The sequence below is a fragment of the Mangrovimonas sp. sgz306409 genome (assembly GCF_059735265.1).
Window position 1 is genome coordinate 1 of record NZ_JCAPEU010000008.1, and the last position, 57,671, is coordinate 57,671.

At 38.4% G+C, this 57,671-nt stretch carries 54 protein-coding genes (1 of these 54 running past the window's edge); 15 read left to right on the forward strand and 39 right to left on the reverse strand.

Annotated elements, in window-relative coordinates; all coding sequences use genetic code 11:
• Positions 1-625: 625 nt before the first annotated feature.
• The 5 genes from AC6I5C_RS13445 to AC6I5C_RS13465 form a co-directional block, all read right to left on the reverse strand.
• Positions 626-2,593, reverse strand: coding sequence for a putative porin (locus AC6I5C_RS13445; RefSeq protein WP_497905602.1), 1,968 nt, complete (start codon positions 2,591-2,593; stop codon positions 626-628).
• Positions 2,594-2,802: 209 nt separating this feature from the next.
• Positions 2,803-4,650: a S8 family serine peptidase gene (locus AC6I5C_RS13450; protein WP_497905603.1), complete on the reverse strand. Its 1,848-nt coding sequence runs from the start codon at positions 4,648-4,650 to the stop codon at positions 2,803-2,805.
• Positions 4,651-4,956: 306 nt separating this feature from the next.
• Entirely contained in the window at positions 4,957-5,715 is a 759-nt protein-coding gene (locus AC6I5C_RS13455; protein ID WP_497905604.1) for a DUF4843 domain-containing protein, read from the reverse strand.
• 59 nt (positions 5,716-5,774) lie between these two features.
• Positions 5,775-7,178, reverse strand: coding sequence for a RagB/SusD family nutrient uptake outer membrane protein (locus tag AC6I5C_RS13460; protein WP_497905605.1), 1,404 nt, complete (start codon positions 7,176-7,178; stop codon positions 5,775-5,777).
• 12 nt (positions 7,179-7,190) lie between these two features.
• Positions 7,191-10,145, reverse strand: coding sequence for a SusC/RagA family TonB-linked outer membrane protein (locus tag AC6I5C_RS13465; RefSeq protein ID WP_497905606.1), 2,955 nt, complete (start codon positions 10,143-10,145; stop codon positions 7,191-7,193).
• A gap of 202 nt (positions 10,146-10,347) precedes the next feature.
• Between AC6I5C_RS13465 and rnhB the strand changes: the two genes are divergently transcribed.
• The 4 genes from rnhB (at position 10,348) to AC6I5C_RS13485 (ending at position 15,208) form a co-directional block, all read left to right on the forward strand.
• Positions 10,348-10,950 (forward strand): ribonuclease HII, encoded by a 603-nt coding sequence (gene rnhB, locus AC6I5C_RS13470; RefSeq protein WP_497905607.1) that lies wholly within the window; start codon positions 10,348-10,350, stop codon positions 10,948-10,950.
• A 119-nt stretch (positions 10,951-11,069) separates the two neighbouring features.
• Positions 11,070-13,496, forward strand: a complete 2,427-nt coding sequence (locus AC6I5C_RS13475; RefSeq protein WP_497905608.1) for a DUF3352 domain-containing protein — start codon at positions 11,070-11,072, stop codon at positions 13,494-13,496.
• Between the two features lie 241 nt (positions 13,497-13,737).
• Positions 13,738-14,787, forward strand: coding sequence for a nucleoid-associated protein (locus AC6I5C_RS13480; protein WP_497905609.1), 1,050 nt, complete (start codon positions 13,738-13,740; stop codon positions 14,785-14,787).
• 52 nt (positions 14,788-14,839) lie between these two features.
• Entirely contained in the window at positions 14,840-15,208 is a 369-nt protein-coding gene (locus AC6I5C_RS13485) for a hypothetical protein (protein ID WP_497905610.1), read from the forward strand.
• Between the two features lie 90 nt (positions 15,209-15,298).
• Here AC6I5C_RS13485 and lipB read toward each other — a convergent pair whose 3' ends face one another.
• The 3 genes from lipB to AC6I5C_RS13500 form a co-directional block, all read right to left on the reverse strand.
• Positions 15,299-16,015, reverse strand: coding sequence for a lipoyl(octanoyl) transferase LipB (lipB, locus tag AC6I5C_RS13490; protein WP_497905794.1), 717 nt, complete (start codon positions 16,013-16,015; stop codon positions 15,299-15,301).
• A gap of 2 nt (positions 16,016-16,017) precedes the next feature.
• Positions 16,018-16,761: a hypothetical protein gene (locus tag AC6I5C_RS13495; protein WP_497905611.1), complete on the reverse strand. Its 744-nt coding sequence runs from the start codon at positions 16,759-16,761 to the stop codon at positions 16,018-16,020.
• A 78-nt stretch (positions 16,762-16,839) separates the two neighbouring features.
• Complete coding sequence (locus tag AC6I5C_RS13500) at positions 16,840-16,998, reverse strand: YqaE/Pmp3 family membrane protein (RefSeq protein WP_076663302.1); 159 nt, start codon at positions 16,996-16,998, stop codon at positions 16,840-16,842.
• A 176-nt stretch (positions 16,999-17,174) separates the two neighbouring features.
• Here AC6I5C_RS13500 and lysS point away from each other — a divergent pair, with 176 nt between their 5' ends.
• The 3 genes from lysS to AC6I5C_RS13515 all read left to right on the forward strand — a co-directional run bounded on the left by lysS (position 17,175) and on the right by AC6I5C_RS13515 (position 22,992).
• Positions 17,175-18,866: a lysine--tRNA ligase gene (gene lysS, locus AC6I5C_RS13505; RefSeq protein ID WP_497905612.1), complete on the forward strand. Its 1,692-nt coding sequence runs from the start codon at positions 17,175-17,177 to the stop codon at positions 18,864-18,866.
• Between the two features lie 228 nt (positions 18,867-19,094).
• Positions 19,095-20,357: a fibronectin type III domain-containing protein gene (locus tag AC6I5C_RS13510; protein WP_497905613.1), complete on the forward strand. Its 1,263-nt coding sequence runs from the start codon at positions 19,095-19,097 to the stop codon at positions 20,355-20,357.
• Positions 20,358-20,493: 136 nt separating this feature from the next.
• Positions 20,494-22,992, forward strand: coding sequence for a zinc-dependent metalloprotease (locus AC6I5C_RS13515; RefSeq protein ID WP_497905795.1), 2,499 nt, complete (start codon positions 20,494-20,496; stop codon positions 22,990-22,992).
• Between the two features lie 75 nt (positions 22,993-23,067).
• On the opposite strand, the gene AC6I5C_RS13520 is transcribed toward AC6I5C_RS13515, so the two are convergent.
• The 6 genes from AC6I5C_RS13520 to yiaA are packed head-to-tail and all read right to left on the reverse strand — an operon-like array spanning position 23,068 to position 27,751.
• Entirely contained in the window at positions 23,068-24,720 is a 1,653-nt protein-coding gene (locus AC6I5C_RS13520; protein WP_497905614.1) for a DUF8614 domain-containing protein, read from the reverse strand.
• Positions 24,721-24,765: 45 nt separating this feature from the next.
• Entirely contained in the window at positions 24,766-25,323 is a 558-nt protein-coding gene (locus tag AC6I5C_RS13525; protein WP_497905615.1) for a GDYXXLXY domain-containing protein, read from the reverse strand.
• Positions 25,324-25,330: 7 nt separating this feature from the next.
• Positions 25,331-25,777 carry a DUF2459 domain-containing protein gene (locus AC6I5C_RS13530; RefSeq protein ID WP_497905616.1) on the reverse strand — a complete coding sequence of 149 codons (447 nt, stop codon included), beginning with the start codon at positions 25,775-25,777 and terminating at the stop codon, positions 25,331-25,333.
• Positions 25,774-25,965, reverse strand: coding sequence for a hypothetical protein (locus AC6I5C_RS13535; protein ID WP_497905617.1), 192 nt, complete (start codon positions 25,963-25,965; stop codon positions 25,774-25,776). Before AC6I5C_RS13535 ends, AC6I5C_RS13530 begins: the two co-directional genes overlap by 4 nt.
• A complete protein-coding gene (locus AC6I5C_RS13540) occupies positions 25,962-27,242 on the reverse strand; it encodes a DUF2157 domain-containing protein (RefSeq protein WP_497905618.1) in 1,281 nt (426 codons plus the stop codon). The genes AC6I5C_RS13535 and AC6I5C_RS13540 overlap by 4 nt, the downstream gene beginning before the upstream one ends.
• 26 nt (positions 27,243-27,268) lie before the next feature.
• The gene (gene yiaA / locus AC6I5C_RS13545; protein WP_497905619.1) at positions 27,269-27,751 is read right to left on the reverse strand and encodes an inner membrane protein YiaA; all 483 of its coding nucleotides are present in this window, start codon (positions 27,749-27,751) and stop codon (positions 27,269-27,271) included.
• Between the two features lie 156 nt (positions 27,752-27,907).
• On the opposite strand from yiaA, the gene AC6I5C_RS13550 reads away from it, so the two are divergent.
• The 3 genes from AC6I5C_RS13550 (at position 27,908) to AC6I5C_RS13560 (ending at position 30,408) form a co-directional block, all read left to right on the forward strand.
• The gene (locus AC6I5C_RS13550; RefSeq protein ID WP_497905620.1) at positions 27,908-29,422 is read left to right on the forward strand and encodes a hypothetical protein; all 1,515 of its coding nucleotides are present in this window, start codon (positions 27,908-27,910) and stop codon (positions 29,420-29,422) included.
• A 76-nt stretch (positions 29,423-29,498) separates the two neighbouring features.
• Entirely contained in the window at positions 29,499-29,951 is a 453-nt protein-coding gene (locus AC6I5C_RS13555; protein ID WP_497905621.1) for a DUF4890 domain-containing protein, read from the forward strand.
• 130 nt (positions 29,952-30,081) lie between these two features.
• A complete protein-coding gene (locus AC6I5C_RS13560) occupies positions 30,082-30,408 on the forward strand; it encodes a hypothetical protein (protein WP_053978418.1) in 327 nt (108 codons plus the stop codon).
• A gap of 59 nt (positions 30,409-30,467) precedes the next feature.
• Here AC6I5C_RS13560 and hemL read toward each other — a convergent pair whose 3' ends face one another.
• The 4 genes from hemL to AC6I5C_RS13580 are packed head-to-tail and all read right to left on the reverse strand — an operon-like array spanning position 30,468 to position 33,840.
• Complete coding sequence (gene hemL / locus AC6I5C_RS13565) at positions 30,468-31,757, reverse strand: glutamate-1-semialdehyde 2,1-aminomutase (protein ID WP_497905622.1); 1,290 nt, start codon at positions 31,755-31,757, stop codon at positions 30,468-30,470.
• A gap of 2 nt (positions 31,758-31,759) precedes the next feature.
• On the reverse strand, positions 31,760-32,590 hold the full coding sequence (locus AC6I5C_RS13570) for a glucosaminidase domain-containing protein (RefSeq protein ID WP_497905623.1): 831 nt from the start codon (positions 32,588-32,590) through the stop codon (positions 31,760-31,762).
• 7 nt (positions 32,591-32,597) lie between these two features.
• Positions 32,598-33,512, reverse strand: coding sequence for a 1-aminocyclopropane-1-carboxylate deaminase/D-cysteine desulfhydrase (locus AC6I5C_RS13575; protein WP_497905624.1), 915 nt, complete (start codon positions 33,510-33,512; stop codon positions 32,598-32,600).
• Positions 33,502-33,840 carry a hypothetical protein gene (locus AC6I5C_RS13580; RefSeq protein ID WP_497905625.1) on the reverse strand — a complete coding sequence of 113 codons (339 nt, stop codon included), beginning with the start codon at positions 33,838-33,840 and terminating at the stop codon, positions 33,502-33,504. Before AC6I5C_RS13580 ends, AC6I5C_RS13575 begins: the two co-directional genes overlap by 11 nt.
• 48 nt (positions 33,841-33,888) lie before the next feature.
• Between AC6I5C_RS13580 and AC6I5C_RS13585 the strand changes: the two genes are divergently transcribed.
• The 3 genes from AC6I5C_RS13585 to AC6I5C_RS13595 all read left to right on the forward strand — a co-directional run bounded on the left by AC6I5C_RS13585 (position 33,889) and on the right by AC6I5C_RS13595 (position 36,569).
• On the forward strand, positions 33,889-34,053 hold the full coding sequence (locus AC6I5C_RS13585; RefSeq protein ID WP_197276095.1) for a C1orf53 family protein: 165 nt from the start codon (positions 33,889-33,891) through the stop codon (positions 34,051-34,053).
• 165 nt (positions 34,054-34,218) lie between these two features.
• A complete protein-coding gene (locus tag AC6I5C_RS13590; RefSeq protein ID WP_497905626.1) occupies positions 34,219-34,758 on the forward strand; it encodes a DUF4136 domain-containing protein in 540 nt (179 codons plus the stop codon).
• 158 nt (positions 34,759-34,916) lie between these two features.
• A complete protein-coding gene (locus tag AC6I5C_RS13595) occupies positions 34,917-36,569 on the forward strand; it encodes a SulP family inorganic anion transporter (RefSeq protein WP_497905627.1) in 1,653 nt (550 codons plus the stop codon).
• Between the two features lie 35 nt (positions 36,570-36,604).
• Here AC6I5C_RS13595 and AC6I5C_RS13600 read toward each other — a convergent pair whose 3' ends face one another.
• The 21 genes from AC6I5C_RS13600 to gldB form a co-directional block, all read right to left on the reverse strand.
• The gene (locus AC6I5C_RS13600; RefSeq protein WP_497905628.1) at positions 36,605-38,674 is read right to left on the reverse strand and encodes an alpha-ketoacid dehydrogenase subunit alpha/beta; all 2,070 of its coding nucleotides are present in this window, start codon (positions 38,672-38,674) and stop codon (positions 36,605-36,607) included.
• Positions 38,674-39,741 (reverse strand): branched-chain amino acid aminotransferase, encoded by a 1,068-nt coding sequence (locus AC6I5C_RS13605; protein WP_497905629.1) that lies wholly within the window; start codon positions 39,739-39,741, stop codon positions 38,674-38,676. The genes AC6I5C_RS13600 and AC6I5C_RS13605 overlap by 1 nt, the downstream gene beginning before the upstream one ends.
• A 3-nt stretch (positions 39,742-39,744) precedes the next feature.
• Positions 39,745-41,028 carry a dihydrolipoamide acetyltransferase family protein gene (locus AC6I5C_RS13610; RefSeq protein WP_497905630.1) on the reverse strand — a complete coding sequence of 428 codons (1,284 nt, stop codon included), beginning with the start codon at positions 41,026-41,028 and terminating at the stop codon, positions 39,745-39,747.
• 40 nt (positions 41,029-41,068) lie between these two features.
• Positions 41,069-41,392, reverse strand: a complete 324-nt coding sequence (locus tag AC6I5C_RS13615; RefSeq protein ID WP_497905631.1) for a GIY-YIG nuclease family protein — start codon at positions 41,390-41,392, stop codon at positions 41,069-41,071.
• On the reverse strand, positions 41,389-42,012 hold the full coding sequence (locus AC6I5C_RS13620) for an acyltransferase (RefSeq protein WP_497905632.1): 624 nt from the start codon (positions 42,010-42,012) through the stop codon (positions 41,389-41,391). Before AC6I5C_RS13620 ends, AC6I5C_RS13615 begins: the two co-directional genes overlap by 4 nt.
• 3 nt (positions 42,013-42,015) lie before the next feature.
• Complete coding sequence (locus AC6I5C_RS13625) at positions 42,016-42,771, reverse strand: enoyl-CoA hydratase/isomerase family protein (RefSeq protein WP_076663287.1); 756 nt, start codon at positions 42,769-42,771, stop codon at positions 42,016-42,018.
• Between the two features lie 19 nt (positions 42,772-42,790).
• Entirely contained in the window at positions 42,791-45,292 is a 2,502-nt protein-coding gene (paaZ, locus tag AC6I5C_RS13630) for a phenylacetic acid degradation bifunctional protein PaaZ (RefSeq protein WP_497905633.1), read from the reverse strand.
• Between the two features lies 1 nt (position 45,293).
• On the reverse strand, positions 45,294-46,499 hold the full coding sequence (pcaF, locus tag AC6I5C_RS13635) for a 3-oxoadipyl-CoA thiolase (protein WP_497905634.1): 1,206 nt from the start codon (positions 46,497-46,499) through the stop codon (positions 45,294-45,296).
• 155 nt (positions 46,500-46,654) lie between these two features.
• Positions 46,655-47,059 (reverse strand): PaaI family thioesterase, encoded by a 405-nt coding sequence (locus tag AC6I5C_RS13640; RefSeq protein ID WP_497905635.1) that lies wholly within the window; start codon positions 47,057-47,059, stop codon positions 46,655-46,657.
• Positions 47,059-48,213, reverse strand: a complete 1,155-nt coding sequence (locus AC6I5C_RS13645; RefSeq protein WP_497905636.1) for a 3-hydroxyacyl-CoA dehydrogenase NAD-binding domain-containing protein — start codon at positions 48,211-48,213, stop codon at positions 47,059-47,061. The genes AC6I5C_RS13640 and AC6I5C_RS13645 overlap by 1 nt, the downstream gene beginning before the upstream one ends.
• Positions 48,214-48,993 carry an enoyl-CoA hydratase-related protein gene (locus tag AC6I5C_RS13650; RefSeq protein WP_497905637.1) on the reverse strand — a complete coding sequence of 260 codons (780 nt, stop codon included), beginning with the start codon at positions 48,991-48,993 and terminating at the stop codon, positions 48,214-48,216.
• A 2-nt stretch (positions 48,994-48,995) separates the two neighbouring features.
• Positions 48,996-49,382 carry a VOC family protein gene (locus AC6I5C_RS13655; RefSeq protein ID WP_497905638.1) on the reverse strand — a complete coding sequence of 129 codons (387 nt, stop codon included), beginning with the start codon at positions 49,380-49,382 and terminating at the stop codon, positions 48,996-48,998.
• 9 nt (positions 49,383-49,391) lie between these two features.
• A complete protein-coding gene (gene paaD / locus AC6I5C_RS13660) occupies positions 49,392-49,892 on the reverse strand; it encodes a 1,2-phenylacetyl-CoA epoxidase subunit PaaD (RefSeq protein WP_497905639.1) in 501 nt (166 codons plus the stop codon).
• A gap of 64 nt (positions 49,893-49,956) precedes the next feature.
• Positions 49,957-50,709: a 1,2-phenylacetyl-CoA epoxidase subunit PaaC gene (paaC, locus tag AC6I5C_RS13665; protein WP_497905640.1), complete on the reverse strand. Its 753-nt coding sequence runs from the start codon at positions 50,707-50,709 to the stop codon at positions 49,957-49,959.
• Positions 50,710-50,830: 121 nt separating this feature from the next.
• Positions 50,831-51,118 (reverse strand): 1,2-phenylacetyl-CoA epoxidase subunit PaaB, encoded by a 288-nt coding sequence (gene paaB, locus AC6I5C_RS13670; protein WP_053978437.1) that lies wholly within the window; start codon positions 51,116-51,118, stop codon positions 50,831-50,833.
• Positions 51,119-51,128: 10 nt separating this feature from the next.
• On the reverse strand, positions 51,129-52,085 hold the full coding sequence (gene paaA, locus AC6I5C_RS13675; protein ID WP_053978438.1) for a 1,2-phenylacetyl-CoA epoxidase subunit PaaA: 957 nt from the start codon (positions 52,083-52,085) through the stop codon (positions 51,129-51,131).
• 75 nt (positions 52,086-52,160) lie between these two features.
• On the reverse strand, positions 52,161-53,234 hold the full coding sequence (paaE, locus tag AC6I5C_RS13680; RefSeq protein WP_497905641.1) for a 1,2-phenylacetyl-CoA epoxidase subunit PaaE: 1,074 nt from the start codon (positions 53,232-53,234) through the stop codon (positions 52,161-52,163).
• A 160-nt stretch (positions 53,235-53,394) separates the two neighbouring features.
• Positions 53,395-53,967: a TetR/AcrR family transcriptional regulator gene (locus AC6I5C_RS13685; protein ID WP_053978440.1), complete on the reverse strand. Its 573-nt coding sequence runs from the start codon at positions 53,965-53,967 to the stop codon at positions 53,395-53,397.
• A 34-nt stretch (positions 53,968-54,001) separates the two neighbouring features.
• Entirely contained in the window at positions 54,002-54,622 is a 621-nt protein-coding gene (locus AC6I5C_RS13690) for a DUF4230 domain-containing protein (RefSeq protein ID WP_497905642.1), read from the reverse strand.
• A 158-nt stretch (positions 54,623-54,780) separates the two neighbouring features.
• Positions 54,781-55,119: a gliding motility protein GldC gene (gldC, locus tag AC6I5C_RS13695; RefSeq protein WP_053978442.1), complete on the reverse strand. Its 339-nt coding sequence runs from the start codon at positions 55,117-55,119 to the stop codon at positions 54,781-54,783.
• Positions 55,119-56,078, reverse strand: a complete 960-nt coding sequence (gldB, locus tag AC6I5C_RS13700) for a gliding motility lipoprotein GldB (RefSeq protein ID WP_497905643.1) — start codon at positions 56,076-56,078, stop codon at positions 55,119-55,121. The genes gldC and gldB overlap by 1 nt, the downstream gene beginning before the upstream one ends.
• A 91-nt stretch (positions 56,079-56,169) precedes the next feature.
• On the opposite strand from gldB, the gene nadE reads away from it, so the two are divergent.
• Together nadE and AC6I5C_RS13710 are read left to right on the forward strand one after the other, a co-directional pair.
• Entirely contained in the window at positions 56,170-56,958 is a 789-nt protein-coding gene (gene nadE, locus AC6I5C_RS13705; protein WP_497905644.1) for an NAD(+) synthase, read from the forward strand.
• A gap of 149 nt (positions 56,959-57,107) precedes the next feature.
• Positions 57,108-57,671 carry the 5' portion of a response regulator gene (locus AC6I5C_RS13710; RefSeq protein WP_053978445.1) on the forward strand. The gene runs 72 nt beyond the window's last position, so 564 of the gene's 636 nt are visible here — the first part of the coding sequence; the start codon lies at positions 57,108-57,110; its stop codon lies beyond the right edge, outside the window.

A 57,671-nucleotide genomic window follows, 5' to 3' on the forward strand; every position in this document is an offset into this window, starting at 1 on the left:
CTTCATCGTTAAATCTTAAATATTATTCAGACTTTCGAAACGGAATTTTCTGGTTCTCAAAATGGCTTGTTCTTTGTTCGACCAGATCTTAAATTAAGATCGGTCTTACGCTGTCAATTCAATATGTTAATGAACTTGTCTTCTTTGTTCTTCCTAAGCTCAGCGCTTAAGCGGGTGCAAATATAGAACCCTTTTTTGAAGCTCGCAACAGTTTCGGTTATTTTTTTGAAAGTTTTTTTTCGTGGCGCGATCGCCTCTCAAAATACTTGTAACCGACTCTCTCAATGAACTCCTCTCGCCTTCGCAGCACTCGCTGTTTTTGCGGCTGCAAATATACCGCCTTTTTGGATATCTGCAAGCCTTTTTTTGGGTTTTTGGAAAATATTTTGAAACAAGGAATTTAGAACGTTGGAATTGAAGTGTTTGGGCCTGGAAATATTTTATGACTTATAGGAAGTGGAGTATTGAGCTTTCCTTAAAGCCTCTTTTGAATACATACTATATATGTTGTGTAAAGTCTACATGAATCCCGATTAATACTTTGTCATATATATAGAAAGGATGGGCTAAACAAAAAAGACATGCCATATGCATGTCTTTTAAATATTTAATAAATTGATTTTTCTTATAAAAAGAAGTTCCAGACCAGACCAAAGCGAACAATAAAATCACGATATGGATAATTGGGAGCGGAATAGAACTTATACCCAGTCCATGCTGAGTTGAAATGTTCTGCCTTCAAATATATCCTCATTGTTCTCACTTTTGCATTCACGAAAAAGTCAAGCATTGGAAAGTTTCCAATTTTAGTATCATTTTGAACATAGAATTCGGCAAGTAATGGATCGTAACCATTCATATTATATTCAGTAAAATACTTAAAGGTAATTCCGGTTTGTAAAAAGAGGGCTTTCTTTTTAAAGAAATGGTTGGAATAGTAAAAGGTATTTCTTGTGATAAATTGGGGTACGTTAAAAATATTATCACCATTCAATACATTTTGGTACATAAAGGTGTTGTCCAAGGCAAATTTTCCAAATCGAATTTCCCTATTCAGCTTCAATCTCAAATAATTTACCGTATTGTCAGTCTGAAATGGTTTAACGCCTTCAGTTACTTCATCCTTTGCGAAATAAGTGTAATTAGTAATATTTGAATAATCAAACGAAATATTAGCCAACTTTTGCCACTGTAATTCCAATGCTAATTGCTGTGTTTGCACATTGTCGAATGTACCTGAATTATCCCAATTGTAATTGAGGTAGTCACTGTGATATAGCACATAATTATAGTTAGGCGCCTTGGAACTAGAATTAAAAGTGGTACTAAATTTGATATCATCTGTAAAACTATAGTTTGCGGAACCCTTAAAGAAATTGCCATCTAAATCTCCTGAAACATTTATACCAAATTCCCCTAACACATTAAATTTACCAAAACTATTAGCGTAACTTCCTCCTGCCTCTAAAACATCTCCCTTTAAACGATTGGTAATTGTATTGCCTTCCAAAATTACTAAAGCATCATATCCGTAATTATAATTGTAATAATCTACATTTACCTTAATATTACCCAATGTTTTCTCTTTGAAATCAACATAAAACCGATTTCTAAAATCTTCCAAGGTCACTTTGTCATTTATTTTGCTAGTCAAAAATGCTTCGCCAAAAAAATCGTTTCTGGAGCTTTGCACAAATTGGTAATACTTATCCTCAAAGGAAATTACATGACCAACATTAAAGTTTGGCTTTTGAAGTGAATCATGGGCTTTCGTAACTCGATATTGGTGCTCTAGATGAAAACGCTTTCCTTCCAAAATATTTTCGGCATTTTCAAAAACGGGATCAAATACGGACCTGTCCTTAAATTCCTTATTCCCCGATTCAAAATTAACCAAATCTATATCCTTTAAACCACCGTTTTCCTCATTCATTAAATCCTGCATCACAATATGCCCTCTCATTTTATAACGATTATTCTTGGTGGAATAATTGGTGACAAACCTAAAATTTCCTGTACTGGTAAGTTGGTGCTGGTATTTCCCCAAAGAACGTAAACCTTTATAGGCTATTGTGAAGTTAAGCTGTTTAGAAGTGTTCACACTGAATAAGGCGTCCAACAAATGGCCTTGCTCAAAGACCGTTTTATAACATAACTCAGTAAATGGTGTGGCAACTTCGTAATAATAAATATCTTCAATTTCCATATAATTGAAATGTCTTGCCCTAGCTCCAAATACAGGCATCACATCTGTATTGGAAACATTAAAACTTAGAGAATTGAATGTTTGCCCCGTATTTAAAAAATTGATACGTTCAAAATTATCCTTTCTTAGGTAATTAAACTTGTAGTCTTTTTTAATGGTTAGTGAGGTATCTACAAAAGTGGTATCATTTTTATAGGACACCATTTTGTACATATTGATGGTTGCTGATTTTTCTTTTGCCTTACTTTTCCTGTCTTTGTTTACATTGGTATTTGTAGTATCCAAGGATGTGCTTACATCTCTGGATAATGGTTTCTCAAATTTCCTGACTTGAGCACTCATTAACGAAGTCACCAAAATAAAAACACTTAAAAGCAATTTCCTCATACCTGTAGTAAAATATGGAGCAAAAGTAAGTATTTAAAACGAAAATAAAGTTAGAATATTATGAGCAAAACCGAGTGAATGCTATACTATATAATACACTATAAGTTGGACGGAATAGACCAGTATAAAAAAAACCGCAATAAGGAATTCCCTATTGCGGTCATTTTAATTAATACTTAACCTAATATTAAGTTCAATTACAACTAAAATTATTCAATAACAATTTTCTTGTTAAAGGTTTGTGTTCCGTTTTCAACATTTAAGAAATATACTCCTGCTGAGAATTCCTTAACATTAATTGAATGTAACAAACTAGAAGATTTTAAAGCGCCTTGATAAACCAAACGTCCGTGAATATCATATAAACTAACTTTAGAATTGTTTTCCACGGAAGTTAGTTTCAAATTAATAACATCCTTTGCAGGGTTTGGCCAAACTGCAACATTTTGAATTTCGTTATCCTCAACACCAAGAGTTGCATTAATTCCGGTAATTACAATTGAAAAATCTTGAATATCGTTTTCCAATGTCCCTTTATGACTAACGGTTACAGTATATTCTCCAGAAGGATTTGCAATTTCAATTTTCTCAATGTTATCTACGGTATTGTCTGCCTTAGTTGCGCCACCACTAGGAAATGCCGGATCCAACTTCCAAGGATAATAAGTAGTAGAAGCATTGGTTACACGAACATCTAAATCATTAACTAGAATAGCTATAGGATTATCTAATAAATCTGTAGTTGAAGAAGAAACATATACTGTTCCTTCTGGATCTGTCCAACTTATGGTTACCACTAAAGGTTCATCTCCCAAAGCAGTAACTGTTGTAGAAAAAGTATCTCCGTTGGCAAGTGAAGTTTCATTGATAATAGATGAAACACCATTATTAGTAATACAATTAGCAGCATCCTTAGCGTTTAACAATCCCCAGCCATATCTGTAATCAGGTCCATCATTAAAACCAGCCTCCAAAGCCGTATGAGCCATTAAACCTTTTACAGTTGCCGCTTTCATATATATATCATTCACATTATTATAATGTTCTTGTAACAATGCTAACGTCCCAGTAACACTTGGTGTAGCCATCGATGTTCCTTGCATTGTTGCATAAGCAGTATTTGAAGTCGCTACGGACGATTTAACACTTACTCCTTTAGCAGAAATATCTGGCTTAATTCTTCCATCATCGGTTGGCCCATAATTACTAAAATTACTCATAGTCACACTGAATTCATTAGTATAATTGGAAACTTCATTCACTGCAGCAACAGTAATTGCATTCTTTGCATTAGAAAATCCTTGAAGCATATCATAACCATTCTTATTGGTTGCAAAGGCACTTTTCTGTCTATCATTTCCAGCCGCCAACACAGACACATAGTACGGAGCCTCGTACAATAATTCGTCTAAAGCTCTTGACTTATTATCATACTTTCCAAACCAATAAACAGGAATTAATAGCGTATTTCCATCGAAAACATCCAATCCATAAGAGTGATTGGATAACAACATTCCTGAAGCAGCTTCGATAGCCATTTCTTCCAAATCGCCATCCCAATCATAAGCCACAATTGACGCTTCGTAAGCCATCCCCTTGGCATCTGTATCAACCCCAGAAGCAATCATAGTACCTGCGACGTGAGTTGCATGGTTTGATTCATCATTTGCTCCAAAAAAAATCAAGAAATCCTGTTGATCTATTCTCCCTGTTAATTCCTGATGGGTATTTCTAACTGCATCACCTTCCCATAATCCCAATGTTAAACCAGCACCTGAAAGATCCAATCCAAGCTCACCTCCTTCGTATAACTCATCTGCTTGAACAGTTTCAGCACATCCGGCATTAAAACTTGTAATATAAATTGGAGATCCATCCATTCTCAATCCCTGAAGGTAACCTACTTTACCGTCATGTTCTATTATCCTAGGATATTTTTCCAATGCAGCTTTAAGGGATTCATCTGAATCTCTTTTAAATCGAGCTGACAAATCCAATAATTTAGATTTATCTTCGTTATTAATATACTTAGAAACTTGTTCTTCCGTCTGTCCCAAAGCATTAATACTCAGACATAGTAATACAAATGATATAATTTTTTTCATTCTAGCTAGGCTTTTTAATCGCGGCCAAATATAGCATTATAGATATTATAAAACAAAAAAGCAAAAGCATTTAACTCTTCCTTTTTTGTTTTATAATATCTATTTAATTTAAAATTATACAAAGTTCATACTATTTTCTGTAGAATAACTTGCTTAAACCTTAATTAAAAAATCCCTTCTCTTAGATTTTTGTAATGAAAAAAGGCCGGAAAATAAATAGATTTTCCGGCCTTTTTTATTATTAATTAAAATGTATAATTAAAATAGAGCTAACTCTACTTCTACATTAAATGGTTCTGTAAACAACCCTTGTGTTAAACTTAAACTGATGATACCAGAAGCTTCGTTATACGTTCCCGTTCCTCCTGCTCCAGGAATTCCATTTGTGTTTGAAGGAGTTACATCAACACTTCCATCACATCCTATTTGGATAATAACAGGGTAATAATATTGACCTAGATAGCCATCGTCACCAGTTGCAGCTGCAACAAACTCTCCCCAAGCATTATTAATAACATACTCGTTCAATTCTCCCGTTGCGTTTAATGAACCTTGAAAGGTATTTACTAACGAAGTACCGATATAGGCAGAACCATTATACGATGTACCAGGTAATTCGATTGGACAATATTGATTTAGTCCCAAAAGAAACGTAGTATCAAAGTTAGCAACCTCTGCATTTTGAATATCAACTAATTCGATAGCTAAAGTAGATCCAGCTGTAGATATTGCATCAAAATTTCCAAATACTTCAATATAACCAAGATATTCGTTAGCAGGAATTGTAAACGTATATGTCATAAACTCATACTGATCTGGTGTCGCAGTGGTCAACTCTTCGTTTACCGCTACAGTAAATGTTCTATCTGATGAAGAAGCCTTGGTTACTCCCACAACTATCTGCGTACTAGATTCAGGTGCATCCTCCACAAAAAACTTACCTGAGGTACCATCTGTAAAATATATTAAACTAGTGCCGTCATATATTTCCGGTTCTTGCTCATCACATGATGACAAAAAGAGCGCAAATATTGACAGTATAAATAAATACTTTTTCATTTTTTTTCTATTAAAAATTAATACTGATTGTTTTGTTGAATCACATCATTGGCAAAAATTTCCGTAGAAGGAATTGGCAATGCCATTCTGTAATCATCCCCATCTAAAGAACAAGGATCAGCAGGGTCGGTACAGTCATCTGCTCCTCTATTAACCCCTAATCCAAATCTCTTAAGGTCAAAGAATCTATGTCCTTCATATGCCAATTCAAAACGTCTTTCCGCTAAAATATCATTCAAAGCATTACTAACGCTTCCATATGTTAAAGGAGCAACTGGTCCTCCTTGGTACACACGAGCATTTTGCAAATCTTCAACGTCCTGAGCAGCCAAGTCCAAAGAACCAGTTCTAGCATAAGCTTCTGCTCTAATCAAGTATTGCTCTCCTGTTCTAAACACTTTAATATCGTTCAAACCAAAATTAGCTTCACTTCCTAGATATTTTCCAACTCTTAGATCATCTACATCAAAGTTTTCAGTATCGATGGTGATGAATGTTCTAATATCGTTGGTCCATCCATTATTTGCCATATAGTCAAATAAACTATAGGAAATATTAAAAAATCGATCATCATTGGTATCTGTAAAAAGTGTTCCTACAGCTCCGTCACCAGAAGTTCTAGCCAATTTAAACACTACTTCAGTCTCAACTTCATCAGTCCATACTCCAAAAAATTCAGTACCTACAGCCAAAGGAGCCGCATTGATAACCTGAGTTGAATAACTAATTGCTGAAGCATAATCCTTTTGGTATAACGCTACCCTTGCTCTTAAAGCATTGATGGCAGTTTTAGTTAAACGAGTGTTCTCAGTATAAGACGAACTTAATAGATTATAGGCTTCCGTTAAATCAGCGTTAATAAATGTAAACACTTCACCTACAGTATTACGCGGGAATTGTTCAAACACATATACCCCATCAATGATTGGCACACCTAAAGACGTACTTTCATAATCTTGGGCATATAATCTTAATAAATCAAAATGTTCCATGGCTCTTACTGCCAAACATTCTGCTTTAATACGTTGCATAGTAGCTTCCTCATCTTCGTTAATTGGCGTAATGTTCTCCATTGCGTCCAAAAGCCTATTGGTTCTAGCAATTACATTATACATATTTCCCCATAAACCAGCTACTTCATCAGTACCTGGGTTAATCGACCATCTATGTACTTGAATTCCTTGACCTCTGTTCGTTGCCGCTATCCTTAAATCATCAGTAAATCTAGATGACCATTGAATAATATTTGAACCAGAAATACCAGCGTACACACCATAGATACCTCTTTCTAAATCATCAACATTGGTATAGGCATTCTCTTCTAAAATCTCATCATCTGGCGCTACATCAATGGCATTATCGCATGAATACATACCACCCATTAATAGAGCTATGCATAGATATTTTGATATTTTTTTCATATTCATCATTTTTTAAAATTTAACATCCAAACCAATAGTAAATGTTCTTGGTGTTGGATACTCATATTGAGCAATATTATTATCATCTTCAGGATCGAAACCTGTAAACTTAGTCCAAGTATATAAGTTTTGTCCTTGTGCATATAATCTTAATCCTGAAATATAGCCAATGCTGTCAATATATCTTTGAGGTAAATTATACGCTATTGTCAAGTTTCTCCATTTCGTGAAAGAAGCATCTTCGATATCTTTAGAAGAAAACTCTCTGTTATATCTATAGCTTTGAACCTCAGTAATATCACCTGGTTGTTGCCACATATCCAACATTGCCGTAGATAAGTTGTACTGGGCAAAGTTAGGGTTTTCTTGGAAGAATGTCTGGTTGTTAAATCTGTAATAATCAGCAGCAAAAGTAAATAACGTAGACAATTCAAAAGCCTTATAAGTTACTCTAGCTCCAAAACCTCCTGTCCAAACTGGGTTATAACTTCCGTAGTTAGCTACAGAATTAGTCTCACTATATACATTTGTTACATTTCCATCAAGGTCATAGTACAACGGCTGTCCGTTTGCAGGGTTAACTCCAGCCCAACCAACAACATAGTGACTTCCTAATGGCAAGCCCTCTCTAATAATAGAAGTACCTTGTTCAAATTCGTTTACTTGTCCTAAATCTAAAATCTCATTTTTGTTATAGTTGAAATTTCCATTTAATTCAAATTGAAAATCCTCATTTCTAACCAATACACCTGTTAAGCTTACATCAAAACCAGCGTTTCTCATAGACCCAGCATTTGCTTCAATAACAGAAGTACCTGAAGCCGAAGGTGATAAATTATAATCAACAAACAAGTCAGTTGTTTTGTTGTTGTAATATTCTACAGATCCAGACAATCTATAGTTAAACAAATCATAATCAATACCAACGTTTAATTGATTTGAAGTCTCCCATTTCAACTCTGGGTTACCAATTCTACCAAATGCGATACCTGTATTACCATTATAGGATACTTGCCCATATTCAGTTTTATCAGAAAAATCATTAATAGCATCTTGGTTACCAGAGGTTCCATAACTAGCTCTTAGTTTCAAGTTGTTGATAGTTTTGTTTCCTGCTAGGAATTCCTCATTGGAAATATTCCATCTACCAGCAACAGAGTAAAAAGTAGCCCATTTATTTTCATCAGCAAATTTAGATGACGCATCACGTCTTAAAGATGCATCCAAACCAAAACGGCCGTCAAAATCATAGTTAACCAATCCAAAGTAAGAGAACAAACCTCTTTCTGTAACGCCACCAGAAACAGTTGGAATCAACTCATTCTCAGGAGTCCCTTCACTTATACCTCCAGGCACACCTGGTAAAGTTGGGTTAATTCCATATCCAGTAAAACCACTAGATCTTACGTGTAATTTAACGTACTCCATATAAACACCTGCGGTTAAGTTGTGCTTCTCGGCAAACACATTGTCATACACCAATCTTGTGGTAGAGGTAATATTTGCAAAGTAACTATTGGATTCCGTGTAAAAACCGGCATTACCTGGCGTAGTAGTACCTCCATAGTAACTACTAGGATCTGCATATCTAAAGTTATTATCTTGAGTAAAATCAACCCCTAAATCAGTTCTAGCACTAATATTCTTAAACAACTCACGCTCAGCATAAACAGAACCTGTAAACCTGATTTGTTTACCTTCTCTACCATTAACATAAAGATTTTCCAAAGCATTCGCTCCTACTTTACCATTTCCAGTTGCAAAGCTTCCATCAGCATTATAAGGAGCATCATATGGAGATCCTAAATACACCGCAGCATACGGGTTTTGCAAAGTAACAGACCCCTCTGAATCCACACCGTGATCAATTGAGTAAGCAACTAAAGAGTTAAAACCTATTTTGGTCTTATCATTAGGTCTTGACTCGAAGTTATTTCTAAATGTAAAACGCTTAAAATCTGATCTCACAGAAATACCTTCTTGATCAAAATAACTTAAACTACTGTAGTATCTAGACTTTTCAGAACCTCCTGTCATAGACATTTCATGAGAAACAGTTTGTGCTGTTCTAAAGAAATAATCTTCCCAATTAGTATTTACCTGAGCTAACTCAGCAATCTCAGCATCTGTTTTACCATCACCTAAACCACTACCAATTAACCTTTGGAAATTCAACAATTGCTCTGAATTCATCATTGAAAAACGAGAGTTACCTACTTTTGAAATACCATACTGAGTTCTATATTTAAACTCTGTTTTCTCTCCAAAAGCACCTTTTTTGGTAGTCACCAAAATAACACCATTCGCACCTCTAGAACCATATTGAGCTGTAGCACTAGCATCCTTAAGCACAGAGATATTTTCAAAATCGTTTGGGTTAAGTGCAGCAAAATCTCCAGCACCAACCTGAATTCCGTCCACTATATACAAAGGAGTATTACTACCATTAATAGACCCATTACCTCTAATTCTTACTCTTGCTGAACGACCTGGTTGCCCAGACCCAGCAGAAACTTGCACCCCTGGAGCTTGACCTTGAAGAATTTGATCAAATGATGCAATTGGCACTTGCTCTATAGTTTCAGCTTTAACTACAGAAATAGCTCCCGCGACCTTTGTTTCGTCTCTTGAAGAGTACCCCACAACTACTACTTCTTCCAATGCTGCAATATCTTCTTGCATTGAAACGTTTATAGAATTACTAGTACCCACTGCAATTTCTACACTTTTCATACTTACAAATGAAAACACCAAAGTTTCTCCTGTACTTACAGTGATGGTATAGTTTCCATCAAAGTCAGTTTGAACACCTCTGGTTGTTCCTTTTACAATTACATTTACACCAGGCAGAGGCAAGCCGTCTGATTCTGATATAACTGTTCCTGTGACCGTTTTTTCCTGCGCATAGGAAAACTGCATCACTAACGCCATAAACAGCGTCATTAACCATGTTAACTTTAATTTCATAAAACAATTATTTGAGTTAGTCTTGCGCAAACATCTTAATAATATATTAAATAAACAAGTTATTTTATTAAAAAAGTGTTAACGCTGAACCTGTTAAAAAACTAAGCTATTACTGGTGTTTTGACGGCATTTAACACTCAAAAGATGCATTAAATTCAAATAGGTTGCGTTAAAATTTTAACTTTGCTGAAATTTTAACACTTTGAACCTAAAATCCAATTTTTCAGAATTCTCAATAGAATGCGGTACAGACGAAGCAGGCCGTGGTTGTTTGGCCGGACCTGTAACTGCTGCTGCTGTTATTTTACCAGCTAGCTTAAAAAGCGATTTGATAAATGATTCAAAAGCACTTACAGAGCATAAACGACTGCTTCTAAAACCTGTGATTGAGGAAAAAGCAGAAGCTTTCGCCTTTTCCCATATTTGGCCCGACCAGATAGACATCATCAATATTCTCAACGCCTCCATACTCGCCATGCACAAAGCCATTGAGCAATTGCATACTCAACCAGAATTCATAATAGTGGATGGCAACAGATTCAAACCTTTTAAGGATATTCCTTTTGAAACAATTATCAAGGGAGATGGCAAATACCTCAGTATCGCAGCTGCTTCTATTATTGCCAAAACGGAACGCGACGCCTATATGGATAAAATCCATGAAGAATTCCCAATGTACAATTGGAAAAAGAACAAAGGCTACCCTACTAAAGAGCATCGAGAAGCCATTAGAAAATATGGTATTACCAAATACCACCGGAAATCTTTTAGGCTACTGCCTGAACAATTAAAATTTGAACTATAACTCAAAAAAAATAACCTTACCTAAATATAATGATATACACCTAAAACAGTGAATCATTTTTTTTGATTCTGTTTCAGTATATTTGCCTTGAAAAGTCCATTTTCTCAAAACCCCTCTTAATGAAATACGTTTTTGCAAGTCTCCTGATCCTGCTTTTTCTTAGCTGCGATTCAAACTATACCAAGCAGACCAAATTAAGCCACCTAATTCCCGAAAATACCAGTGTTGTTCTAAAAACATCAAATCTTGGCAACCTGAGAAGCAATTTTAAAAACAACGATTTAATTGAAGCGCTTTCAGAAAACAAAAATACCAAGAGCTCTTTCAAACACCTTGAATTTTTAAAACACCTCAACACAGACAACCCTGTATTAATTTGTTTCAGCTCCAATCCTAAAGACAGTTTAGGCGTTACGTTAATCACCAAAAACACCCCTACCTTAATAAAATTCGATTCTCTTACAAAACATAAAGACGAGGTTCTCAAAACCAAAAATAGAACCATCCATAAAACCACGGTAGAAGATCAGATATTTTACAGCACCATTATTGACAGCATATTGTTTGCTTCCAATTCTAAAGAAACCGTTGAATTGGCCACCCCAAAACCAATCACCGATTTAGAATTTCAAAAAGCGTTAAACGCTTCATCAAATGACAAAACGGTTTCTGCTATTTTCACATGCAACAAGCAATTCCCTACTATTTTTCAATCGGAAGAATTGTCTAAAGTAAAACTCTCAGACTACCTCATGGTAGACCTAACCATGTCTCAAGACGACGTTAACTTAAACGGAATCACCAAAGCTCTGGATTCTACCAAAAGTTTGATTAACATTTTCAAAAATACTATTCCCCAAGAAAACAAAATAAGCCACGTATGCCCGCCTGGAACAGAAGCTTTTTTGAGTTTCACCTTCAATAACTATAAAACTTTTCACGAACAACTAGAGTTGTTTTCTAAAAGAGATTCCATAACAATACAAAATCCTCTTTTTGAAAACATCAATGAAGTTGGTACTATTGACGAAAATGGCTCTAAAGCAATATTCTTAAACTCTATAGACCCAACTTCCACTTTGGAACATTTAAAAGAAAATCCCTTAATGGAAACCTATAGAAACATTTCCATTTACACATTTGGGCAACCGGAACTATTCAAAAAAGAATTTTACCCTCTTATTACTTTTGACACAGCAAGCAACTTCATCAATTTGGATGACTATTTTGTGTTTAGCGACAGCATCGAATTACTAAAAGAGTTTATTGCCAATTACCAAAACGACCATACGCTAGCTTCTGAAAGTTATTACCAAAACCTCACAACACAACTAAGCGATGAATCATCCTTACTATTATATGGTAACAACAAAGCATTGCTTTCAGTTTTAAAACAAAACTTTTCCGAAGATTTAGCTATAGATGCAGACAACTATAAGGCCTCTGCCCTACAATTTATTTATGACACGGATTTTGCCCACGTAAATGCTGTCATAAAAAAGCACAAAGCCAAACAAAGCTCTAACGACATTTCAGAGGAGTTCACCATTACCTTAGACAACGACCTTTTAACCACACCACAATTTGTAACCAACCACATTACCAAACAAAAGGACATTGTAGTTCAAGATGTAAAGAACAATCTATACCTCATTTCCAACGAAGGAAAGATCTATTGGAAGAAACAACTTCAGGGTAAGATCCTAGGTAAAATAGAACAGATTGACATGTACAAAAATGGGCGTCTTCAACTGGCGTTTGCCACACCAAATAGAGTTTATGTAATAGCTAGAAACGGTAAGGATGTTTCGCCATTTCCATTAAATTTTAAAGACAAAATCACCCAACCTCTATCCGTTTTTGATTACGACAAAAAGAAAAATTACCGATTGATGGTCACTCAAGGCAAAGAGCTATTGATGTACGACCAAAAGGGAAAAACTGTTAACGGCTTTACATTCAACAAGGCCAAGAATACCATCTCTACGCAACCACAACACTTTAGAATAGGAAGAAAAGACTATATTGTGTTTGCTGAAGGAACTACGCTTAAAATTTTGGACCGTGTTGGAAAAACCAGAATTAAAGTGAACGATGCCATCAATTTTTCCGATAACAGCATTTACATATACGAAGATAAATTCACCACAACAACTTCAAACGGAGCTCTGCTACAAGTAAATCAAAGCGGAAAAATAAACAGCGCCAACCTCAACCTGAATGAGTCGCACAAAATTGACGCCACCAGCAAAACCTTTGTGACACTTTCCGAAAACAAACTGAACATCAAATCACATCCTATTGAATTGGATTACGGCGAATATACGGCCCCAAAAATCTTTTATGTAAATGACAAGATTTACGTCTCCGTAACCGATTTGCAGTCCAAAAAAGTATACCTATTTGACAGCCAAGGAAAATCGATCCCTAACTTCCCAATTTATGGAAATTCAGCAATAGATTTAGACAGCATCGACAAGGACAAAAATGTTGAAATAGTCACCAAAGGAGACGCCAACAGTTTGATTATCTATAAAATAAATTAAAAACATTAAGGATTATATAATAAAACAAGTAAAGGTTCTATTTGCAATCACGGCCAAAATTTTGTATATTTCACTTTATTACAATTAGTTATACAAACACCAAAAGTATAATCTTATACGCCAAGACAGCCGAATTATAGTCCCCTCGGATTAAACGCCAAAGTTTTCTTTGGCGTTTTTTATGATCTAATCTCTTCAATTTTTAGTAGTATTGCAGCTTGAAAATTCAGAGTCCCAAATCATGATCAAACGCACAAAAGCTTCTATATCAAAATGCATCATCCACAAGGTGGGCAACAAATTCAACAGCACCAAAAATGCTTTTTCAGAAAACCTTTTAGACTTTGACGAAGTTAGCTACGAACTACTGCTCCCCTATTTACTTCGCCCTTTTGGATCTATTGCAGAGACCTATCGTTTCAATCACCATTCCAATATAGAATTGAATGAAATAAACAGTTACGCTTCACAACTTTTGGCAGACGACACAGATTTTATTGACGTTTCAAAACATGTAGTCAACCATTTGTTTGAGCAATCCAATTCGGCACAAATAAAAACTGGAGATGTCATTGTTTGCATGTTTCACGACATTCAGTACGAAGACTATACAACAGACGCCGTGGGGATTTTCAAAATTGAAAACAAAACCAACTTTTTCCAGACCTATATGGAAAATGGCAGCTACGACATTTATGTACAATCTGGGATTCAAACCAAAAAAGTAGACAAAGGTTGTTTGATCCTGAACGCTGCAGACGCTGAAGGTAAAATTGTATTGAGTGTAGACCATAACAACTACGACACCCAATATTGGATCAAGAGTTTTTTAAATGTAAAATACCCTGATGATTCCAATGAACACACCAAAAACTACATCGAGATGTGCCGCGAATTTTCAAAGGAGGTGGTACAGCCTAATTTTGGCGGTCAAGAACACAGTAATTTCTTGGCCAAAACAGTAGATTTCTTTAAGGAACGTGAAATTGTAAATGTTGAAAATTTTAAGGAAGAAGTCTTTGAAGAAGAAAAACACAGAACTTTGTTTGACGACTTTAAAAAGGACTACGAATCCGATCACAACATCGTAATCCGCAACCAATTCGACATTTCCGAAGTTGTCCTTAAAAAGCAAAAGCAAAAAATTAAAAGCGAAATCAAACTAGATACCAACATTCAAATTAAACTGGATATTGATGCGCCCGATGCTTCTGAGGATTATTTGGAACGCGGTTATGACGAAGCCAAAAAAATGCACTATTACAAGGTATTTTTTAACAAAGAATTCTGATTTAAATCTCTAAATATTCTGTAAATTTGCACCCGATTTTAATACTATAATTATGAAAAATGCAGTTTACATCTTAATTTTTGCGTTATTTTTAAATTTTAACAGTTTTAGCGCAACGTCTAACATTCAAGATTCAGTAGTAATAGGAGATGTTCTAACCATCAACACTCCCGAAAGTCAAACTTTTAAAGATATTGATTTTCCAAAACTTAATCTCGTTGTCAAACGTGGTGGAGTTGCCTCTTACAATAGTGTAGATAACGTTCCCGTAGTAGTGTCTGAAATTAAGGCAGATAAAAACGGAAACACCATTGTGGTACTGAAAAGACAAGATGGCAAAAAATTCTTCAACCAATACAAAGAAGTATCGGCCAATTTACAAGATGCTTTGGCCTCTGGAGAATTGAGCGTAATTAAATAAGCTTATAATTTAGGCCCCTTATCTATAAAAAACCCCAAAGGACTCTTAAGGACTTTGGGGTTTTCTATTTTAAAAATATATTATTAAGATTTACAACGTAAAGGGCATCGTACTCAATTCCGCCTCAAAAAGCTGTTGAAAATGTTTCAGAAGCTTTTCCTTGACTTCATTTTCATCGACTTCTTTAAGGCCTAATTCAACATTTAATGAGGTTACTGCTTTCCCTTTGATACCGCAAGGGATGATATTATCAAAATACCCCAAATCTACATTCACATTCAAAGCAAATCCATGCATAGTCACCCAACGGCTAGCCCTTACGCCCATAGCACAAATCTTTCTAGCAAACGGAGTTCCAACATCCAACCAAACACCTGTTTCGCCTTCGCTTCGTTCCGCCTTTAAACCATATTCATCTAAGGTAAGGATCACCATCTCTTCAAGGAATCTAAGATACTTATGGATATCTGTAAAGAAATTGTCCAAATCCAAAATAGGGTATCCTACAATTTGTCCTGGTCCATGGTAGGTAATATCGCCTCCTCTATTGATTTTATAAAATGTAGCTCCTTTGGCCCTTAACTGCTCCTCATTTAAAAGAAGATTGGCCAAGTCACCACTTTTCCCCAAAGTATACACATGCGGATGCTCTACTAATAGTAAATAATTGGGAGTAGACTCATTGCTTGCCTCCCGCCTATTTTTAATTTTTAAATCGAGAATACTTTTAAAAAGTGACTCTTGATAATCCCAAGTGTCATTATAATCCTTTAACCCTAAATCCTGTATTTGTACTACTTTGTTCAAACTCATTTCTCTAATATCACTTCTAGATTCAACGCTTCTGGGTTCTTTAGATATTCCATAAATCCAAACTCTACCGTTACGGTTTTCCGGTCGTCGCTAAACAAGGCCGCTTCATTGGAAACAGATTTGATGGGACGTGGAAAATGATAGTTCAACTTATAGGTCGAAGACTCATACACCATGGCCATTTCACTCAAGCTATCCACCATTTGTTGATGCAATTCTTGATTGATAATCTTGGATTTCCTAGTAAATTTTCTACCATTATAACTGTATTTCAACTCCGAAGTTCCTTGTTCTAAAGAAGAAAACTTATTGTTTCCTCCAGCGCCCTTTTCGTCTCCCATTGCCTGCATTTTGGTCATGGCTGCAAACATGTCCTGTAATTCGTCTACATCCTTAAAATTGGTAAACAGATCGAACTTCATGGTTTTTGAAGAGGGATCCATAAGCATGTGCATAGAATAGTTTTCCAAACCCTTCAACACCTCTTGCTGTTCCTTGGACAATTTAGAAATGCTGTCCTTCCTCTCTTCCAAAAGCTCTTTAAACGTAAAGGTAGAATCTACTTTTTCCTCGCTTTCTTTGGCCAATTCATCCCCTGTCATTTTCATCATTTCAGAAGCATCAAAGGTAAATTCCATTTTTCCAGAACCATTTTCGTAGATATAGATGTTCTCGGAAAATTCGCAACTCGTTGCAGTAGTCAAAAGAATCCCAAAAAGGACCCAAATAATTTTGTTCATTGGTAAAAGTTTAGATTGCCCTACAAAGATACATTATAAAAGGCACAAACCTTTACATCAAAGCCCTACAATCTACTCCTACCTTTTTGGATTGTTAACAATTACCAAGGCGGCAATCACTCCAGGGACCCAACCGCACAACCACAATAAAAACACGATTAAAACAGAACCACAGCCTTTATCCAAAACAGCCAAAGGCGGGCAAATTATGGATATCAAAACTCTCCAAATACTCATTTAAAAAAATTATAATTATTACACCCTATCTGTCTTGCAAGACTACGCAATTGTTACACGTCCTTTTCCTTTTATTTCTTAATATTTCGCTAAATTTTTCTTTCAAAAAATTCAAACTGAAAGTTGTATGCTAATTTTGGCAAATAATGTAATTTTGCAGTTCAAAATTTATTAGCATGCAACTTTCAGAACAAGAACTCGTAAGAAGAGAGAAATTAACCAAACTTCGTGAATTGGGAATCAATCCCTATCCTGCCAACCTCTACCCTGTAGACCACACGTCTAAACAGGTGAAGGAGAATTTTGAAGAAGGCAAAAAAGTGGTGGTAGCTGGTCGATTAATGTCCATGAGAGTTCAAGGAAAAGCTTCCTTTGCACAGCTACAGGATTCTGAAGGAAAAATACAAGTGTACTTCAACAGAGATGAAATTTGTCCAGGTGAAGACAAAACCAAATACAACGAAGTCTTCAAAAAACTTTTGGATTTTGGAGATTTTATAGGAATTGAAGGTGAATTGTTCCTTACACAAGTAGGCGAAAAAACCATTATGGTAAAGGATTTCACCGTATTGAGCAAGTCCTTAAAACCACTACCTCTTCCTAAAGAAAAGGACGGTGTGGTATACGATGCCTTTACAGATCCGGAACAACGTTACAGACAACGTTACGCCGATTTGGTGGTAAACCCACAAGTAAAAGAAGTGTTTGTAAAGCGTACAAAACTCTTCAATGCCATGCGTCAGTTTTTTAACGACTCTGGTTATTTTGAAGTAGAAACCCCTGTATTGCAACCTATTCCGGGAGGTGCAGCAGCAAGACCGTTTATCACGCACCACAACTCTTTGGACATTCCATTGTACATGCGAATTGCCAACGAGCTTTACCTAAAACGTCTCATTGTTGGAGGTTTTGATGGCGTATATGAATTCTCCAAAAACTTCCGTAACGAAGGAATGGACAGAACCCACAACCCAGAGTTTACGGCTATGGAAATTTATGTAGCCTATAAAGATTACAACTGGATGATGGATTTCTGCGAGCAATTGCTGGAGCACTGCGCCATCGCCGTTAACGGCACTACAGAAGCTACTTTTGGAGAACACAAAATAAACTTCAAGGCTCCTTACAAACGTGTAACCATGGCCGATTCCATCAAGGAATTTACAGGCTTTGACATTACAGGAAAATCTGAAGATGAAATACGAGCTGCCGCTAAAGGCATGGGTATTGAAGTAGATGATACCATGGGTAAAGGAAAATTGATTGACGAGATTTTTGGAGAGAAATGTGAAGGCAACTACATCCAGCCAACCTTCATTACAGACTACCCAAAAGAGATGAGCCCATTGTGCAAAGAGCACAGAGAAAATCCTGAGTTGACAGAGCGTTTTGAATTGATGGTTTGTGGTAAGGAAATTGCCAATGCCTATTCAGAGTTGAACGACCCTATAGACCAAAGAGAACGTTTCGAACACCAATTGAAATTGGCCGCAAAAGGAGACGACGAAGCTACACAGTTTATTGACTTCGACTTCCTTAGAGCTTTGGAATACGGAATGCCTCCTACATCTGGAATGGGAATTGGAATGGACCGTTTGATCATGTTCTTGACGAACAACCAATCCATCCAAGAAGTACTGTTCTTCCCGCAAATGAAACCGGAAAGAAAAGGACCAGAAATGAACGAGGAGGAAAAAGCCCTGTTTGAACTTTTAAAAGCAGAATCTCCTATAGACTTAAACACCTTAAAAGTGAAGTCTGGATTGAGCAATAAAAAATGGGACAAAACCATTAAAGGTCTTACCAAACATGGTGTAGCCAAAGTAAACAAAACTGAAGAAGGACTTTTTGTAGAAGCCGTTAGCTAACATCCGGCCTCTACATCAAATTGTCCACGAAAAAGAACCGTTCCCCAATGCGGTTCTTTTTTTATACCCATAAGTCAAGAATTCCCATTGAGATCTAGTCCATTTCAATACATTACCCCACTTCCATATATAGTAAAAAAACGACTACACATCGATAAGTTCACCTCCCAAAAAACATTTTCACTACATTAGTAACAGCTATTAATCAGTAATTTAAAAACCAAATCCATGAATAAGCTTACTCTTTTGATGGTATTTGTCATGTTTTGTGTGGCCTGTAGTAAAGATGATGATACCCCAACTGTGGCAGAATGCTTAAAACCAACCAACCTATCTCAAACCAACCTTACCCATAACAGTGTCACCCTGCAATGGAGTAACCCCAACGAAAATACATCTGTTAAAATAGAATATGGCCCTACCGGTTTTGCAATAGGCGCAGGAACTACCATCACTTCCGAAACAACCTCCATAGATATTTCCAATCTGGACGCCAACACTTCCTACGATTATTATTTGGAAGCACTTTGCTCAGAAAACAATACAAGTGTAAAAACCAGTGTAAAAACTTTCTCCACATTACCCCCTCTTGTGGTTGCAGAGTTTAAACCTACCCTATCCGAATTACATCTTTATTCAGGATCTTTACAAGATTTAGAGCCTAGCATATATACTTTTGAATACCACCTGAATACCCCGCTTTACACCGACTATGCACACAAACAACGTCTAATCGCACTGCCCGAAGGCGAAAGCATGGCTTATGATGGGGATGGTCTTCCCATATTCCCGGATAACACGCTAATTGCAAAAACATTCTATTATTTCAATAACGAAATGAACGAATCCGAAGGAAAACAAATCGTCGAGACAAGAATACTCATCAAGACAAACAGCGAATGGTTAACCGGCAATTACGTTTGGAATGAAAATCAAACAGACGCTAGCCTCGATGCAAACGGACTAGAACTCCCAATTACTTGGATAGACCAAAACGGAGCCACTCAAAACATCAATTACAAAATACCAGCAGGAACAGATTGTGTGATGTGCCATAAAACCTATGAAGACATTACCCCTATTGGTCCCAAATTACGCAGTATGAATTTTGATGTAGAAGGAAACAACCAATTACAGAACATGATTTCCCAGGGCTTATTAACAGGAGCGCCTTCCACCTCGGAAATAGGCCAGCTTATCGATTGGACCGACACCAACCATACCACCGAAGATCGTGTTCGAGCCTATTTCGATATGAATTGTGCGCATTGCCATTCACCTGGTACATATCACAATGTCAACTTTTTTGCAGCCATGGATCTCCGGTACGAAACCCCTTTTGATGATTCTGGAATTTACGATTCTCGTTATAGTATAATGACGAGATTGCCTTCTTCCATTCCTGAATACAGCATGCCATATATTGGCGTATCACTACCGCATCAGGAAGCTTTGGACCTTATTATCCCATATTTGGAATCAATGGAGTAATTTTTGAATTCAATTAGACTAAAACCTTATAAAAAAACCAAAATTTTCGACCGTTAAAATAATATTAAAACCCAATTGGTATTTAACACTTTATGCGCTTATCCTTATTTTCACGCAATCAATTTAAAACAGCTATATTTTGAGAAATTTTTACCTTAAACTACTTCCAGTGGTGTCGGCCTTTATGGTCATGACATGTTCCTCCACAAAAGAAGCTAGCAAATCTAAGACCACAGTATCTGCTGGGCCAGTATCGTCTCCAGAGAAATCTAATGGAGACATGAAACCTTATGATAAAGTAATTACAAACAGTGCAAAAACTGACGAAGGTCTTTTTACCGTCCATAAAATAGACGAAAGCTATTTTTATGAAATCCCAGATTCCCTTTTCGAACGCGAAATGCTTATGGTGACACGTATTGCAAAAACCGCCAGCGGATTAGGCTTTGGTGGTGGCAAGCAAAATGAGCAGGTGTTACGTTGGCAAAAAAAGGACAAAAAAGTATTGCTCCGCGTGGTTTCCTATAACGTGGTAGCAGCAGATTCGTTACCAGTACACGAAGCGGTAGTAAATTCCAATTTCGAACCGGTTCTTTACACCTTTCCTATAAAAACGATCGGTAAGGATTCTACCTCAACCGTGATTGATGTTACTGATCTATTTGAAAAAGATGTAAAAGCCATTGGACTTCCTGAAGGCACTAGAAAACGTTATAAGGTCACAAGATTGGAAAGCGACAAATCCTTTATTGAAAGCGTTAAAAGTTACCCTCAAAACGTGGAGGTAAGACATGTAAAAACCTATAACGCCGGAAACCCTCCTTCCAACTCAAGTACAGGAACCATTTCTATTGAATTGAGCAATTCGATGATTTTGTTACCTGAAATCCCAATGAAACGTCGCTATTTCGACGAGCGCGTTGGTTGGTTTACCACCTCGCAAACCGATTACGGTTTGGAAGCCCAAAGAAGTAAAGATGTGGAGTTTTTGGACCGTTGGAGATTGGAAGTAAAAGATGAAGACATCGAAAAATTCAACCGTGGTGAATTAGTGGAGCCTAAAAAGCAAATTGTATACTATATAGATCGTGCCACTCCAGAAAAATGGAGAAAATACATCAAGCAAGGGATTGAAGATTGGCAAGTAGCCTTCGAAGCCGCCGGTTTTAAAAATGCCATCATTGCCAAAGATCCTCCAACGCCAGAAGAAGACCCAGAGTGGAGCCCTGAGGACGTTCGTTATTCTGTAGTGCGTTACTTGGCCTCCCCTATTCCAAACGCCAACGGACCACACGTAAGCGATCCTAGAACTGGTGAAATTTTGGAAAGCGATATTAACTGGTACCACAACGTGATGTCCCTGTTGAGAGGTTGGTTTTTTGTACAAACGGCAGCCATCAATCCAGATGCCCAATCTCCTGAGTTTAAAGATGAAGTCATGGGGCGCTTGATCCGTTTTGTGTCTTCCCACGAAGTTGGGCACACCTTAGGATTGCCTCACAACTGGGCCAGCAGCGTTGCCTACCCGGTTGAAAAACTGAGAGATCCAGAATTCACAAAAAAATACAGTACTGCTCCTTCCATTATGGATTATGCGCGTTTCAATTATGTAGCACAACCTGAAGATGGAGACGTGGCCTTGATGCCTAATATTGGGATCTATGACAAATATGCTATTTCTTGGGGGTATCGCCCAATCTTAGGTAAAACCGCCGAGGAAGAAAAAGCAACCCTAGACCAATGGATTTTAAAGCACGCAGGCGATCCTTTATACCGTTTCGGCCACCAACAAGTGGGTGACATTGTAGACCCAAGTTCCCAAAAAGAAGATTTGGGAGACGATGCTATTTTGGCCAGTGAATACGGAATTAAAAACTTAAAAAGAATTGTTCCTAACTTAATTAAATGGACTTCAGAACCAGGCGAGGATTATTCCGATTTGGATGAAATGTACGGTCATGTGGTATCGCAGTTTAAGCGCTACATGGGCCATGTGTCTGTTAATATTGGAGGTGTTTATGAATACTACAAAACTTCAGAACAAGAAGGTCCCGTGTACATTCCAGTTCCTAAGGAACACCAAAAGAACGCCCTTAAATTTGTAAACGAGCAATTGTTTGCAACCCCTGAGTGGCTAATTGATACCGATATCTTTGGAAGAATAGAATATTCTGGAGCTGTAGAGCGTATCAGAAAACTGCAATCTGATATCTTGGACGACATTTTAAGTTTGGGAAGAATGCAACGCTTAATTGAAACTCAAACCCTATATGGAAATTCGGCTTACGCCTTAACCGATATGATGAAAGACCTTAGAAATGGTGTTTGGAGCGAATTGAAAAGCGGAAAGTCCATTGAAACCTACCGACGTAACTTACAACGAGCCCACATTGATAGATTGGCTTATTTAATGACGGCCGATAGTCAAAAGAAAGCACCAACCTTTGGAGGCTATCAAAAATCGACGGCTGTCACTACAAGTCAATCGGATATTAGAGCGGTTGTAAGAGCTGAATTAAAGTCTTTGGAAAGTGCCATTAAATCTGGTTTAAACAGAACCAACGACCAATTGAGCAGAATTCATTTGCAAGATGCCCTAGAGCGTATCGATGCTATTTTGAATCCTAAATCGTAAACAAAGAACATATTCAAAACAAAAAAGCTTCAGTAATTACTCTGAAGCTTTTTTTGTGTTTATATAAATTGTATGCTACAATCCTAAAACCTCTGTTCCTTGCTCGTAAATAACATCCACAGGAATATTGGAAGCACTCAATCTATCCAAATCACTTTGAAGCTCATTTGAAATAGCAGCCTTTTCAGCCACCAATGCTTCTACTCCAGCATAATCACCGTCACCTTGAAGTTTCAAAATCAGACCTGACAAATCTTTCATGGCTACAATCATGTTATCGTAGTTCACTTTATAAGTTCCATCTTCAGATCGAGAGAAAGCTCCTTTTTCCTTAAAGAAATTGAAACGGATCATGTTTGCTTTTCCATGGGCAGAAGACGCACCAAAACGCACCGAACGGAAAATACTCGCCATAAACGTGGTCATATAATCTTTCATATCCCCATCAATTTCACCTTTCTCATGCAATTGCTGAACCATATACAATCCTAAAACATCAGCCTTTCCTTCTTCCAAAGCACTAGACAATTCCTTAAGCGACTCTCTTACGGTTCCTTTTCCATTAATCGTGTTTTTAACACCTAGACCATGAGCCACTTCATGGAACATGGTATTGGCAAAAAAGGCATCGAAAGTGATGTGGCCACGTTGACTTTCGTCAATCAAAACTTCTGAAATAGGTACTAAAATCTTATCAAATTTGGCTCGCATAGCATTTTTCAACTGCAAGCGTCTTGTTCCCTTTTTCAATTGCACTTCTTCATCATTTGGCAAGTTGATGGCAATAGTTTTACTACCGGCATTACAATCTCCAGCATAATAAACCACATCATAAGCATTCAGGTCACTATCGGTTCCTGGAGTTTCTGTTTTATAAGCTTCTTCCACCGGCAAGTTCTTTTGAAGTTCTGGCAAAAAGCTTGCAAAACGTGCCAATTTAGCACTCCAATCTTGATCTTTAATCAATACATAAGCTTCGTGAGATGCCTTGTTTCCAAACATCTGGTCTTCATAAGTTTCAATTGGACCAATCACAATATCCAAAGTATTTGATTTCATATCCATCCAAGCCAAATCACTTGGTTGGTAGTTATCCGTTAAAAGGGCATTTGATCTCAACTCTAAATAAGCCTTCAAACCGGCATCTTCCGCCAAAGTAGAGGCTTCCATCAATAAAGCGGCCACTTCCTTAACTTCCGTTTCAAATTGTTGGTGGTAAGGAATGGAATATAGTTTTCCGTTCTCATCACGACGCACAAAATTGTAAATACTGTTTTTATCTTCAATCTCAGCAGCTTTAAACTCTTCTGCCGTCATATCCTTAGGATAATAATTAGCGCCTAAAGGCTTCTCTCCAATACCTTCTACAAATGGCTTGTTACCATCCAAGCGGTCCCATGGTCCATAATTGATAATAGTAAAGGTTTTAGTATCTGGATCTGAAATGGAATTCAGTAAAGCGTCCTTGTCTCCATAAGCTTCATACCAAAACAAATCGTTCATCTTTTCAGCCGCCTGAATTAAAATAGGCAACATTTTACGTTCGTTTTCGGTAAGCTTGGAAATATCCGAAGTAAGTTTTACCGAAACATATTTGTTCAACTTCTTAGTCATGTCTACCTGAGAGGTTTCCTGAGGTTCTTCTGAGACTACCTCTTCTTTAGTTTTTTCATTTTTACATGAGGTTGCCAACACCATTAGTGCCAACATTGCAACAATGTTTTTCATATAGTTTAGAGAATTTATTTACTGCCAAAGTTAGCCATTTACACATTAGTTTTCAACATAATTGGCAATTGGCTCTTCATTGATAATAACATTGTCCAAAACAGCTTTCCCTTCCTTTATGTACACTAGAGCATAAGTATTACAAACCATCGTGTCTCTTTGAGCTAAATTATAGGCCGCTTCAGCTTTTGGCGCTTTGCTTTCTTCCATATAAAATCTGTCGCACCCAAAATCCAGATGCAATTCACTGTTATATTTATTAAAATAAACCGCTTTAGCTTTTAAAATCCCATCTAGAGATTTGGGTGTTTCCATACTCACTTTTTCAATGAATGCATAGCCCAAACTATCCCTTTGCAAGCTCACAAAAACATCATCATTGCGTTGCCAAGATGTGTCTTTGACTTGAAAAGAGTTGATATCATATCTCAATGTGATATACTTACCCCTGAATGGATCTGTTGGGTCTACAGGTTGTGTTCTAAGCTTATAAACTTCACCATGACTCAAGATTGTATTTTGATCCCAAATCATTTTGGCTGGGACGAACAACTGTGCTATGATTACAAAGAGAAACAGTCCAAAAATATATAGTGTTTTCATTTTACATTTAGTTTTTATATTTATTAAGCAACCCAAAATCAAAAGGCGTCCAGTAACAACTTTTCAGCCCACTAATCTTAAATCCAGTATTCACCCATGAATTACAGGTTTTAAAACAGGAATAACTTCCGTGCGCTTTGTAAAAATCATCAAACCTTCCATACCCTTTATTTTCCAAAAGCATTTTGGACCCATCTGGATTTACCTTAAAAGCAGCTTGTATGTACTCATTGATTTGATCTAATTGTTGGGTATCCAAAGCTACTTTTACCCAATTTTCGCCCTGTTTAAAATGTCTAGTGAGATGTACTAGCGAAGTGCTTTCAAGAAACATGGCTCCCACTGCATTTTTGAATGTCAAGTCCCCCCAAGTAGGCGTATTCAAATAAAAGTTTTCATCACCCCAGCCAAAGGACAGGTACTTGACTCCCTCAACCTGCAAACCATCCTTCAATTTTCAAAAGGAATGACAATATCCAAATGCACACCATTAGAACTTAAATAGATTTCCTTCTTATCAATGTTATTGAATTCCTTTCCTCCCACGGTTATCGCAGACAACAATAGGGCAATTAAAACATACAAGACAGGAATGGACAATACCCAGAATATGGTTTTCAGTGTTTTTTTGAACAATCTCATGGTTTTGAATTAAGGAGTTGCTGTCTTTTTAACATGATGTAATTTGCCAAAAAGAAACCGCTTCCTAAAATAAGAAACAAGCTTCCTCTGACAATATAGCTCATTTGGGTATCAAAGAAACGACAGCCCACTAAAAAGGCAATGATGATTAATCCATAATTTAACCTTCCAAAATGCAAAGTGGCCACTCCCTTTTTAATGATTTCTAAAGCCATCAATAAAACAAACACATTTATAATAGCCATTGGTATGAGATCATTTCCATTACCAAAAACATAAAGCCCTAAAAACAGTACAAACGCCAATTGCATCAAGTCGACTCCGTAATAAACTTTCCTTTTATCCAATGTATAAACCAAACTATAAACAGCCAATCCAGCCAACACGAACAACTTATAAAGTGCCACATTAGGCAATTCATACAATACTACCATGTCTTCCCAAAACCATCTAAAACTCAATACCAAAAACAAGACAACTGTTCCTAGAGAGCCAATAACCAAGTAGCCATTGGCCAAAGACGACGTATTTCTAAACATAGAGCTTCTCCCTAAACTATACAACCCTCCAAACAAAAGCATATACATGGGCAATATCAGCTTATATAAATCGCCAAGAAAAGCTGGCAATACAACAACTAAACTGACGGGGACAACCCAATTAAGAACAATCCTTATGCCACTAAATCTTGGCGACTTAAAGTAGTACGGCATAATCCAAAGCAACATAACCAAATACCACCAAGGCATTTGAAGCTGAAATGAAAACCCGTAACCCACTTCAATAGCATAGTAGGTCGTAAAACACAAATGCAACACTACCAAGGATTTTGTCTTGAGAAGATAAATTAGAGGAGCACTCAAACATATCCAAGTAAACAGATATGAACCAAGCTCTCCGGGAATGTTATAAATTTGGGAAATGAGGGCCATACAAGCCCCCAGCCCAAAAAACAACAGTACGCCGGAAGCTTCCTTCCATATAGCATTTTTATTCCTCAATATGGAATATCCTACCAAAGCCTGACCTATTAAGAGGGGCAAAAAGGCAATCACGCTTTTTATCGCTCTTGAAAAATGTTCCCAATTATGAGCCATCATTAAAATAACTCCCAAGCCCACAAATAGCGCTCCCAAAATTCCAAAAATGGTATACAATCGCTTCGGCGAACCTTTAGACTTTGCCAAATAAAATGCTTCTATTTTGGTTGCCACATCGGAAGTGATTACCTCATTGGCCACTAGCTCCGGCAACTCTTTGATTAGTTTCGATCCCATTTCTATTCAGTTTTAAGTTAAAGGTGTTAATCTTCTTCTGTTTCCATTCTTTGTATGTACTGAATATCCCTTGTGTTTTTTTGAACCGCAATGGCCGCAAACAAACTCAACATAAACGACATGGCATAAAAGCCCTTTTCACTCAAAAGCAAATCCGCATTCCACAAACCTATTACCAACAAGGTTATGGAAGCAACAGTTGTAAACCAACTTATACTATAATAGATCTCGGTTACAGGAATCCCCTCCAATTTATCCCTTACAGCCTTTTGCACCGATATCACAGAAAATAATCCGAAAAGTAAAATGGTAAAATAATACCCCTTTTCATTGAGTTGCATTTCTGCATTCCAAAGTCCTATACAATAAGAAGTCATCCCAACCAATAAAGCAGACCATGAGGCTCCTATGAATGCGGCCGTTGGTTTTTGGTCAAATACTTTAACCTCTTTTCCCCCTTTTTCTTTCTTCGATTCTTCTTTTACTGATACTGTTGTTTGATAGTTCATAATAATTGTTTTTTGGTGATTAATTACATGACAAATCTCTTAAGGCTAAGAAAATTCTCAAACACAGTTTCAGAACAAAACCAACGATATAATTTATATAAAAATTGAAATTTACTAGTTAAATTAGTATTTACAAAAAACTAAACTAACGACTTAATGAGAGATTTGAATACTATAATACGTACACTTTCTAATGAGGAACAACATAAATTTATGACCTATCTGGAAAAGAAAAACAAGCGTAAAGATGCCAAAAACATAGAGCTATTCAATTTACTCAACTCGGGAGAATCTTCTTCTGAAGTACTTTCAAAAAAACTTTATGGCAACAACAATAAAACAGCTTATCACGCCCTTAGACAACGCTTATTTGAATCTTTAATTGACTTTATAGCTAACCGCAGTCTTGCAGAAGAGAACTCTATGGACATGCAGGTCATTAAATATATTTTGGCCGCCAGAACCTTTTTTTTGCACAAACACCCCAAAATTGGCTATAACATTTTAAATAAAGCGGAAAGCATCGCCACAGAAAGACATATGTTTTCGATGCTAAATGAAATTTACCACACTCAAATACAATATGCCTATACCTGGCCCAATATTGACCTTGAAAAAACCATTAAAAAATTCAAAATCAATCAAAAGAACCTGTACCTGGAGGATCAACTAAATATTGTGTATGCACAAATGAGGACGACTTTGAACAATATTACCCAAAAAGGTCATATAATAGATTTCAAACATCTTGTGAATAGCACCCTTGAACAGCATAACATCAGTTTAAACGACTCATTGTCTTTTAAATCTCTGTACCAGCTCATGTCCCTTATAAACCTCTCTGCTTTTGTTAGCAATAACTATCTAGACACAGAAACCTTCTTGTTGGACAGCTATCAAATCTTAACAAGACACAAAACAAAAAGCAACCAACCCTTTTACCATATTGAGGTAACTTACATGATAGCAAACACTCTTTTTAGAAATAAAAAATTCGAGCCTTCTTTACAATACCTTGAAGACATGCATAACATTATGCTTGAAAACAAAAACAAATATTACAATGCATTTAAGCTGAAACATGACCTATTATTAGCTCTTAACCTAAACTATTCTGAACAGCCAGAGCAAGCCATTCTTTTATTGGAAAAGACTATCACAATAAAACATCCTGATTTGGAATCCCTTCTCGATGTATACCTTACACTAACCATGTGCTATTTTCAACAAAACAAGCTAAAAAAAGCACAGCGCATTTTTTCAAAATTCTATCATACGGATCAATGGTATACAGAAAAAGCAGGAAAAGAATGGACCATAAAAAAGAACCTTATGGAAATCTTGATTCACATTGAACTACACCACATAGACTTCGCAGAATCTAGAATCCTTAGCTTTAAAAGAAAATACAGTTCTTACCTAAACAAAATAAAACAGTCCCGAGTACTTACCTACCTAAGTTTTGTAGAGCAGTATTACAAAACCCCAGAACAGGTCACAACCAAGAAATTTCAGGAATCAGTTGAACAATCTTTTGAATGGATAGGGGCAAATAAAGAAGATATATTCGTAATGAGTTACTACGCCTGGCTTAAGAGCAAAATGGAAAACACCCCGCTTTACACAACAACACTAGACCTGATAGCACAGGCGCAAAATGTTAACAACTAGTTAAAATTCAAACCTTTATTAAACCATTTCTCAAATGGACAGTCTTAGAAGCAGAGTAACGTAAAATCAAAATACCATGAAAAAAATAATTTTAATGATGGCCTTAGCACTAATTGCTTTTCAGGCCAACGCACAACAAGGCCCTAGAGACTTCCAAAAAGGAAATCGAGGAGACCGCATGGGAATGCTACAAGATTTAACGCCCGAGCAAGCTTCAGAAATACACACCAAAAGAATGACGTTGAATCTAGATTTAACAGAGGCCCAACAAAAACAAATACAGGTTATCAACCTTGAAGAAGCCACATATAGAAAGGCTCAAATGGAGGCTAGACAAAACATGACCCAGAAGCCTACCAGTGATGAAATGGCCGCTAGAATGAATGCTAGATTGGACCATCAAATTGCGTATAAGAAAAAAGTAAAAAACATTTTGACTGAGGAGCAATTCCAAAAATGGGAAGAAACAAGGGCTCAGTATCAAAAACAAATGAAAGGACAAAAAGGGAAATCCCCTAGAAATAGATAGATTTTTGGTTGGTTAGTTAGTTTTAGTTAGTGAAAAAGCATTGATTTTAAAGTCAATGCTTTTTGTTTGCTTTTAATTTTTAATTTTTATTACTTTAGGCTTTGAATTTTTGAACTAACACAACTTACTTATGAAAAAAATAATTACACTTTGCCTCTTTGTAGGAGCCCTATTTTTTGGAGCTGAAAACTTAACCGCTCAAAACACTATTGAAATTAATAAAGTAGCTTCTGAAAAAGCTGAAAACCTAAGAAAGGTCATCAAATTCGACACGAATACTCTTGAAGAAGTATATGAAGCTTACAAAGCTTACGAAACAAAATATCAAGTTATCAGTAAGGATCTAAATGCCAATTGGGAGTCTAAGGTAAAACTTGATAAAGAATTGGATCAATCTATGAAAAGCATTTTAACTGAAGATCAGTATTTCCAATACAAGAACCTTTCGGCCAATTAATTTTCAGAAAAAATAAAGTATAAAAAAAGCGATTCTAACTGAATCGCTTTTTTTATACTTTATTTTAATGTTGCGGCCACTTTGTCCACAGCCTTTATAGTGGCACCCAAATCTTCATAAGAAAGTGCATCACTTATAAACCATGTTTCAAAGGCACTAGGGGCAATATACACCCCTTCATTAAGCATTCCATGGAAAAAGGCCTTAAACGTATCGTTATTTCCCCTAGCAGAGGATTCAAAATCCACCACAGCATCTTCCGCAAAATGCACCGAAATCATAGACCCCACTCTATTGATGGTATGCACGATTTCGTGTTGTTCCAACACTTCGGCTATTCCTATATGTAAATAGGCCGTTTTTTCTTCTAATCTAGTGAATATTTCTGGGGTATCGTTCAATTCCGATAGCATAGCCAGACCAGCAGCCATTGCCAGCGGGTTTCCGCTCAAGGTCCCTGCCTGATAGACGGCTCCCAACGGTGCCAAGTAATTCATGATTTCGTTTCTCGCTGCAAAAGCTCCTACAGGCAAACCACCTCCAATTACTTTACCAAAACATACAATATCGGCATCTACATTGAAGAGTTCCTGAGCTCCTCCTTTGGCCAATCTAAAACCAGTCATGACCTCATCAAAAATCAACAGAATTCCATGGTCATCACAAAGTGCTCTCAACTTATGAAGGAAATTATCCCTTGGTGGTACACAGCCCATATTTCCAGCCACAGGCTCCAAAATAATACAGGCTATTTCTCCTGCATTGGCCTCAATAAGGGCTTTTACATTCTCAATGTCATTATATTTGGCCAGCAAAGTGTCTTTTGCCGTTCCTTGCGTTACTCCTGGACTGTTAGGACTCCCAAAAGTGACTGCGCCACTTCCTGCTTGAATCAAGAATGAATCACTATGTCCGTGGTAGCACCCGGCAAATTTTATAATCTTATCTTTTCCTGTAAACCCTCTCGCCAAACGCACAGCACTCATACAAGCTTCGGTTCCAGAATTCACAAAACGAATTTTATCAATATTAGGCACCATAGAAACTGCCAATTCAGCAATCGTAGTTTCTATCTCTGTTGGCATCCCAAAAGAAGTCCCTTTTTTAGCCTTTTCAATAACCGCCTCAACTACCGGTGGGTGTGCATGCCCTAAAATCATAGGTCCCCATGAGTTGATATAATCTATATAGCGATTGTCATCTTCATCATATACATAAGCACCTTTGGCCGATTTGGCAAAAATTGGCGTTCCTCCTACTGCTTTAAATGCCCGTACTGGGGAATTCACCCCACCAGGAATCACTTCCTCTGCCAACTTGAACAGTGCACTGCTTCGTTGATATAACATCTTTAGTTATTTTTTATAATTAACATTTGACCAATACTTAAATCGTTCCCTCTCACACCATTCAATTCCCTGATCGATTCCACCGTTGTATTATAACGCTTGGAAATTGAATACAAGGTATCTCCTTTTACCACTTCATGAGTAGTAACATTATCATTGCTTGCAACAACATCTTTGGTTGGAGGGGTGTAACTTTCCCTTTTCCCCAGAACTTGTTCATCATATTTGTACAATTGGTACCGCTCAATCAAACTGATCAATTTCTCTGGATATTTTTTATCTGTAGCATAGCCTGCTGCTCTCAATCCTCTTGCCCAAGATTTATAATCGTCCTGCTTGTGATCGAACAATTTGGCATAGCGGCTTCTAGACGTCAAAAACGCCGAATGGTCTTCAAAAGAAGATTCCGCATGTGTATACTTTCTAAAACATTCCTGTGAAGCATCGTCATCATGATAAATTTTCGGCCCCGTCCATCCGTGGCATTTGATACCGAAATGGTTATTGGCCTCCACTGCCAATCGTGCTTGACCGGAACCAGATTCCAAAATACCTTGTGCCAAGGTGATACTTGCCGGAATTTTATACTTACGCATTTCTTCCATAGCAATGGCATTAAAATTAGCTATGTAAGCTTCGGTAGCACTGGCATAGGTTTTCGGCGGAGTCGTGGTACTGGTTTCTTGAGTACTTTTAGGCTCTTCAGGTTTCACATCCACCTGAACGGAAACGGTTCTTCGGGGTACATCTTTCTTTTTGGTAACCACAGTCCTTTTGGACCCACATCCTACTAAAAACATTCCTGTCAAGGCTACTAAAACTATGCGCTTCATATGCTATTTAATCTATTATCGGTAATTGCTTTCGCTTTAAATTAATGTTCATTCCTGCAATGCCCTGTAAGCCGCCCGTATGGATGGCCAATATTTTGGATTGCTTTGGGAAATACCCTTTTTTGATCAAATCCAAAATACCATACATCATTTTACCTGTGTAAACAGGATCTAAAGGAATTTGATATTGTTTCTTAAACTGATTAATAAAACTGATTAAATCTTCATTTATTTTGGCGTATCCTCCAAAATGGTAATCCTCAATCAACGACCAGTTTGTATTTCTTGCAAACTTACTAATATCCTTGGACAAAAAACCACCTTTCAAGGCGGGAAATCCCAGAATCTTTTGGACTGAAGTACTGCCATTGATCAGCCCCGAAATAGTGCCTCCTGTGCCCACGGCACAACAGATATAATCAAAATTCTCTTGGACGTCCTTTAAAATTTCTTCGCAGCCTTTCACCGCCAATTCATTGGTACCTCCCTCTGGAACCAAATAGAACGATCCAAATCTGGTTTCTAATTGCTGAATAAACTCAGGGGAAGTTTTGTATCGATAATCCTCTCTGGTGACAAACTGAAATTGCATGCCACATTCCTTGGCAAATTTTAAGGTGGGATTATCGGCAACTTTATAGGTCAGTTCTTCTCCCCTGATTACCCCTATGGTTTTAAATCCTTGTGCTTGTCCTGCAGCCGCAACTGCGGCAATATGGTTGGAAAAGGCTCCTCCAAAAGTGAGCAAGGTATCAAATCCCCCATCCTTGGCCGCTTTTAAGTTATATAGAAGCTTACGGTATTTATTGCCAGAAACATGCTCGTGAATTCTATCTTCACGCTTTACAAACAATTGAACAGAACCGTATTCGGGTGGCAACAGCACCTCTTGAATGACGGCATCTTCAAGTTTAAATTTCATGTTTGCAAAGGTACTTCAAAAAGGCGAAAAAAGGTCTTGTCTTTAGGTATTCCATATTGCTTTCCTGCAAAAAAGCTTCGCGTTCAAAAGAAATATTTCGGTAGGCTCTTCTGTGGTTTCTGTATTTCATCAAACCGAACACATACTCCAAAAAATACCACACATAAAAAGGCAAAATCAACAATTCTAATTGCTGTTTTAAATGAATGTATTCATGGTTGATCAAAACAACATCAGACTTCAACCCCTTCTCCTTCAAAAATACAAAAGGGTACATTGTCATCCCTGTGTAACCCTTCGGCACTAAATATTTGGAAATAAAAATCATAGAAATTACCCTTTCAAAAATCACTCCAAATTACATTATCTTTGCCACATGAAGAAAATAATTCCTATTGAAGAAGGAGATTACTACCTCACCCCCGAAGGATACCGTTGCTTTACAGAACAATACCATTTAAAACGCGGCTACTGCTGCCAAAGTGGCTGTAGACACTGCCCCTATGGCTACAATAAAAATACGGGAACCACTAAAAAATAAATCTTTTTATTTCGTAATTTTAGTTTTACCCTTAGCGAATCCTTCAATATTTGAGTAAAAAATATTGGTATGATTATTGATTGCTTTTATGTTGAACCAAAAATGGACTAACTTAATTTTTGGCACTTTCAACAAACCAAACACCAAATTAAAATTGAAAACACGATGAAAAGATTCTTAACTACCCTCACACTGGCCATTGTAGTATTAACAGCAACTTCCTGTAGTTCTGTACAGGTAGCTTCCGATTACGATAAAAAGGTGGATTTTAACCAATACAAAACCTTTGCCTTTTTCAAAACAGGGATTGATAAAGCCGAAATTAGTGATTTGGACAAAAAACGTATCCTAAGAGCCATTGAAGCAGAACTTTTGGCCAAAGGCTATACAAAATCTGAAAATCCAGATATGTTGGTAAGCATTTTTACCAAATCCAGAGAAAAGGTGAATGTCTATAACAATGGCTATGGTCCTTATGGCTATGGCTGGGGCTGGAGTCCTTACTACTGGAACAATTACAATACAGTTTCTGTAGATACCGAGGGGGTTTTATACATAGACCTTATCGATAATGCCAAAAAAGAATTGGTTTGGCAAGGACAAGGCACTGGTTACTTAAGTAAAAATATGGACAAGAAAGAAGAACGTATCAATGAGTTTGTTTCCAAAATCATGGAGAAATACCCTCCGGAAATGACCAAGTAAGATAACCTCACACTAAAACTCAAAGGCGCTGACATTTATAATCAGCGCCTATTTTATAACTTATAAATCAGGATTATCCTAGCTATTTTAGTCTTCGTTTATAAAACCCTATCTTTGCCGACTTTTAGTAGAAACAAATCAAGAAACTCGGTTTAAAGATGTTCAAGAACTTTACCCAAAACCCTAAAAACGACATTTTCGCTGGTATTACAGTATCATTGGCGATGATTCCGGAAGTGGTTGCCTTTGCCTTCGTGGCACAGATAGACCCCTTGGTAGCATTGTCCGGTGCCTTCATAATTGGATTGATCACCGCAATTTTTGGTGGAAGACCAGGATTGATCTCTGGCGCGGCGGGAGCTGTTGCCGTTATTTTTGTTCATCTTATTTCAGAAGGACATGCCAAAGGAATGTTATTTGATACGCCTGTTGAAAATATGGGCTATTTCTACCTGTTAGCGGCTGTTATTTTAATGGGAATTATTCAAATAGCTGCTGGTGTGTTTAAATTGGGGCGTTTTGTACGCTTGATACCGCACCCCGTAATGATGGGATTTGTAAATGGATTAGCCATCGTAATTTTTTTGGCACAAGTCCGTATGTTCTCCCACAAACAATTGGAAATTGGCGCCGATGGCCTAAAAAAATATATCGACATCCCTATGCAAGGTGTAGAACTTTACACCATGCTTGGCCTTGTTGGACTTACCATGGCCATTATTTGGTTGCTGCCTAAAGTGACCTCCAAAATCCCAGCGGCCCTAACAGCAATTCTTGTTACCACAGGTATTGTTGTGTTCTTTAACCTTGATGTGAGTACTGTTGGTTCATATATTGTAGAAGGAGGAGGAGAAGGCCTAAAAGGTGAATTCCCGACTCCAAATCTTGAACTTTGGCAACATCTACCTTTCAATTTAGATACTCTGAAATTCATTCTTCCATATGCTTTTTTAGCGGCATCTGTGGGGCTTATTGAATCATTGATGACCATGAACTTGGTGGATGAACTTACAGAAACTAGAGGAAACGGAAACCGTGAATGTGTAGCTCAAGGAGCAGGGAATATTGTAAGTGGTCTGTTTGGAGGTACTGGAGGTTGTGGTATGATTGGCCAAACGGTAATTAACATCAATGCAGGCGGTAGAGGACGCCTTTCTGGAATTATGATGGCCTTAACCTTGTTGACCTTCATCCTATTTACCGCGCAATATATTGAGCAAGTGCCAATTGCTGCTTTGGTAGGGGTTATGTTTATGATGGTTATTGAAACTTTTGCTTGGTCAAGTTTCAGAATTATCAGAAAAATCCCTATAGCAGATGCCGCTGTATTGATTATTGTATCGGCAGTAACCGTTATTTTTGATTTAGCAATTGCGGTATTTATTGGAGTTATTTTATCGGCTTTGGTATTTGCCTGGAAAAACGCCACCATGATTAGAGCTCGCAAACGCATGCAGCCTGACGGTACCAAAACCTATGAAATCTGGGGTCCTTTGTTCTTTGGATCTATTCAAAATTTCAACGAGAAGTTTGATGTAAAAAATGACCCTGATAAGGTAGAAATTGATTTTGTGGAATCTCGAGTAAGCGACCACTCTGCATTGGAAGCCATCACCAATTTGGTGAACAAATATGAAGCCGAAGGGAAATCCATCAAGCTAAAACACTTAAGCGAAGATTGTAAAACCTTGCTTTATAAAGCCAATCCTAAATTTAAAGATGTGGTGATTGAAGACATCGACGATCCTAGATATTATCTAGCCGCCGATCCTGAGAAATTTACTAAACCACTTTCTGAATACAACCTATAAAAGAAAAGCGACTCAATTGAGTCGCTTTTTTTATTTTAATATTCCAATAACTGAATAATTTTCTCTTTCACTTTTTCCGTAGACGGAATCATGGTCTGCTCTAAAGTACTGTTCAATGGAATGGCTGGCATGTTTTCACTACCAATGGTCATCACAGGTCCATCCAAAAATTTAAAACATTCCTCTTGAATTTTCCCTGATAAAGCCATAGCAAAACTATTATTGGAAGGCTCCTCAGTAACCACCAAACACTTACCGGTCTTCTTCACCGATTTCATGATGGTCTCTTCATCCAGAGGATATAGCGTACGTAAATCGATTACTTCAATTCGGTCTTGCATCCCCAATTCCTCCGAAGCATTCATCGCCCAATGCACTCCCATTCCATAGGACACAATCGTTAAGGTTTCAACCTCCTCCTGTTTCCATATTTCCTGAAGTACCCAAGCTTGCCCGAATGGCAATACATAATCCTCGGAAGGCTCCACCGAAGTAGCTCCTTGCGTTCCTTTAACCTTACTCCAATACAATCCTTTGTGCTCAAAAATAACTACTGGATTTGGATCGTGATAGGCTGCCTTCATCAACCCTTTCAAATCGGCACCATTACTTGGATAAGCAATTTTAATCCCACGGATATTGGTTACCACACTCTCTACAGAAGACGAGTGGTAAGGCCCTCCACTTCCATAAGCTCCAATAGGCACCCGTAAAATCATACTAACCGGCCATTTTCCATTGGATAGATAACAGCTTCTACTTACCTCCGTAAACAACTGATTCAATCCTGGCCAGATATAATCGGCAAACTGAACCTCAACAATAGGTTTTAAACCAACAGCGCTCATCCCAACCGTAGATCCTACAATAAAGGCCTCCTGAATAGGCGTATTGAATACGCGATCGTCCCCAAACTTTTGCGCCAAAGTAGCCGCTTCACGGAACACTCCTCCCAATCTTCCTCCAACATCCTGTCCGTACAACAAACACTCCTTATGCTGTTTCATCAATTCTTCCACTGCAAACAACGCACAGTCCACCATCACGACCTTTTCGGCCCCTTTTGGTGTACGCTCTCCTTTTTCTTCGGTGATTGGTGTGGCAGCAAAATCGTTTGTAAACAAGTCTTCCGGTTGCGGATCTTCGGCTTGTAGGGCTCTTTCATAATCGGCTTCAACTTTTGCTTTCGCAGAAGCTTCTATTTCCTCAATTTCTTCAGCTGAAAATCCATGATCCAACAATTGCTGCTTCAATACAGGGTATGGATCTCTTGTTTTGGCTTCTTCCAAATCATCGCGATACCATTCCATTCTCACCCCAGATGTGTGGTGATTCAACAATGGAACCTTAGCATGAACCAAGAAAGGTCTACGCTCCTTACGAATGGTAGCAATTACCTTTTCAATAGCCTCGTAACTCTCAATAAAATTGGCACCATCAATAGAAATGGCTTCCAAACCATTAAACCCTTGGGCATATTCAAAAGCACTTTGGGCACGGGTCTCCGCTTCATTGGCGGAAATATCCCAACCATTGTCCTGCACCAAATACAGAATTGGCATTTGCTTTAAAGCGGCCATTTGAAAGGCTTCGGCAATTTCTCCTTCGGTAACCGAGGCATCTCCCAAACTACATACCGAAATAGGTGCGTCATCTGTCAATTCCACATCGCCAAGAATTGGATTTTTCAACCCTTGCTTTTCCAAATATTGCATCCCCATGGCAACGCCTGTTGCAGGAATGGCCTGCATACCCGTTGCCGAAGACTGGTGAGGGATTTTAGGCTTATCCAAATCCTTTAAACTAGGGTGCGAATAGTAGGTTCTTCCTCCTGAAAACGGATCTTCCTTTTTGGCTAGTACCTGTAGCATTAAATCGTAAGGCTGTAATCCAAACGAAAGCAACATGGCATCATCTCGGTAATATGGAAAGGCATAATCCTGTGGTAACAATTGCATTCCCAAAGCCGTCTGTACTGCCTCATGCCCTCTTGAAGTGGCATGAACATATTTGGAAACGACCTTAAAATTGGCTTCATATAATTCGGCCATAGCTTTGGCCGTACATAAATTTGAAAATCCTCTTTCTAAAATGTCCTTCTTCATTAAACTAATTCCTTTTCAATTTTAATGATCCAGTTAAAAGGATCTTTAATCTTTCCTGTTTTGATGGCATTAAGCGTATCGTTCACATCCAAACCAACAGGGCTATCATCGGAAACGTGGATTACCTCATCTCCCATTCCAATTTCTTGGATATAGGCAATTCCTACAGCCGTTCCTGTTCCAAAAGCTTCCTCCAAAGTTCCCAATTTCTCAGCTTCCTTGATTTCATCTATCGTTATTGGACGCTCCACCACTTCAAAACCTTTGGCTTTTAAAACATCCATCACACTCATTCTGGTGATACCGTCCAAAATGGCTCCATCGCGTTTTGGTGTGATAAATTTCCCATCTATTTTGAAGAAGATGTTCATGGTACCCACCTCCTGAATGTATTTATGCTCCACAGCATCCAACCAAAGGACTTGATCGTAACCTTTGGCTTTGGCAAGTTCTGTTGGCCTGATGGCCGCCGCATAATTACCTGCGGCTTTAGCCTCTCCTGTACCTCCTTCAACCGCTCTTACGTACTTTTTCTCTGCCCACAACTTGATGCGTTTGCTAAAAAACGGACCAGATGGTGATGCCATGATAATGAACTTATAATGGGTTGCGGCACGCATTCCAATAAAAGGTTCATCGGCGTACATAAAAGGGCGCAAATACAAAGCGCTTCCTTCTGCTGGTGGAATCCAATTATGTTCCAAGGCTACCAACTGTTTCAAACCTTCAACAAATAAATCTTCAGGAAAATGAGGCATTCCCATTCTATCGGCACTGGTATTTAAACGTGCGGCATTCTTTTCGGCACGGAATAATCTAGGGCAACCATCGGCACCTACCGTTGCTTTCATCCCTTCAAAAATAGCCTGCCCATAATGCAAGGCCATGGCTGCTGGATGGGTTGCTATGGGAGCCAAAGGCTCAATCCTTGGTTTGACCCACTGTCCATTTTCATAATCACAAATAAACATATGATCGGTGAAGGTGGTTCCTAAAGGGATATTATTAAAGTCTACCGTATCAACTTTCGACTTTTCTACTGTTGTTATATGTATGTTATAAGACATGACTTATATTTTTCTATTCGTATCAAACTGTTCAAAATAATCGGCTACGCGACGCACAAAACTACCTCCCAGATAGCCATCAACCACGCGGTGGTCAAAAGACAGGGACAGGTACATCATGCTTCTAATAGCAATTTCATCGCCATTTTCGGTTTCGATAACTTCAGGGCGTTTTTTAATAATCCCTAAAGCTAAAATGGCCACTTCTGGTTGATTGATAATAGGCGTTCCCATAACGCTTCCAAAGGTTCCCACATTGGAAATGGTAAAGGTGCTTCCCTTAATATCGTCACCTCCCAGCTTATTTTCTCTTGCCTTGCCTGCCATTTCATTGACGTTTTTAGCCAGCTTTTTCAAATCCTTGGTATCCGCATTTTTCACTACGGGAACAATTAAATTCCCTGAAGGCAATGCAGTTGCCATCCCAATATTGATATCCTCCTTAATAATGATGTTTTTACCATCCACCGAAGCGTTGATATTAGGAAAATCCTTAACAGCCTTGGCAACAGCTTCCACAAACAAAGGTGTAAAGGTCAATCGCTCTCCGTACTTTTCCTCGAAGGCCTTTTTATTGTCATTGCGCCATTGCACCATATTAGTCAAATCGGCCTCCACGTAAGCAGTCACGTGTGGGGAAGTGTGCTTGGAATAGACCATATGGTCGGCAATCATTTGACGCATACGATCCATTTCAACAACCTTTCCTTTTCCTTTGTCAAAACTTAACTGCGGAATGCGATAAGCTGTTGGATCTTGAACTACAGGCTGCGCAAACTTATAAGGTCTGCCCTCTTGGATATAATTGAAGACATCGCTTTTTCGTAACCTGCCTTCATGCCCAGTAGCAGGAATTCTTGAGAGTTCCTCAAAACTGATATGGTGTTCCCTTGCAATTTTTTCTACCAAAGGCGAAAAAAATGTATTGGTGTTATTTACCGAAAAACTAGCCGTATCAATTACTGATGGCTGTGTATTCTTTACTTTTTTAGGTTGAGAATTCGTCTCCTTTTTGGATGTAACGGTCTTTGTCTTATCAGATGTATTCTTCCCATCTTCAGAAGAATTCAACGTTTCCGAAACTTCCAAAACAGCAATCACCTCTCCGACTGGCACCACATCTTTAGCTTGGAACATGGTTTTCACCAAAGTCCCCGAACTCGTTGCCGGCACTTCATTATCAACCTTATCTGTAGCAACTTCTAAAAGAATATCCCCTTCCTCAAAGCTATCTCCCTCATTCACCAACCAATTGATAATGGTTCCCTCTGTTATACTTTCGCCCATTTTGGGCATTTTAAGTTCCCACGTAAGTGGGAATCTATTTTCATCGCTCATTATTTCTAAACTTATTTAAGTTCAAATTCCAATTTATACTTAAATCCATCCTGCCTGGATTCATATCCACTATAACTTCTATTTTCCATTGTCGCTTCCACTTTTTAAATTGTCTTTCTCTAATTTCTGCTTTAGAAGCATCATCAAACTTTTCAAAATAGACAAGTTTATCACAATTATATTTCGCTGTAAATGACTTTGGATATACCTTTAACTTATGCTCTTTTACTCTTTCTAGAATATCATTCGTTACACCAATGTAAATCACACCATTTGGTTTGTTTGACATTATGTAAACGTACCATAAGTTCATTTTTCCTGATTTTGAGATTCCTGCTTGCGCAGGAAATAATCACGAAGCGTGTCATAGGCACCCTCCTGAACTTTCATGTTTTCCGGAATCTCCCTTAAAGGTTCAACCTCCTTCAAACTCTCGTGACAATCTGCAGGTAATTGCTGATACAATTGCGTCCCTTTAGTCTTCCATGCGATCATGTCATCGGAAACTTCCTTGACAACTTTGGCTGGGTTTCCAACAACAAGACTTCGGTTTGGAATGATGGTTTCTGCCTTTACAAAGGCCATAGCACCAACGATGCATTCATCCCCTATTTGGGCATCGTCCATAATGACACTGTTCATCCCAATCAAGCAATTTCTTCCCAAATTAGCACCATGAATCACGGCTCCATGACCAACATGGGCACTTTCTTTAAGCGTGATTGATTTCCCCGGAAACATGTGCACCGTACAGTTTTCCTGAACGTTCACTCCATCTTCCAAAATGATTTGTCCCCAATCGCCACGAATGGCAGCTCCAGGACCTATATAGCAGTTTTTCCCGATGATAACGTTTCCGGTTACGGCCGCCAAAGGGTGCACAAAACTACTTTCGTGTACCACTGGCGTATATCCTTTAAAACTGTAAATCATGGTTTACTTAAAACGTTTCAAGATTTCCTTTGTAAACTCTCCCAACACCAAACGTCCGCTAATAGCTGCACGTTCTGAAAGCAGTTCATCCCAATGCTCGGTTCCTTGCCAAAACATAGTTTTCATTTCCTTCATAGCCTCCGGATTGTAAGTACACAAATTTTCAGCCATAGCTTTTATGGCTTCATCCATGTCTTGAGTGGTATCAAAAACCTGAGTAAACAGACCTTTGTCCGTAGCCCATTCTGGAGAATAAAAACTATTGGCATCCATAGCGATTTGCGACATGGCACTCACGCCCATTTTACGCTCTATGGCAGGACCAACCACAAAAGGACCAATCCCAATATTAAGCTCGCTTAGTTTGATTTCGGCGAATTTGGTCGCCATACAATAATCAGTTGCTGCTGCCAGACCAACACCACCACCAACGGTTTTACCTTGAATACGCCCAATGACAAACTTTGGACATTTGCGCATAGCATTGATCACATTGGCAAACCCAGAAAAGAATACCTTTCCTGTAGCATCGTCATTGATATTGATCAATTCCTTAAAGCTAGCTCCAGCACAAAAGGTTCTATCGCCTCCACTTTTAAGAACGATGACCTTAACATCATCATTGTTTCCCGCATCTGTAATAGTTTGGGCTAAATCGGCCAATACATTCCCTGGCAAAGAATTATGTTCTGGGTGAAAAAACTCAACATACCCTACATGATTTTCTATGCTTAACTTTACGTATGGACTATTTTCCATCTTCAATTTCTTTTATAATTTATATCAATCCGAATTGCTCGAAATGATGATTTAGATGTTTTCTCTCCAATAAATACCACTCGTATCTATTCAACTCTCCAAAAACCACATTTTTGGTTTTAGCTTCTGGATGTTCTTTAAAATAGGCCAAATACGCCTCACGAGCTTCTTTCAATTTTTCTTTAGCCTCTTCTAAACTGGCATGTTTTAATTCGGTAATTCGAGATCTTTCTGCCAATGGAAAATCATAACCACTTGGCATTTTTTCATAGTTATATAGCGTGGCGTGCACTTTTTCCAAAATCTTTTCAGGCGTCGCTATATCAAAATCCTGAATTTCCCCAGAGGCAATTCTGTAGGTATATTCCAAATGCTCCAACATTAACTGAGGGGTTAGATTCCCCCACTTTGCTTTATCCTCTTCGGTAAGCTTGTTGATACATTCTGTAATTTTAGCTTCGGTCATTTCCACCAAAGTTTCTTGTTTCTTCTGAACCATGGTCAAAATGGTTGCAAAAGCTACCATTTCATCATTATTAGCATCAAATACCTCTACAAACCATTTTACAATCCCACTTGGATGCTCGGCTCCTGCCACATCCCGATCTACTTTTTGCTTACAAGTCAATCGTACGTATACCGTATCGTTATGATACAAAGGGCGTAGGAAGCGACATTCTTCCAAACCATAGTTTGCAGCCACAGGGCCTTTGTTTGGATATACAAACAATCCCGCTGCTGCGGAAATAATAAAGTATCCATGAGCCGTACGTTTTTCAAAAATGCTTCCATCGAGCGATGTGATGTCTGTATGGGCATAAAAATGGTCCCAAGTCAAGTTGGCAAAATTGATAATGTCGGTATCTGTAAAGGTTCGCTTATGGGTTTTAAGTGACATTCCTGGTTGAATATCTTCCCAATGGTATTTAAACGGATGCTGCTCTGCTTCCTTATAGGCCGCCTTTTGCTGATATACCCCAGTTATTTCAGTCAATGTAGTTGGTGAGCCCTGAATTGCAGTACGCTGCAGATAATGTTTGATACCTCGCATACCTCCCATTTCTTCACCTCCTCCCGCACGTCCTGGACCACCGTGAACCAAATAAGGCAATGGAGAACCGTGTCCAGTGCTTTGTTTAGCACTTTCACGATTCAACACTAAAATTCGGCCATGATGCGAAGCTGCATTTATCACATATTCCTTCGCAATATTATCATCATTAGTCGCTATGGAAGACACTAGAGACCCTTTTCCCATTTGGGCCAAAGTAACCGCTTCGTCCATAGTTTTATATGGCATTATGGTACTTACCGGACCAAAAGCTTCGCGTTCGTGAACCACCTTGTTTTGCAACGGATTATCCGTACGGAACAATACTGGGCTAATAAACGCTCCTTTCTGGGCATCGGCGCCAATGGTGTCCAATGTATCTAAATTCCCATATACCATTTCGGCTTCTTTGGCAATATCCGAAATGGAATTCTTCACGGCTTCCACCTGTTGTTTGCTTACCAAAGATCCCATTCTCACTTCTTTCAATCTCGGGTCTCCTATGGTAACTTTATCCAAAGCTTTTCCTAAGGCAATCTGCACATCCTCCACAATACCTTCAGGCACAATGATACGACGGATAGCCGTACACTTTTGTCCTGCTTTCACTGTCATTTCATTTCGAACTTCCTTTATGAACAGATCAAATTCTGGAGTCCCTGGCACAGCATCTTCCCCAAGAATAGAAGCATTCAAAGAATCTGCTTCCATAGTAAATGGCACAGCCTCCTGTATTAATCTAGGATGCGCTTTTAACAAACGTCCTGTTGCCGCAGACCCTGTAAACGTAACCACATCTTGAGACTCTACCGTATCCAATATGGATTTTACGGTTCCGTTAATAATTTGTAAGGCTCCCTCTGGCAAAATTCCTGAGGCTATGATTTCCCTTGCTACGGCTTCCGCCAAATAAGATGATGACGGGGCTGGCAATACCACTGCAGGAACCCCTGCCATCCAATTCACTGCGCACTTTTCCAACATTCCCCAAACTGGGAAATTAAAGGCATTGATATGTACCGCTACCCCTTTTTTAGGAACCATAATATGGTGTGCCATAAAACGGCCTCCACGAGATAAATCGATTGGGTCCCCTTCAACATGATAAGGTTGATTAGGAAACAATTTTCTTAAAGACGCATTAGCAAAAAGATTACCAAAACCTCCTTCAATGTCAATCCAACTATCTATTCTAGTCGCACCTGTACGGTAACTTAAATCGTAAAATTGCTCTTTGCGTTTGGTAAGATATAAGGCCAACTTTTTAAGCATGTTCCCACGCTCTTGAAACGTCATTTTCCTAAGAATCTCCCCTCCCTTGGTTCTTCCGTAGTTTAATATTTCTGGAATGTCCAAACCTTCAATGGCAACACTGGTAAAAGCTTCCCCTGTAATAGCATCTAAAACCGGAATTCCTTCTTCTTTACCTTCGGTCCATTGACCTTGGACGTAATGTTGTATTTTTTTCATATTACACTCTTTCAATAATTGCTGCGTAACCTTGCCCGACACCAATACACATGGTCACCAAAGCGTAACGTTTATTTTGTTCCTGTAATTCCAATGCTGCAGAATAAGCGATACGTGCGCCTGTCACTCCCAGTGGATGCCCAATAGCAATAGAACCTCCATTTGGGTTCAATCTAGAATCGTCATCCGCCAATCCCCAAGCACGTGTACATGCCAAGGCCTGAGCCGCAAACGCTTCATTAAGTTCAATAATATCCATGTCGTCCATGGTCAAACCTGCCTTTGCCAAAGCTTTATTGGAAGCCTCTACAGGGCCAATCCCCATAATGCGAGGCTCAACGCCAACCACTGCAGAACTTACAATTCTAGCCAATGGTTTTAAGTTATATTTTTCAACCGCTTCTGAAGACGCAATAATGGTTGCAGCTGCTCCATCATTCAATCCTGAGGAATTTCCTGCCGTTACGCTTCCATCTTTTTTAAAAGCCGGACGCAATTTCCCCAACACTTCCATAGTGGTTGTTGGTTTTACAAATTCATCTTTTGAAAACAAGATTGGGTCCTTTTTGCGTTGTGGAATTTCAACCGTCATTATTTCTTTTGCCAATCTCCCGTTTTCTTGGGCTTGGGTCGCCTTCATTTGGCTCCAGTTGGCAAACTTATCTTGATCTTCACGGGAAATATCGTGCAACTCTACCAAGTTTTCAGCGGTATTCCCCATACCATCTGTCCCATACATTTCGTGCATTTTTGGATTTACAAAACGCCATCCGAAACTGGAATCGTACATTTTGGAATCCGTTCCAAAACCTGATGACGGCTTTGAAACCACCAAAGGTCCACGTGTCATATTTTCAACACCGCCTGCAATAAAAATGTCGCCATCTCCAGCTTTTATCGCTCTATTGGCATGAATAATCGCCGACAATCCTGAACTGCACAAACGGTTCACCGTTTCTCCCGGCACCGTATATGGCAAGCCAGCCAACAACAAAGACATTCTCGCGACGTTGCGGTTGTCTTCCCCGGCTTGGTTAGCACAGCCCAAAATCACATCATCGTAAGCCTCTTTTGGAATATTTGGATTTCGTTTGACTATTTCTTCAATTACCAAAGCCCCTAAATCGTCCGTTCTCACAGCCGACAAAGTGCCTTTGTAACTTCCTATTGGAGTACGAACTCCATCTATGATATATGCTTCTTTCATATTTATGCCCACAAAAGTGGGTATCTTTTCAGTTTAATTCTGACTAAAGTGTGAATTCTATTTACTATTATATTTTTTCTCATTCCTAAACAATACTGTTCTGTTTAGGTTTCGATATTTCTTTTGAATTAAGAGATTCCTGCCTTTGCAGGAATTCATTCCCATTCTTTTTGAGTGCGATATACCACACCTTTGAACAGTGCTACTAATTCATCGCCTCGCTTTACTTCAACAATGTTGAAGCCAAATTTGTTATTTACTTTTTCTATCACGGACTCCGCTACCAAGTAATCGCCTTCATTTAGGGCCTCAATATGATTGATGCTGGTTTCAATGGAAACCGAAAATCTACCGTGGGTATTTGCTGCAAAACCAAAGGCTGTATCTGCAAGCGAATAACTAATGCCTCCATGTGCTTTGCCCATGCTGTTGAGCATTTCCTTTCTAACGGTCATCCCTACTTTGCAGCGACCAATTTCGCATTCCAAGATTTCTATGCCCAACCAAGTACTAAACGGATCTTGGTGCAACATTTTGTGCGGTATTTGTTCGCCCTGCATTAAAAAAAGCTTTTGTTTTCTTTGTTCATTTTACGCAATAATGGACTGCACCTGTAACGGTCTTCATGATACTCGTTATAAAGCTCATCCAACTTGGCCACACACCAAGCGATTCCTTTTTCATCGGCCCATGCCAACAGACCTTTAGGATAATTTACCCCTTTGGTCATGGCATTGTCAATATCTTCTGCAGAGGCTATGTTTAAAAACAAAGCATCCGCCGCTTCGTTGATCAGCATCACCAAGACACGGTCAAAAATCTGCTGGGCCAATGCTTTATCCTCTGTTGGAGCAGGCATTTCAACTCCTTCGGAATAATCGTAATAACCCTTCCCGGTTTTTCTACCTAAATACCCTGCTTCGCTCAAACGCTTTTGCGTAAAAGACGGTTTGTATCTAGGGTCGAAATAGAAAGATGTAAATACCGTTTCGGTTACGGTATAATTCACATCATTCCCTATGAAATCCATCAACTCAAAAGGTCCCATGCGGAAACCTCCAATGGTTTTTAAGCTCCAATCAATGGTTGCAAAATCGGCAATCCCTTCTTCATAAATTCGCAAGGCTTCCCCATAAAGTGGCCGGGCTACACGATTCACAATAAATCCTGGGGTATCTTTAGCAACCGCCACGGTTTTATTCCAATCGGAAATGGTTTTTACCGCCAAATCCAAAACGTTTTTGGAAGTCTGCACGGCTGGAATTACCTCTACCAACTTCATTAAAGGCGCTGGGTTAAAAAAGTGAATTCCAATGCAACGCTCTGGCTTTTGAAGCGAGGCCGCAATGGAAGCAATGGATAAGGAAGAGGTGTTTGAAGCGATGATACAGTCATCTGCCACATAGCTTTCCAATTCTGAAAAGACCTTTTTCTTGATATCCAAATTTTCAACAATAGCTTCAATGGTAAGGTTGGAATCTCCCAATTCCTTTAGGGTATCCACATATTGTATATTGCTTTGAATCCTCAGTTTTTCATGAGTATCAATGCGTCCCTTTTCAACCAATCTGGTCAATATTTTTTCCAATGACAATCTTGCCTTTTCCAAAGCTGCTTCATTGGTGTCATATAATTTAACCGTACATCCTGCGGTGGCTGCCACTTGTGCAATGCCACTCCCCATGGTACCACTTCCTATGATTCCTACGTTCATTTACTTTCCTTTAAAAGTTGGTTTTCTTTTCTCTACAAATGCAGAAACCCCTTCAGCATAATCCTCGGTTCCCGCAGCTTCAATTTGATATTTTGATTCCAAAGCCAACTGCTCTTGCAAGTTGTTGGTCAAGGATTGATTCAAACTTTTCTTGATCAATCCCAAAGCTTTGGTTGGCATGTTTGCCATTTTTAAGGCTAGTTTAGATACTTCTTCCTCAAAATTTTCCAATGGCAATACTTTATAAATCATCCCTAAACGCTCGGCTTCTTCAGCAGGCACTTTATCTCCCAACATGGCCAAAGCAGACGCTTTTTGGAAGCCAATCAATCTTGGCAAAAAGAAAGTCCCGGCACTATCAGGAATCAAACCAATCAAACTAAAAGCCTGAATAAAGCTAACCTGCTCATGGGCCACTACCACATCGCAGGCCAAAGCTATATTGGCACCTGCACCAGCAGCTACGCCATTTACTGCGCCTATGATTGGTTTTTCTATATGTCGAATTCGGGTGATGATTGGATTGTAGTGTTCTTCCAATATTTTCTTGAAACCAGGGTTCAATTCTGGTGAAGTAACTTCCTTTAAATCCTGTCCCGCACAAAATGCCTTTCCGTTTCCAGTCAACACAATGGCTCTTACCTCTTCATTTGTTTCACAATTATCCAGAGTCTCTTGAAGTTTCAAGGCCATTTCGCGATTGAAACTATTGAAAACTTCTGGACGGTTAAGCGTGATATAGGCTATATTATTTTCAATTTTCAATTCAATTGAACTCATATCTATTTTGGTAGTTTAAATTCTGGATTATAAATAATTCCAATGATATTTTTCCAAGGATCATACACGCTCGCTACGGCTATGTCACCTCCAACATTATTAGGTTCTTCATGCTTTGTGGCTCCCATTTCAATTAGGGAATCGTACACCTTTTGAATATCCTCAACACCCCAATAGGTTTGCACAGTACCATTATCGGTACCTTGTACCTTTTCTTTGGGATGCAAGCCCAATTCGTAACCAGCAATATTAAACCCCACATAATAAGGGGTATCGTAATATGGCTGCGCATTGAAGGCCTTCGCATACCATGCTTTAGCTTTTTCAAGGTCTTCCACCATGTATACAACCGTACGAAGACCCAACATTGGTGATTGTTTATTTTCCATTGTGTTTTATTATTTCAAGCATTTAAAATAATCGAAGGGTTCATGGCAATCATCACATTGAAACTGGGCCTTACAGGCCGTAGAACCAAATTGGCTTACCAAACGTGTATTGGTTGAACCACATTGAGGACACCTCACAATACGCTTGCCATGAAGAAGCACATCTTTATCGGCTTCAGCTTCCAAAGGAGCTGCAATGCCATAGGCTTCCAGCGCCTTTCTTCCTCTGGCTGTGATCCAATCGGTAGTCCAAGCTGGGGCCAAAATCAATTCTATTTCCGATTCGTAACCAGCCTTTTTTAATACGGCTTTGATATCGTCTCCAATAACATCCATGGCAGGGCAACCACTATAGGTAGGGGTGATTTTAACCTTGACAAGGTTATTTTCAATAATGGCAGAACGCACCACTCCCATATCCATAATGGACAACACTGGAATTTCAGGATCTGACACCTGCTCCAGAATTGGGATAAGAATTTCGTCTATATGTTGTTGTTCTTCTACCATTTTAAAACCTTTCAATTTCTCTAGAAACCACTGTAAATTTTAGATTCCTGCTTTCGCAGGAATTTTACCACTCCATATTTGGGTAGGTGCGTTGCATGTATTGCATATCGGCCAACAAATAGCCCATGTGCTCTGTGTGAATTCCTTGTTTTCCTCCTTTTTGGAAATACTTTGATTCTGGTATTTCTATTGTTGCTTCTTCCAACACTTCAGAAACCGTCTTGTAATAAGCTTCCTTAAGTGTCGTCACATCCACTCCAATGCCTTCTTCAACCATCGCCTTATCTGCATCCGTTAGATGAAACAACTCATCGGTATAAGTCCAAAGATCATTGATAGCGGTTTGAATGCGTGTATTGCTCTCTTCGGTTCCATCCCCCAAACGTTTGATCCAATCGGAAGAAAACCGTTGATGATAGCTCACTTCCTTGATGGATTTTGTCGCAATGGCCGACAGGGTTAAATCGCTACTTTTTTGTAATTCGGTTAGAAACAACAAATGATACACATCAAACAAAAATTGACGCGCCATAGTGTATCCAAAATCTGTATTAGGCTGCTCCACCAAGAGTGCATTGTAATAATCCCGTTCCTTTCGAAGGAATGCAATGCTATCTTCGGAAGCGCCTTCTCCTTTTATTTTTGCGGCATATTGATAATAACTGCGTACTTGCCCCAACAAATCCAAGGACATATTGGTACAGGCAATATCGGTTTCCAAATTTGGCCCGTGTCCACACAGTTCCCCCAACCTTTGACCCAAAATCAAAGAGTTATCGGCAATGCCTAGTATGTATCTATATAAATTGTCTTTCATATCTCTTTCCCACGAAAGTGGGAATCTGTTTAATTACTTCTCGATACAATTTGTTGCTATCGCACAAATTACTCGAAGTGACATTTGTTTTACTTACGAATTTCCCGTTTTCAGGAAACCACTACATATGTTTTACTTCGTCCGGCAAGTCATAAAAGGTAGGATGACGATACACCTTATCCTGCGCCGGCTCAAACATTTCACCATTATGTTCTGGGTTTGAAGCAGTGATATACTTTGATTCTACCACCCAAATGCTCACACCTTCATTTCTTCTTGTATAGACATCACGTGCATTTTCCAATGCCATTTCGGCATCGGCCGCATGTAAGCTACCAAAATGTCTGTGTTCCAATCCGTTTTTACTTCTTACAAAGACTTCCCAAAGAGGCCAGTTTTTTGTTGACATAATATTATTTTTAAACTGCTTGTTTTTCTTTTCTTTCTTGTTGCTTTTCGGCATGTGCCATGGCTGCATCACGCACCCATTCGCCGCGCTCCCATGCTCCCACACGAGCTTTCATACGCTCCTTGTTCATTGGTCCGTGGCCTTTTACCACTTGCCAAAACTCATCCCAATTGATTTCACCAAAGTCATAGCTTCCACGTTCTTCATTCCATTTTAAATCTGGATCTGGAATGGTTAAACCTAGAATTTCTGCCTGAGGCACTGTTTGATCAATAAACTGCTGACGCAATTCGTCATTCGTTTTACGCTTCAACTTCCATTTCATGGATTGTTCGGTGTGAGTTGACTCTGCATCGGTAGGACCAAACATCATCAAACTAGGCCACCACCAACGGTTTAAAGCATCCTGAGCCATTTCTTTTTGTTCCGGAGCTCCTTGACAAAGTTTCAACATGATTTCATATCCTTGACGCTGGTGGAAACTTTCTTCCTTACACACTCTCACCATAGCTCGGGCATATGGTCCAAATGAGGTATTGCACAAGGGCACTTGATTGATAATGGCAGCGCCATCTACCAACCAACCAATGGCTCCCATATCCGCCCAAGTAACGGTTGGATAATTGAATATCGAGGAATATTTAGCCTTACCGGAATGTAACTGCTCATACAATTCGTCACGAGAAATCCCTAAAGTTTCACATGCCGAATACAGATACAAACCATGGCCAGCCTCATCCTGAACCTTGGCCAACAACGCCACTTTTCTTCTTAACGAAGGGGCTCTGGTAATCCAATTCCCTTCTGGCAACATCCCCACAATCTCTGAATGGGCGTGTTGTGATATTTGCCTAATATGGGTCTGGCGGTATTTTTCCGGCATCCAATCTTTAGGCTCTATTTTCTCGTCACGTGCAATACGTGCCTCGAATTGTTCTTCTAAATTTTTAATTTGTTCTTCACTCATAATTTATGCCTGCCAAAACAGGTATGTTTAAATTAATTGTTTCAATAGTTTAAAGAATTCGCTCCTTAGGAATTCTTACACATCAAAGTCAACCACTACTTTATCTGTCGTTGGTACCGCTTGACAACTTAAAACATAGTTTTGCGCTACCTCTTTTTCTTCCAAAGCATAGTTGATTTTCATTTTAACCGAACCTTCCTTCACTTGACATTTACAAGTAGAGCAAACCCCACCTTTACAAGCAAAAGGTAAATCGGCTCCTGCGGCTAAAGCACCATCCAAAATGTTGTCGAAATCGTCATCCATGATGAAATGGAATTCTTTTCCACCATCGATAATGGTCACTTCAGTACCATCTACTTTCTCTTCCAAAACTTCAGCGATGTGCTTATTTTCTTCTTCGGAACTTCCGGAGAAAAACAATTCATAATGAATGTTCTCCTTAGGCAATCCAGCTGACTGAAGTTCATCACGAATCAAAAAGATCATGTCTTGGGGTCCGCAGATAAAGGCATGAGCCGTATCTGGAATATCAATAAAGGTCTTGGTTAAAATCTCTAGTTTTTCGTGGTCAAAACGTCCATTTAAAAATGGAATATCGCGTTGCTCTTTGGTTAAAAAGTAAAAGACCTGAAAGCGTCCAAAGAACTCATTTTTAAGCTGCTCTATTTCTTCCTTAAAGATAATGGATTTCACGGTGCGATTCAAGTAAAACAACTTGAATGCACTCTCCGGTTCCTTGTGCAAATGGGTCTTGATAATGGATAGCATTGGAGTAATTCCGCTACCTGCAGCAAAGGCGATATAATTTTTGGAACTTTCGGGCTCGCATTCCACGAAGAACTCCCCGTGTGGCGGCATTACCTCTAACTCATCGCCCGCCTTTAATTCGTTAAAAGCATAGTTGGAAAACAGCCCTCCTCTAATGGTCTTGATGGCCACTTTCCACTCATTGTCCAACGGACTGGAGCAAAGCGAATAATTTCTTCGCACGTCCTGCCCATTTATTTCTTTTCGCAAGGTTAAATGTTGTCCTTGCTTAAACTTGAATACCTCTTTTAAATCTTCGGGAATCTCAAAAGACACCACTACGGTATCCTTTGTTTCCTTATATATATCTGAAACTTTTATTCGATAAAACTCTGCCATATTTTGTTCGATGCATTTTAACTAACACTTGTTAGTTTGATAGCAAATTTACAAAATATTTCGAGATACAAATGTTAATTTCCAAAGCTTAACGCTTTATAATTGTAGATATCGAAATTTAGCTGCCAAAAAATTGCAGCCAAGTGCACAAAATTCAACTTTAAACAATGCCGTTAATAAGTACGTTGCTCAAGTTTTCGGAGAGTTCTTCAGGGTTTAAATCCTCCTTTTTCGGGATCCAGATATAAAGGGAACGTAGTGTGGACAACATAGAAAACAACATGACATCGACATTAGAGTCTTCAATTTCCCCTGCATTGATGCCTTCAATTAAAATATCACGAAACTCCTCTTCGTAGTCTGTGCGTAAGGTTAAATAATACTCCAACTTTTCCTCCAAATGCATCCAATCATTATTCAAGGATGCCATCCCTGAGGTATTGTTTGATGTGATATCTACGTGCAATTTGACAATTTTCCGAAGTTTTTCGATACTGGAAATTTCGGCAGATTTAATCTCTCTCATCCCTTCCGTAAAAGTTTCCGCCAAGGAAATAATAATATCCTTGAGGATTTCCTGCTTGGAACTAATATGGTTGTACAAGCTCGCTGCCTTGATCCCCATAGTCCCAGCCAAATCCCGCATGGTTACGGCGCTATAGCCCTTTTCCTTAAAAAGTTTGGCCGCGGTTTTTATAATTTCGTCTTTACGGGTATTAGCAGGAGTACTCAATTTTTCAGAAGTTTAAATTGCCTAGGAAAGGCCGTTAATTTTGAAGATTTATTTGTTGCAACTCGTCCAGCACATAAATAGGCGTTTCGTTGTATTCCAGAGTCCAACCCAATGAATTGGTCAGTATATAAAATTTGGACAGTTCGCTAATCAATCGATCTTTGGCATTGGCCTTCATTTGTGAAGCTTCCAACTTTTTAGCTAAGGAAGCCTTTACTTTTTGATTGATGATGTTATAGTCTTTAGCTTCGAATGGATTGAAGAAATCAGATTGCACATCATAGTATTCCAAATCTGGGCTTATCTTAATTTCTTCTTTGGGGATGCTTTTTATTCTCAGGATTTTGTTGATTTCATCCACCTCGTATTCAATTTTGCTCAAATCGTATGAAATGGTCACCTCTGCATTCACCACTACCAAAGCCTTTTTATCTGAAGTAAAGTAAGAACCGAAGAGCTCTTTGGAATTTTTATAGTTGAACACTTCGCTGAAATGCCCCTCGGTTACCACCAATTTTCCAACATTCCGAATCTGCTCCTGAATCAATGCAGAACTTTCCAAAAGTACCGCTTCGTCTTTCTTTTGATCAGCACAATATTTGAAGACAAAAAGTGCCGCAAGGGTTATTAAAATTCCTAAGAGGATTTTTCGCATAAGGCTAATTTAAACAAAAAAAACATTAGTTGCCTTCTCCTGTGAAAGCCTAACTAATGTTTTTAAATAATTGATTAATAGCCTTGTAAAAATAAAAATAACCCAGTCCGGATGTGTTACTAAAAAGTTACCGAATTATTAAGCTAAAAATCAAGTGATTATTTCTTTTTCAACTCCAACTTCTCTGCAAAATAATCACAGAAATCCTTCATTGTTGCCGTCATCTTTTCATCTTGGGTAGCACGATGAAAGGTGTCGCTCATAGCCACTAAGGTTTGATGGAAAAACAATTTCATTTCATCAACCGGCATGTCTTTGGTCCATAAATCTATACGCAAAGTTTCCTGTGCTTTACTGTCCCAAACCGACAATAACATAGCCTTTGCCTCTTCATTTTCAATACCGCCATCCTGCGCCGTCCAGCTTAAGTTTTCAGGAATTCGGTTTTCGTCCAATTCTACATTTAATGTAATTGTTGATTTTATATTTTCTGCCATTATTTACGTGGTTTATATTTTGAATTATTAAAAATTTCGGACGCTTCCAGTTGAAGCATATCCATAAAATCTACGTCGTTGTGCTCCATATAAGAACGCACAATTTGCCAGCCTATGAATTGTCCCAATCGTCCAGGGGATTCCCTATCCAATTCCAAATAAAATTTTGAAAACGGTGCAGGCGCAATAAACCTACCTGCCAAACCTGTATCGGTGCTGTACAGCATTTCCTTGTCGATAAAATACCTCCAGATATAGCTTTCGTTCTCTTGGGACCAAGCCAATTGCTCCGGCAAGTACCCAATTTTTTCCGAATCCGTTTTAAACGGAATCATCTTATCCTTAAAATACAGCAACTTCCCATAGTAAACCATTTCGTCCAACAAGGTTTTACGCTGCGATTGGAAACTGTATTTTTCAGCATAATTAGTTGCCAAATCCGGTACAATTTGCGATTTGGTCATATTCTGAACAATATACTTTTGGATTCCAGAATAGAATTCATGGTCTGCCCCCAAATAAGTATCTAGTGCTATCAATGCAATGGTATCTGTTACAATGGTTTTGTTTCGGTAATCTACATCAGAAGTCAAGGTAATCACCCTTGGAGCAGCAAAAGTTTTATCGTAATATTTTAAGTGTTGAAATAGTTTTTCAATATCCAATTCAACATCATCAAAATCGTGGTAAACTTTATCTACTTCTTCAAACAACTGTTCCTGTAAAGTGTCCTGCATGCGGTTGATCCACACGGAATCACTAATTCTTTTTGAAAACAAAAACGGATAGCTAGCTTTTAGTTTTGGTAAATCTTCCGGGGTAGCTTTAGCAAAGGCTTCATCAAAGCGCTCTACCTTAAAAGGAATGTCTATTTTTGAAATTTCCTGTTCTGTTTTTGAGGTTTTATCACATGATAACGCAGTGACAAGAACAGTAAAAAGTAAAATTATTTTCTTCATAAAACTTAAACTGTGTTTATTTTTATTCCTAACCCGTTTAGTTTATTTTTGTTTGCAAAGGTACTATTCTTAGATTTAAATCGTAACTAAAATGCAAACAGAAAAAATTGTTGACCACATCGTAAATTGGCTAAAAGACTACGCAACCAATGCTAAAGTAAATGGTTTTGTAATAGGTGTTTCTGGAGGAATTGACTCAGCCGTAACCTCTACCTTATGCGCCATGACAGGCTTGGAACTACTATGCTTGGAAATGCCCATACATCAGGCCCCCTCTCAAGTAAGTCGCGCCTTAAATCATATAAAATGGATGCAATCCAAATTTGACAAAGTGAGCATGACACAAGTGAATCTTACTCCAGTTTTTGATAGTTTGGTAGCTGCTTTACCCCCTGTAGACAATGAAGCAGATCGTTTTATGTCCTTGGCCAATACCAGAGCCAGGTTAAGAATGACTTCACTGTACTACTTTGCTGCCCTTGATAAATTGCTCGTAGCGGGAACAGGAAACAAAGTAGAAGACTTTGGCGTAGGCTTTTACACCAAATATGGAGACGGCGGCGTTGATTTAAGCCCGATTGCCGATTTATTGAAAACCGAAGTCTACGAAATCGCTAAATATTTAGGGGTTAACCAAGAAATTATTGAAGCTGCACCAACCGATGGTCTATGGGGAGATGACAGAACAGACGAAGACCAAATAGGCGCTTCTTACCCTGAATTGGAATGGGCTATGAAGATGAAAGACGAAGGAAAAACAGCCAATGATTTTGAAGGCCGCGAAAAGAAGGTTTTTGAAATCTTTATGCGCTTCAACAAAGCTAACCAACACAAGATGAACCCTATACCTGTATGCACTATTCCGGATAGTTTAAGATAATTCTTATTAATTTTCGAACACAAATCTTTAAACCTGTTATTTTTTTCATTACATTTACAAAAAGAACTACCCCATATACCTCTTAATCTTGTCTGAGTTTCATCTCTGATTAATAGCATATTAACTTAATTACTTAATTTTTTCCTATTATGATTAAAGTATTAGTCGTTGACAACCATCCGATTGTTAGAACAGGGTTACAGTTGCTATTTGAATCTAGCCCCGAAATACAGGTTATTGGCAGTGTAGGTAGCGGTATCGAAATTTTTGAATTCATCCGGCGACATTCTGTAGATGTTGTGGTTTCAGAGATTGATCTACCAGAATTGAACGGGATTACCGCCTTAAGAGCCATAAAGAAGGAACACCAAAACTTAAAGGTGCTCTTTTTTAGCCATCACCCAGAAGAAATCTATGCCATTAGCGTATTGAAAGCAGGAGCTTCTGGGTACCTTTCCAAAACCGAAGACACGGACACTATCAAAGAAGCTATTTTAAAGGTTTATAATGGCGGTATTTACTTAAGTAGTAACATGGCCAAACACCTTAACTATAATGACACCAAAAAGTCTCCGAGCAAGATGTACAAGCGTCTATCCACTCGTGAAGTTGAAGTGTTAAAACTATTGTCGTCTGGTAAGAAGAATAAGGAAATTGCCCAAGAATTGGATATCAACGAAAAAACTGTGAGTACCTATAAAGCAAGGTTATTC

Bases quoted from the DNA above. Each gene is read 5' to 3' on its own strand.
- AC6I5C_RS13585 (WP_197276095.1), top strand. From the start codon at position 33,889: ATGAAGAAAATAATTCCTATTGAAGAAGGAGATTACTACCTCACCCCC.
- gldC (WP_053978442.1), bottom strand. From the start codon at position 55,119: ATGGCAGAAAATATAAAATCAACAATTACATTAAATGTAGAATTGGAC.
- AC6I5C_RS13595 (WP_497905627.1), top strand. From the start codon at position 34,917: ATGTTCAAGAACTTTACCCAAAACCCTAAAAACGACATTTTCGCTGGT.
- AC6I5C_RS13465 (WP_497905606.1), bottom strand. From the start codon at position 10,145: ATGAAATTAAAGTTAACATGGTTAATGACGCTGTTTATGGCGTTAGTG.
- AC6I5C_RS13655 (WP_497905638.1), bottom strand. From the start codon at position 49,382: ATGGAAAATAAACAATCACCAATGTTGGGTCTTCGTACGGTTGTATAC.
- AC6I5C_RS13480 (WP_497905609.1), top strand. From the start codon at position 13,738: ATGATCAAACGCACAAAAGCTTCTATATCAAAATGCATCATCCACAAG.
- AC6I5C_RS13535 (WP_497905617.1), bottom strand. From the start codon at position 25,965: ATGAGATTGTTCAAAAAAACACTGAAAACCATATTCTGGGTATTGTCC.
- paaE (WP_497905641.1), bottom strand. From the start codon at position 53,234: ATGGCAGAGTTTTATCGAATAAAAGTTTCAGATATATATAAGGAAACA.
- AC6I5C_RS13475 (WP_497905608.1), top strand. From the start codon at position 11,070: ATGAAATACGTTTTTGCAAGTCTCCTGATCCTGCTTTTTCTTAGCTGC.
- AC6I5C_RS13445 (WP_497905602.1), bottom strand. From the start codon at position 2,593: ATGAGGAAATTGCTTTTAAGTGTTTTTATTTTGGTGACTTCGTTAATG.
- AC6I5C_RS13650 (WP_497905637.1), bottom strand. From the start codon at position 48,993: ATGAGTTCAATTGAATTGAAAATTGAAAATAATATAGCCTATATCACG.
- AC6I5C_RS13560 (WP_053978418.1), top strand. From the start codon at position 30,082: ATGAAAAAAATAATTACACTTTGCCTCTTTGTAGGAGCCCTATTTTTT.
- AC6I5C_RS13610 (WP_497905630.1), bottom strand. From the start codon at position 41,028: ATGGGCGAAAGTATAACAGAGGGAACCATTATCAATTGGTTGGTGAAT.
- gldB (WP_497905643.1), bottom strand. From the start codon at position 56,078: ATGAAGAAAATAATTTTACTTTTTACTGTTCTTGTCACTGCGTTATCA.
- AC6I5C_RS13550 (WP_497905620.1), top strand. From the start codon at position 27,908: ATGAGAGATTTGAATACTATAATACGTACACTTTCTAATGAGGAACAA.
- AC6I5C_RS13605 (WP_497905629.1), bottom strand. From the start codon at position 39,741: ATGTCTTATAACATACATATAACAACAGTAGAAAAGTCGAAAGTTGAT.
- AC6I5C_RS13485 (WP_497905610.1), top strand. From the start codon at position 14,840: ATGAAAAATGCAGTTTACATCTTAATTTTTGCGTTATTTTTAAATTTT.
- AC6I5C_RS13520 (WP_497905614.1), bottom strand. From the start codon at position 24,720: ATGAAAAACATTGTTGCAATGTTGGCACTAATGGTGTTGGCAACCTCA.
- AC6I5C_RS13690 (WP_497905642.1), bottom strand. From the start codon at position 54,622: ATGCGAAAAATCCTCTTAGGAATTTTAATAACCCTTGCGGCACTTTTT.
- AC6I5C_RS13640 (WP_497905635.1), bottom strand. From the start codon at position 47,059: ATGCAGGGCGAACAAATACCGCACAAAATGTTGCACCAAGATCCGTTT.
- AC6I5C_RS13500 (WP_076663302.1), bottom strand. From the start codon at position 16,998: ATGAGTATTTGGAGAGTTTTGATATCCATAATTTGCCCGCCTTTGGCT.
- AC6I5C_RS13510 (WP_497905613.1), top strand. From the start codon at position 19,095: ATGAATAAGCTTACTCTTTTGATGGTATTTGTCATGTTTTGTGTGGCC.
- AC6I5C_RS13555 (WP_497905621.1), top strand. From the start codon at position 29,499: ATGAAAAAAATAATTTTAATGATGGCCTTAGCACTAATTGCTTTTCAG.
- AC6I5C_RS13590 (WP_497905626.1), top strand. From the start codon at position 34,219: ATGAAAAGATTCTTAACTACCCTCACACTGGCCATTGTAGTATTAACA.
- AC6I5C_RS13600 (WP_497905628.1), bottom strand. From the start codon at position 38,674: ATGAAGAAGGACATTTTAGAAAGAGGATTTTCAAATTTATGTACGGCC.
- AC6I5C_RS13540 (WP_497905618.1), bottom strand. From the start codon at position 27,242: ATGGGATCGAAACTAATCAAAGAGTTGCCGGAGCTAGTGGCCAATGAG.
- hemL (WP_497905622.1), bottom strand. From the start codon at position 31,757: ATGTTATATCAACGAAGCAGTGCACTGTTCAAGTTGGCAGAGGAAGTG.
- paaA (WP_053978438.1), bottom strand. From the start codon at position 52,085: ATGAGTGAAGAACAAATTAAAAATTTAGAAGAACAATTCGAGGCACGT.
- lysS (WP_497905612.1), top strand. From the start codon at position 17,175: ATGCAACTTTCAGAACAAGAACTCGTAAGAAGAGAGAAATTAACCAAA.
- AC6I5C_RS13645 (WP_497905636.1), bottom strand. From the start codon at position 48,213: ATGAACGTAGGAATCATAGGAAGTGGTACCATGGGGAGTGGCATTGCA.
- AC6I5C_RS13580 (WP_497905625.1), bottom strand. From the start codon at position 33,840: ATGATTTTTATTTCCAAATATTTAGTGCCGAAGGGTTACACAGGGATG.
- paaZ (WP_497905633.1), bottom strand. From the start codon at position 45,292: ATGAAAAAAATACAACATTACGTCCAAGGTCAATGGACCGAAGGTAAA.
- AC6I5C_RS13525 (WP_497905615.1), bottom strand. From the start codon at position 25,323: ATGAAAACACTATATATTTTTGGACTGTTTCTCTTTGTAATCATAGCA.
- AC6I5C_RS13495 (WP_497905611.1), bottom strand. From the start codon at position 16,761: ATGAACAAAATTATTTGGGTCCTTTTTGGGATTCTTTTGACTACTGCA.
- paaB (WP_053978437.1), bottom strand. From the start codon at position 51,118: ATGTCAACAAAAAACTGGCCTCTTTGGGAAGTCTTTGTAAGAAGTAAA.
- pcaF (WP_497905634.1), bottom strand. From the start codon at position 46,499: ATGAAAGAAGCATATATCATAGATGGAGTTCGTACTCCAATAGGAAGT.
- nadE (WP_497905644.1), top strand. From the start codon at position 56,170: ATGCAAACAGAAAAAATTGTTGACCACATCGTAAATTGGCTAAAAGAC.
- AC6I5C_RS13570 (WP_497905623.1), bottom strand. From the start codon at position 32,590: ATGAAGCGCATAGTTTTAGTAGCCTTGACAGGAATGTTTTTAGTAGGA.
- AC6I5C_RS13460 (WP_497905605.1), bottom strand. From the start codon at position 7,178: ATGAAAAAAATATCAAAATATCTATGCATAGCTCTATTAATGGGTGGT.
- AC6I5C_RS13575 (WP_497905624.1), bottom strand. From the start codon at position 33,512: ATGAAATTTAAACTTGAAGATGCCGTCATTCAAGAGGTGCTGTTGCCA.
- yiaA (WP_497905619.1), bottom strand. From the start codon at position 27,751: ATGAACTATCAAACAACAGTATCAGTAAAAGAAGAATCGAAGAAAGAA.
- paaC (WP_497905640.1), bottom strand. From the start codon at position 50,709: ATGAAAGACAATTTATATAGATACATACTAGGCATTGCCGATAACTCT.
- AC6I5C_RS13615 (WP_497905631.1), bottom strand. From the start codon at position 41,392: ATGAACTTATGGTACGTTTACATAATGTCAAACAAACCAAATGGTGTG.
- AC6I5C_RS13620 (WP_497905632.1), bottom strand. From the start codon at position 42,012: ATGATTTACAGTTTTAAAGGATATACGCCAGTGGTACACGAAAGTAGT.
- paaD (WP_497905639.1), bottom strand. From the start codon at position 49,892: ATGGTAGAAGAACAACAACATATAGACGAAATTCTTATCCCAATTCTG.
- AC6I5C_RS13625 (WP_076663287.1), bottom strand. From the start codon at position 42,771: ATGGAAAATAGTCCATACGTAAAGTTAAGCATAGAAAATCATGTAGGG.